Source organism: Cupriavidus sp. 05L310, assembly GCF_056398185.1.
Genome location: NZ_JBFTOX010000022.1, coordinates 1 through 56,859, shown reverse-complemented (window position 1 = coordinate 56,859; position 56,859 = coordinate 1). Strand labels below are relative to the sequence as shown.

General features: G+C 63.9%; 46 protein-coding genes, 2 tRNA genes and 5 pseudogenes (1 of these 53 only partly in view). 25 read left to right on the top strand and 28 right to left on the bottom strand.

The window, feature by feature from the left end:
• The 5 genes in view from fliJ to fliF are tightly spaced (each overlapping or abutting the next) and all read right to left on the bottom strand, a layout consistent with a single transcriptional unit that may run on beyond the window.
• A protein-coding gene (fliJ, locus tag AC1DS6_RS17520) for a flagellar export protein FliJ (protein WP_477102814.1) crosses the window boundary here: on the bottom strand, nucleotides 1-131 show its 5' portion. The gene continues 325 nt to the left of window position 1, outside the view; 131 of the gene's 456 nt are visible here — the first part of the coding sequence; it begins with the start codon at nucleotides 129-131; its stop codon lies off the left edge, out of view.
• The gene (fliI, locus tag AC1DS6_RS17515) at nucleotides 124-1,623 is read right to left on the bottom strand and encodes a flagellar protein export ATPase FliI (protein ID WP_477102813.1); all 1,500 of its coding nucleotides are present in this window, start codon (nucleotides 1,621-1,623) and stop codon (nucleotides 124-126) included. The genes fliJ and fliI overlap by 8 nt, the downstream gene beginning before the upstream one ends.
• Nucleotides 1,616-2,461, bottom strand: a complete 846-nt coding sequence (fliH, locus tag AC1DS6_RS17510; protein WP_477102812.1) for a flagellar assembly protein FliH — start codon at nucleotides 2,459-2,461, stop codon at nucleotides 1,616-1,618. Before fliH ends, fliI begins: the two co-directional genes overlap by 8 nt.
• Nucleotides 2,448-3,440 (bottom strand): flagellar motor switch protein FliG, encoded by a 993-nt coding sequence (gene fliG, locus AC1DS6_RS17505; protein ID WP_035865826.1) that lies wholly within the window; start codon nucleotides 3,438-3,440, stop codon nucleotides 2,448-2,450. Before fliG ends, fliH begins: the two co-directional genes overlap by 14 nt.
• Nucleotides 3,430-5,145, bottom strand: coding sequence for a flagellar basal-body MS-ring/collar protein FliF (gene fliF / locus AC1DS6_RS17500; RefSeq protein WP_477102811.1), 1,716 nt, complete (start codon nucleotides 5,143-5,145; stop codon nucleotides 3,430-3,432). The genes fliG and fliF overlap by 11 nt, the downstream gene beginning before the upstream one ends.
• 512 nt (nucleotides 5,146-5,657) lie before the next feature.
• Between fliF and fliE the strand changes: the two genes are divergently transcribed.
• Entirely contained in the window at nucleotides 5,658-5,981 is a 324-nt protein-coding gene (gene fliE / locus AC1DS6_RS17495) for a flagellar hook-basal body complex protein FliE (protein ID WP_477102810.1), read from the top strand.
• A 187-nt stretch (nucleotides 5,982-6,168) separates the two neighbouring features.
• Here the strand turns inward: fliE and AC1DS6_RS17490 are convergent, their stop codons facing one another.
• From AC1DS6_RS17490 to AC1DS6_RS17455, 8 genes are all read right to left on the bottom strand, one after another.
• Nucleotides 6,169-6,483, bottom strand: coding sequence for an EscU/YscU/HrcU family type III secretion system export apparatus switch protein (locus tag AC1DS6_RS17490; protein ID WP_441636491.1), 315 nt, complete (start codon nucleotides 6,481-6,483; stop codon nucleotides 6,169-6,171).
• A gap of 8 nt (nucleotides 6,484-6,491) precedes the next feature.
• Nucleotides 6,492-7,826, bottom strand: a complete 1,335-nt coding sequence (gene fliK / locus AC1DS6_RS17485) for a flagellar hook-length control protein FliK (RefSeq protein ID WP_477102809.1) — start codon at nucleotides 7,824-7,826, stop codon at nucleotides 6,492-6,494.
• Nucleotides 7,827-7,888: 62 nt separating this feature from the next.
• The gene (locus AC1DS6_RS17480) at nucleotides 7,889-8,224 is read right to left on the bottom strand and encodes a flagellar protein FliT (protein WP_477102808.1); all 336 of its coding nucleotides are present in this window, start codon (nucleotides 8,222-8,224) and stop codon (nucleotides 7,889-7,891) included.
• A gap of 1 nt (nucleotide 8,225) precedes the next feature.
• Entirely contained in the window at nucleotides 8,226-8,654 is a 429-nt protein-coding gene (fliS, locus tag AC1DS6_RS17475) for a flagellar export chaperone FliS (RefSeq protein ID WP_477102807.1), read from the bottom strand.
• A 33-nt stretch (nucleotides 8,655-8,687) separates the two neighbouring features.
• Nucleotides 8,688-10,184 (bottom strand): flagellar filament capping protein FliD, encoded by a 1,497-nt coding sequence (gene fliD, locus AC1DS6_RS17470; RefSeq protein WP_477102806.1) that lies wholly within the window; start codon nucleotides 10,182-10,184, stop codon nucleotides 8,688-8,690.
• Nucleotides 10,185-10,235: 51 nt separating this feature from the next.
• A complete protein-coding gene (locus AC1DS6_RS17465) occupies nucleotides 10,236-10,601 on the bottom strand; it encodes a flagellar protein FlaG (RefSeq protein ID WP_477102805.1) in 366 nt (121 codons plus the stop codon).
• Between the two features lie 113 nt (nucleotides 10,602-10,714).
• Nucleotides 10,715-12,412: a flagellin N-terminal helical domain-containing protein gene (locus AC1DS6_RS17460; protein WP_441636472.1), complete on the bottom strand. Its 1,698-nt coding sequence runs from the start codon at nucleotides 12,410-12,412 to the stop codon at nucleotides 10,715-10,717.
• Nucleotides 12,413-12,673: 261 nt separating this feature from the next.
• A complete protein-coding gene (locus AC1DS6_RS17455) occupies nucleotides 12,674-12,997 on the bottom strand; it encodes an RNA chaperone Hfq (RefSeq protein ID WP_441636470.1) in 324 nt (107 codons plus the stop codon).
• A 948-nt stretch (nucleotides 12,998-13,945) separates the two neighbouring features.
• Between AC1DS6_RS17455 and AC1DS6_RS17450 the strand changes: the two genes are divergently transcribed.
• Nucleotides 13,946-16,006 carry a methyl-accepting chemotaxis protein gene (locus tag AC1DS6_RS17450; RefSeq protein WP_477102804.1) on the top strand — a complete coding sequence of 687 codons (2,061 nt, stop codon included), beginning with the start codon at nucleotides 13,946-13,948 and terminating at the stop codon, nucleotides 16,004-16,006.
• Nucleotides 16,007-16,311: 305 nt separating this feature from the next.
• Entirely contained in the window at nucleotides 16,312-17,796 is a 1,485-nt protein-coding gene (locus AC1DS6_RS17445) for an MDR family MFS transporter (RefSeq protein WP_477102847.1), read from the top strand.
• A 21-nt stretch (nucleotides 17,797-17,817) separates the two neighbouring features.
• On the opposite strand, the gene AC1DS6_RS17440 is transcribed toward AC1DS6_RS17445, so the two are convergent.
• On the bottom strand, nucleotides 17,818-18,159 hold the full coding sequence (locus tag AC1DS6_RS17440) for a DUF190 domain-containing protein (protein WP_441633815.1): 342 nt from the start codon (nucleotides 18,157-18,159) through the stop codon (nucleotides 17,818-17,820).
• Between the two features lie 350 nt (nucleotides 18,160-18,509).
• Here AC1DS6_RS17440 and AC1DS6_RS17435 point away from each other — a divergent pair, with 350 nt between their 5' ends.
• Nucleotides 18,510-19,496: a tripartite tricarboxylate transporter substrate binding protein gene (locus tag AC1DS6_RS17435; protein WP_477102846.1), complete on the top strand. Its 987-nt coding sequence runs from the start codon at nucleotides 18,510-18,512 to the stop codon at nucleotides 19,494-19,496.
• Nucleotides 19,497-19,566: 70 nt separating this feature from the next.
• On the opposite strand, the gene AC1DS6_RS17430 is transcribed toward AC1DS6_RS17435, so the two are convergent.
• Complete coding sequence (locus tag AC1DS6_RS17430; RefSeq protein ID WP_477102803.1) at nucleotides 19,567-20,088, bottom strand: MarR family winged helix-turn-helix transcriptional regulator; 522 nt, start codon at nucleotides 20,086-20,088, stop codon at nucleotides 19,567-19,569.
• 132 nt (nucleotides 20,089-20,220) lie between these two features.
• Here AC1DS6_RS17430 and badH point away from each other — a divergent pair, with 132 nt between their 5' ends.
• The 5 genes from badH (at nucleotide 20,221) to AC1DS6_RS17405 (ending at nucleotide 25,549) form a co-directional block, all read left to right on the top strand.
• Entirely contained in the window at nucleotides 20,221-20,988 is a 768-nt protein-coding gene (gene badH, locus AC1DS6_RS17425) for a 2-hydroxycyclohexanecarboxyl-CoA dehydrogenase (protein WP_441633817.1), read from the top strand.
• Nucleotides 20,989-21,032: 44 nt separating this feature from the next.
• The gene (gene badI / locus AC1DS6_RS17420; protein WP_441633819.1) at nucleotides 21,033-21,815 is read left to right on the top strand and encodes a 2-ketocyclohexanecarboxyl-CoA hydrolase; all 783 of its coding nucleotides are present in this window, start codon (nucleotides 21,033-21,035) and stop codon (nucleotides 21,813-21,815) included.
• 81 nt (nucleotides 21,816-21,896) lie between these two features.
• The gene (aliB, locus tag AC1DS6_RS17415) at nucleotides 21,897-23,048 is read left to right on the top strand and encodes a cyclohexanecarboxyl-CoA dehydrogenase (protein WP_441633821.1); all 1,152 of its coding nucleotides are present in this window, start codon (nucleotides 21,897-21,899) and stop codon (nucleotides 23,046-23,048) included.
• Between the two features lie 49 nt (nucleotides 23,049-23,097).
• Nucleotides 23,098-24,759, top strand: a complete 1,662-nt coding sequence (gene aliA, locus AC1DS6_RS17410; protein WP_477102802.1) for a cyclohexanecarboxylate-CoA ligase — start codon at nucleotides 23,098-23,100, stop codon at nucleotides 24,757-24,759.
• A 13-nt stretch (nucleotides 24,760-24,772) separates the two neighbouring features.
• Nucleotides 24,773-25,549: an enoyl-CoA hydratase gene (locus AC1DS6_RS17405; RefSeq protein ID WP_441633870.1), complete on the top strand. Its 777-nt coding sequence runs from the start codon at nucleotides 24,773-24,775 to the stop codon at nucleotides 25,547-25,549.
• 104 nt (nucleotides 25,550-25,653) lie between these two features.
• On the opposite strand, the gene AC1DS6_RS17400 is transcribed toward AC1DS6_RS17405, so the two are convergent.
• The 4 genes from AC1DS6_RS17400 to AC1DS6_RS17385 form a co-directional block, all read right to left on the bottom strand.
• Nucleotides 25,654-25,992, bottom strand: coding sequence for a DUF4148 domain-containing protein (locus AC1DS6_RS17400; protein WP_477102801.1), 339 nt, complete (start codon nucleotides 25,990-25,992; stop codon nucleotides 25,654-25,656).
• A 122-nt stretch (nucleotides 25,993-26,114) separates the two neighbouring features.
• Nucleotides 26,115-27,587: an efflux transporter outer membrane subunit gene (locus AC1DS6_RS17395; protein WP_441633827.1), complete on the bottom strand. Its 1,473-nt coding sequence runs from the start codon at nucleotides 27,585-27,587 to the stop codon at nucleotides 26,115-26,117.
• A gap of 7 nt (nucleotides 27,588-27,594) precedes the next feature.
• On the bottom strand, nucleotides 27,595-28,788 hold the full coding sequence (locus AC1DS6_RS17390; protein ID WP_477102800.1) for an efflux RND transporter periplasmic adaptor subunit: 1,194 nt from the start codon (nucleotides 28,786-28,788) through the stop codon (nucleotides 27,595-27,597).
• A complete protein-coding gene (locus tag AC1DS6_RS17385) occupies nucleotides 28,785-32,009 on the bottom strand; it encodes an efflux RND transporter permease subunit (protein ID WP_477102799.1) in 3,225 nt (1,074 codons plus the stop codon). Before AC1DS6_RS17385 ends, AC1DS6_RS17390 begins: the two co-directional genes overlap by 4 nt.
• A 217-nt stretch (nucleotides 32,010-32,226) precedes the next feature.
• On the opposite strand from AC1DS6_RS17385, the gene AC1DS6_RS17380 reads away from it, so the two are divergent.
• From AC1DS6_RS17380 to AC1DS6_RS17365, 4 genes are all read left to right on the top strand, one after another.
• On the top strand, nucleotides 32,227-32,901 hold the full coding sequence (locus tag AC1DS6_RS17380; protein WP_441633833.1) for a heavy metal response regulator transcription factor: 675 nt from the start codon (nucleotides 32,227-32,229) through the stop codon (nucleotides 32,899-32,901).
• Nucleotides 32,901-34,349: a heavy metal sensor histidine kinase gene (locus AC1DS6_RS17375; protein WP_477102798.1), complete on the top strand. Its 1,449-nt coding sequence runs from the start codon at nucleotides 32,901-32,903 to the stop codon at nucleotides 34,347-34,349. The genes AC1DS6_RS17380 and AC1DS6_RS17375 overlap by 1 nt, the downstream gene beginning before the upstream one ends.
• A gap of 189 nt (nucleotides 34,350-34,538) precedes the next feature.
• Nucleotides 34,539-34,614: transfer RNA gene (locus AC1DS6_RS17370), tRNA-Asn, on the top strand.
• Nucleotides 34,615-34,618: 4 nt separating this feature from the next.
• A tRNA-Gly gene (locus AC1DS6_RS17365) sits at nucleotides 34,619-34,694 on the top strand.
• A 202-nt stretch (nucleotides 34,695-34,896) separates the two neighbouring features.
• Here AC1DS6_RS17365 and AC1DS6_RS17360 read toward each other — a convergent pair.
• A pseudogene (locus AC1DS6_RS17360) lies at nucleotides 34,897-35,358 on the bottom strand (site-specific integrase); the annotation flags it as partial.
• On the opposite strand from AC1DS6_RS17360, the gene AC1DS6_RS17355 reads away from it, so the two are divergent.
• Nucleotides 35,260-35,667 (top strand): hypothetical protein, encoded by a 408-nt coding sequence (locus tag AC1DS6_RS17355; RefSeq protein ID WP_477102797.1) that lies wholly within the window; start codon nucleotides 35,260-35,262, stop codon nucleotides 35,665-35,667. The pseudogene AC1DS6_RS17360 and the gene AC1DS6_RS17355 sit on opposite strands and share 99 nt — an antisense overlap.
• A 403-nt stretch (nucleotides 35,668-36,070) precedes the next feature.
• On the opposite strand, the gene AC1DS6_RS17350 is transcribed toward AC1DS6_RS17355, so the two are convergent.
• The 7 genes and pseudogenes from AC1DS6_RS17350 to AC1DS6_RS17320 all read right to left on the bottom strand — a co-directional run bounded on the left by AC1DS6_RS17350 (nucleotide 36,071) and on the right by AC1DS6_RS17320 (nucleotide 41,327).
• On the bottom strand, nucleotides 36,071-36,898 hold the full coding sequence (locus tag AC1DS6_RS17350) for an SDR family oxidoreductase (protein ID WP_477102796.1): 828 nt from the start codon (nucleotides 36,896-36,898) through the stop codon (nucleotides 36,071-36,073).
• Nucleotides 36,899-36,921: 23 nt separating this feature from the next.
• Nucleotides 36,922-37,506 (bottom strand): NAD(P)H-binding protein, encoded by a 585-nt coding sequence (locus AC1DS6_RS17345; protein WP_477102795.1) that lies wholly within the window; start codon nucleotides 37,504-37,506, stop codon nucleotides 36,922-36,924.
• 21 nt (nucleotides 37,507-37,527) lie between these two features.
• Entirely contained in the window at nucleotides 37,528-38,268 is a 741-nt protein-coding gene (locus AC1DS6_RS17340; RefSeq protein ID WP_477102794.1) for an SDR family oxidoreductase, read from the bottom strand.
• Nucleotides 38,269-38,309: 41 nt separating this feature from the next.
• Nucleotides 38,310-39,293, bottom strand: coding sequence for an aldo/keto reductase (locus tag AC1DS6_RS17335; protein ID WP_477102793.1), 984 nt, complete (start codon nucleotides 39,291-39,293; stop codon nucleotides 38,310-38,312).
• A 34-nt stretch (nucleotides 39,294-39,327) separates the two neighbouring features.
• Nucleotides 39,328-39,882, bottom strand: a pseudogene (locus tag AC1DS6_RS17330) (aldo/keto reductase); the annotation flags it as partial.
• A 27-nt stretch (nucleotides 39,883-39,909) separates the two neighbouring features.
• The gene (locus AC1DS6_RS17325) at nucleotides 39,910-40,902 is read right to left on the bottom strand and encodes an aldo/keto reductase (RefSeq protein WP_477102792.1); all 993 of its coding nucleotides are present in this window, start codon (nucleotides 40,900-40,902) and stop codon (nucleotides 39,910-39,912) included.
• Nucleotides 40,899-41,327 carry a (R)-mandelonitrile lyase gene (locus AC1DS6_RS17320; RefSeq protein WP_477102791.1) on the bottom strand — a complete coding sequence of 143 codons (429 nt, stop codon included), beginning with the start codon at nucleotides 41,325-41,327 and terminating at the stop codon, nucleotides 40,899-40,901. The genes AC1DS6_RS17325 and AC1DS6_RS17320 overlap by 4 nt, the downstream gene beginning before the upstream one ends.
• Nucleotides 41,328-41,426: 99 nt before the next feature.
• Here AC1DS6_RS17320 and AC1DS6_RS17315 point away from each other — a divergent pair, with 99 nt between their 5' ends.
• The 10 genes and pseudogenes from AC1DS6_RS17315 (at nucleotide 41,427) to AC1DS6_RS17270 (ending at nucleotide 55,894) form a co-directional block, all read left to right on the top strand.
• Nucleotides 41,427-42,320, top strand: coding sequence for a LysR family transcriptional regulator (locus AC1DS6_RS17315; protein WP_477102790.1), 894 nt, complete (start codon nucleotides 41,427-41,429; stop codon nucleotides 42,318-42,320).
• A 725-nt stretch (nucleotides 42,321-43,045) separates the two neighbouring features.
• The gene (locus tag AC1DS6_RS17310; RefSeq protein ID WP_477102789.1) at nucleotides 43,046-43,810 is read left to right on the top strand and encodes a reverse transcriptase domain-containing protein; all 765 of its coding nucleotides are present in this window, start codon (nucleotides 43,046-43,048) and stop codon (nucleotides 43,808-43,810) included.
• Nucleotides 43,811-44,145: 335 nt separating this feature from the next.
• Nucleotides 44,146-44,253: pseudogene (locus tag AC1DS6_RS17305) on the top strand (IS66 family transposase); the annotation flags it as partial.
• A gap of 155 nt (nucleotides 44,254-44,408) precedes the next feature.
• Nucleotides 44,409-45,326 carry a fimbrial protein gene (locus AC1DS6_RS17300; RefSeq protein WP_477102788.1) on the top strand — a complete coding sequence of 306 codons (918 nt, stop codon included), beginning with the start codon at nucleotides 44,409-44,411 and terminating at the stop codon, nucleotides 45,324-45,326.
• A 126-nt stretch (nucleotides 45,327-45,452) separates the two neighbouring features.
• Nucleotides 45,453-45,782: pseudogene (locus AC1DS6_RS17295) on the top strand (transposase domain-containing protein); the annotation flags it as partial.
• 859 nt (nucleotides 45,783-46,641) lie between these two features.
• Nucleotides 46,642-49,962: an ATP-binding protein gene (locus tag AC1DS6_RS17290; RefSeq protein WP_477102787.1), complete on the top strand. Its 3,321-nt coding sequence runs from the start codon at nucleotides 46,642-46,644 to the stop codon at nucleotides 49,960-49,962.
• A gap of 681 nt (nucleotides 49,963-50,643) precedes the next feature.
• Nucleotides 50,644-51,201 (top strand): fimbrial protein, encoded by a 558-nt coding sequence (locus tag AC1DS6_RS17285; RefSeq protein ID WP_477102786.1) that lies wholly within the window; start codon nucleotides 50,644-50,646, stop codon nucleotides 51,199-51,201.
• Nucleotides 51,202-51,291: 90 nt separating this feature from the next.
• Nucleotides 51,292-52,035, top strand: coding sequence for a fimbria/pilus periplasmic chaperone (locus AC1DS6_RS17280; protein ID WP_477102785.1), 744 nt, complete (start codon nucleotides 51,292-51,294; stop codon nucleotides 52,033-52,035).
• Between the two features lie 121 nt (nucleotides 52,036-52,156).
• A complete protein-coding gene (locus tag AC1DS6_RS17275; RefSeq protein ID WP_477102784.1) occupies nucleotides 52,157-54,754 on the top strand; it encodes a fimbria/pilus outer membrane usher protein in 2,598 nt (865 codons plus the stop codon).
• Between the two features lie 165 nt (nucleotides 54,755-54,919).
• Nucleotides 54,920-55,894, top strand: a complete 975-nt coding sequence (locus AC1DS6_RS17270) for a fimbrial protein (RefSeq protein ID WP_477102783.1) — start codon at nucleotides 54,920-54,922, stop codon at nucleotides 55,892-55,894.
• A gap of 12 nt (nucleotides 55,895-55,906) precedes the next feature.
• Here the strand turns inward: AC1DS6_RS17270 and AC1DS6_RS17265 are convergent.
• Nucleotides 55,907-56,040, bottom strand: a pseudogene (locus tag AC1DS6_RS17265) (IS5/IS1182 family transposase); the annotation flags it as partial.
• Between the two features lie 247 nt (nucleotides 56,041-56,287).
• On the opposite strand from AC1DS6_RS17265, the gene AC1DS6_RS17260 reads away from it, so the two are divergent.
• Entirely contained in the window at nucleotides 56,288-56,446 is a 159-nt protein-coding gene (locus AC1DS6_RS17260; RefSeq protein WP_477102848.1) for a hypothetical protein, read from the top strand.
• The last annotated feature ends 413 nt before the right edge of the window (nucleotides 56,447-56,859 follow it).

Here is a 56,859-nt window from a genome sequence, read left to right as displayed (position 1 = left end):
TGGGTGAGCGCGGCCAGTTGCTGCTCCGCCTGGTTGCGCAGGCCTTGCAGCCGGCCCAGCTCGCGCGCGGCGGCATCCGTATCGTTCAGGGCCAGGTCGGCCAAGGTATTCAATGCAGATGGCTTAGCCATGTTCACTCCGTTGGAAGAGACTATGCAACTGGCCGATCGAGTCGCCGTAGCCGGCGCGCTCGTGGATGTCCTGCTGAAGGAATGCTTCCATCTGCGGATGCAGGTGGATGGCGAGATCCAGTTCCGGATCGTTGCCCGGCACATAGGCGCCCACGCTGATCAGGTCGCGGTTGCGCTGGTAGCGCGACATCAGCTGCTTGAAGCGCCGCACCGAGGCAAACTGCGGCGGCTCGATCAGCGCCGTCATGGCACGGCTGATCGAGGCCTCCACGTCGATGGCAGGGTAGTGGCCGGATTCCGCCAGGCTGCGCGACAGCACGATATGGCCGTCGAGAATGGCGCGCGCGGAATCCGCGATCGGGTCCTGCTGGTCATCGCCCTCGGTCAGCACCGTGTAGAAGGCGGTGATCGAGCCGCCGCCTTCGGGGCCGTTGCCGGTGCGCTCCACCAGGGTGGGCAGCTTGGCGAACACCGAGGGCGGATAGCCCTTGGTGGCGGGCGGCTCTCCGATGGCCAGCGCGATCTCGCGCTGGGCCATCGCATAGCGCGTGAGCGAGTCCATGATCAGCAGCACATGGCGGCCCTGGTCGCGGAAATACTCGGCCAGGCGCGTGGCATAGGAGGCGCCCTGCATGCGCAGCAGCGGCGAGGTGTCGGCCGGCGCGGCCACCACCACGGAGCGCGCGCGCCCCTCCGGTCCCAGGATGTTCTCGATGAAGTCTTTCACTTCGCGGCCGCGCTCGCCGATCAGGCCGACCACGATCACTTCGGCGCTGGTGTAGCGCGCCATCATGCCCAGCAACACGCTCTTGCCCACACCGGAGCCGGCGAACAAGCCCATGCGCTGCCCGCGGCCCACGGTAAGCATGCCGTTGATGGCGCGTACGCCCACGTCCAGCACGGTTTCGATGGGTGCGCGCGACAGCGGGTTGATCTGCGTGCCGCCAAGCGTGACCTCGGTGGCCGCGGTGATGGGGCCTAGCCCGTCCAGCGGACGCCCGGCCGCATCGAGCACGCGCCCGAGCAGGCCTTCACCCACGGGCAGGCGTTTCGAGCCCGGTTCGCGCGGGGTGGTGTCGCCGCTGGGCAATGGCGTGGGTTCGAGCGGATAGACGCGCGCGCCGGGCACCAGGCCCACCACGTCGGACTGCGGCATCAGGTAAAGCCGGTCGGCGCCGAAGCCGACCACTTCCGCCTCGGCCAGGCGCGGGCCGGAGGGCTTGCCGGACATCTGGCCGCCGGGCAGTTCGATCAGGCAGTCGCTGCCCACCGGCAGGCGCAGGCCCACGGCTTCCAGCACCAGGCCGGCGGCGCGGGTGAGGCGGCCGCAACTGCGCTTGCTGTCGATCTCGGCAATGCCGGCCGAGGCCGCGGTGAGCGCGTCGCGCCAGCGCTGGCCATGCAGGCCCGGCACGCCGGCAGCGGTGAAGTCCGCGGTGGAGTCCGCCGTGAAGTCCGTAGTGAAGTCCTTACGGGCCGCGCTATCAGGCATGGGGCGGCTCCCACGGGTCGTCGCGCCCAAGCGCCTTGACCACGCGGCTCCAGCGCGTGGACAGCGTGGCATCGAGCTCGCCGCTGGCGGCGCTCGCCACGCAGCCGCCGCGCGCCACCGCCGGGTCGGCGCGCACGCTCCAGCCGGCGGCTTGCAGCTCGCCGGCCAGGTGGGTTTCCACCAGCGCGACGTCGTCCGGATTGAGCAGCAGGCAGGGCGAGCCCGACAGCGCCGGCTCGGCCGCCAGCAGTTCGCGCACCGCGGGCAACAGGATGGCGGGATCCGCCAGCACGGCCTGCTGCACGAGCTGGCGCGCCACATCCAGCGCCAGGGCGATCAGGGTCTGGGCCACTTCTTCGTCCACGCGTCCAAGCGCGTGGCTGAAGGTCGCGGCGAGTTGTTGCAGGTGGGAGGCTTCGCTGCGGGCGCCTTCGAGGCCGCGCGCATAACCTTCGCGGTGGCCGTCGCCGTAGCCCTGGGTCTGGCCCTGGGTATAGCCCTGGGCGTAGCCTTCCTTGCGCGCGCCTTCGCGCATGGCGTCGAGCGCGGCAAAGTCGATCGGCGGCGGCGCCGGCTCGAAGGGCAGGAACTCGGTCGGCTCCGGCTCGGCCTTGCGTGGATCCAGCGACACCATCTGCCAGCGCTGCCAGCCGTTCTTTTGCTCGCTGCGGTCCGCCGGCGCGGCAAAGCTCTCGAAGCCGGTCTCCCGTGGCGTGGCGCGGTTGCCCGCGCCGCGGCGCCCGCCGGCGTTGCCGCGCTGGTCGCCGCGTGTTTCGACGTAGTCGCTGTCCGCGGCAAGGTCGCGGAACTGGCGCAGGGCACGTTCAGACGTAGGCATCGTCGCCACCACCGATTACAACTTCGCCGGCTTCGGCCAGGCGTCTTACCACCTGGAGGATGTTCTTCTGTTCGGCCTCGACCTGCGAGACCCGTACCGGGCCCAGCGCTTCGAGGTCTTCGCGCAGCATTTCGCCGGCGCGGGTCGACATATTGCGGATGAACTTGTCGCGCAGTTCCACCGGCGCGCCCTTGAGCGCGACGATGAGCGATTCCGTGGCCACTTCCTTGAGCACCCGCTGGATGCCGCGGTCGTCCACTTCGAGCAGGTTCTCGAACAGGAACATTTCGTCGATGATCTTCTGCGCGAGGTCGGCGTCGTGCAGGCGCACGCCTTCGATCACCGCTTCTTCGTGGGCCGTGCTCATCAGGTTGATGATCTCGGCCGCCGTGCGTACGCCGCCCATGCGGCTGCGCTTGAGGCTCTGGCCCGCCAGCAGCTTGGTCAGCACGTCGGTCAGCTCCTGCAGCGCCCCCGGCTGCACACCGCCGAAGGTGGCGATCCGCAGGATCACGTCCTGGCGCAGGCGCTCGGTGAACATGCCGACGATCTCGGACGACTTCTGCCGGTCCAGGTGAATCAGGATGGTGGCGATGATCTGCGGGTGTTCGTCGCGGATCAGTTCGGCCACCGAGGTGGAATCCATCCAGTTCAGCGAATCGATGCCGGCGCCCGGGTCGCGCGATTCGAGGATGTCCTCGATCACCGACAGCGCGCGTTCCTCGCCCAGCGCCTTGTTCAGCACGCTGCGGATAAAGGCGCTCGAATCGACGTTGAGCGCGAGGTACTGTTCGGTTTCCGCGCGGAACTCGGCCAGCACCGAGGACATCTGCTCGCGCGTCACCGAGTTGAGCGTGGCCATCGCCGCGCCCAGGCTCTGCACCTCGCGCGGGCCGAGGTGCTTGAATACTTCCGCTGCGGCATCTTCACCGAGCGACATCATCAGGATGGCGCTCTTCTGCAATCCTTCATCGGTCATCGCTTGACATCCAGTTCTTGATCACACTGGCAACCAGGCGCGGGTCGCGTTGCGCGGCGTCACGCACCAGGGCGAGATCGCTTTCATATTTAGCGGCGAGCCGCAGGACTTCCGGATTGGCCGGCTCTTCAGGCGGCAGCAAGATGGCTTCGTTGCTGTCGGTTTTTTCCTGTGGCGGTGGCAGCGGCGGCGCGGTGTACTTGCGCAGCACCGGGCGTGCCACCTTGAACCACACGAACAGCGCCAGCAGGGCCAGCAGCAGGTAACCCGCACCGGTCTTGGCCAGCGCGATCATCTCGGGCTGCTTCCACAGCGGCAGTTCCGGCTTGATGTCGGTATCCGCGGTGAACGGGCTGTTGACCACGTTGAGCGAGTCGCCCCGGTCGGCCGAGAAGCCCATCGCTTCCTTGGTCAGGTTCTCGATCTGGGCAAGCTGCGCGGCGGGCAGGGCTTCGGACACGATCTTGCCGTTGGCGCCGGCCTTCTGGCGGTAGTTCACCACCACCGCCACCGACAGGCGCTTCACGCCGCCCGGTGCTTGCTGCACATGGCGCACGGTGCGGTCGAGTTCGTAGTTGGTGGTGGCGTCGTGGCGGCTGCTGCTTGGGCCGGTCTGGGCCGTGGCGGTGGCGCCGGCCTGGGCCTGGCCGGGCTGAGCCTGCTGGCCTTGCTGTCCCGGCTGCTGTCCTAGCTGGTTCGGCTGCCCCGGCCGCGGCGGCTGGGCCGTGGCGATCGGTGCCGTGGCCGGCGCGGGCGGCTGGTTGGACAGCGCGCCCGGCACGCCGCCGACCGGCGCCGCGCCTTGCTGGCTCGATTCGCTGGACTGCTGGCTGCGGATGGCGGCGCGGGTGGGGTCCTGGTTAGGCTTGAAGGACTCGTCGGTGTGCTCGACGATGGAGAAATCCACGTCGGCGGTGACTTGCGCCTTCACATTGTCCTGGCCGAGGATCGGCGCCAGGATGGCTTCCACACGCTGCGCGTAGTTGCGCTCCAGCGCCTGCACGTACTTGATCTGGCCGGCATCGAGCATGCGCTCGTTGGTGCCGCTGCCCGACAGCAGGTTGCCGTGCTGGTCGACGATGGAGATCGACTTCGGCGTGAGTTCCGGCACGCTGGACGAGACCAGGTGGCCGATCGCGGCCACCTGGCCGTCGTCGATGGCACGGCCCGGATAGAGCTGCAGCACCACCGAAGCGGTCGGCTTCTGGCGATCGCGCACGAACAGCGTGGGCTTGGGAATGGCCAGGTGCACGCGCGCCGACTGCACCGCGGCGATCGACTCGATCGAGCGGGCCAGCTCGCCCTCCAGGCCGCGCTGGTAATTGACCTGCTCGGCAAACTGGCTGATGCCGAACTTCTGCGTATCCATCAGCTCCATGCCGGTGGTGCCGCTCTTGGGCAGGCCTTGCGAAGCCAGGCGCAGCCGGGTCTCGTGGACTTTCTCGGAAGGCACCATCACCGCACCGCCGCCTTCGGCGAACTTGTACGGCACGTTCATCTGCTGCAGGGAGGCGATGACGGCACCGCCGTCCCGCTCGGACAGGTTGCTGTAGAGAACCTTGTAGTCCGGCGCACGCGACCACAGCACCCCGACCGCGATGGCCGCGGCAAGAGCCGCGCCACCCAGCATCAGGGGCAGGCGCGGATTGGTCTTTAGACGCGCGAACAGCTCGGATTTGTTCGACAGGGCTGTCACGGCGTTCATGCGCGCGCCCCCGTCATGGCCGGGCCGGCATGGGCCAGGACCGGCTGGGCCGGATGGCGGGCGCCGCTCTGGCTGCCCTGTCCACCCCGGCATGCCTGGCTAACCCTGGCTTCGGCATGGCTAAGATCACGCTGCTGACAAAACACGCGTACTCCCCGCGATAGTTGATGAGATTCGGGTCCCGGACCCGGCGCGCAAAGGTAGCGGCATCCCAGATTCGGCACGGTATCGATGATCAGCGAAGGCGGGTATCGACAATTCGGTGAATAGGCGTCGTTTTCCACTCGAATTCGCGCAATGGCCCGGCTGGGGCCGCGGGTAGGCTTCGGGGGCTGGCACTGGCGGCGCGCGCGGATGCGGTATTTGTGGTGTTGGCGGCGCATCGCGGCAGGTTTGCCGGCAGCGGCCCGGGCAGGATGCCCGGCGTAACCCTTAATGACTTTTTCTCGAACCGGTTTCCCCCGGACAGCCAGGGCTGGCCTTTGGGCGGGGCGGGTTCCAAGCGGATCGCCATGACTACCATCTCTTCCATCGACGGCATGTTGCAGCAACTGCGCGGACTGGCCCAGAGCGCCACCGGGCAGGAAAGCCACGCTGCGTCCGCCGCCTCGCCGGGCAGCTTCGCCGGTGAACTGCAGCGCTCGCTGGCACGCATCAGCAGCGTGCAGGAGCATGCCTACGGCCAGGCCGAGGCGTTTGAACTGGGCAAGCCCGGCGTTGCGCTCAATGACGTGATGATCGATATGCAGAAGGCCAATGTGTCGTTCCAGACTGGGGTGCAGGTGCGGAACCGGCTGACGGCGGCTTATCAGGAAATGATGAATATGACTGTCTGAGCAAGCGTCGGGCGCGCGCTATTGCGCGCCTGTTGCCATGCTGCCCACGGGCGGCGTGGCGGCGCCAGGCAAATTGAAAGGCGGACCAGCCGGATACAGATCCGGCGCGGTCCGCCTTTTTGCTTTGGTGATGAGAAGCAAATGGCGATGCTAAGGAGGAGCACCAGAGCTTGCCAACGGCCACCGCTCAGGCGGCCTCTCCTCGTTCCAGCCTGTACAGCCAGGCCAGCAGTTCCGCTACGGCGACATAAAGCTGTGGCGGAATATGGGAATCGAGATCGACTTGCATCAGCAAGCTGACGAGTGCCGGCGAGTCGTGCACGTAGACGCCAGATTCGCGTGCGCGCGCAATGATGGACTCCGCCACCACGCCGTAGCCCTTGGCCACCACGCGCGGCGCCGAATCGTCGGCCGCGTAGGATAGGGCAATCGCGGCGCCGCGTTGCGGGTTGCCATCGCTATTGCTGCTGTAGGTGTTGGTGCTTCCCGGTTCGGCCGGCATATCGTTGCTCATGCTCCGCTTCCCGGCTTCGCCGGCACGCCGGTCTCCACGTTCAGCCGCATCAATACGAGTCCATTGGCCGAAATATTGCTGGATAGTTCGCTGCGCGCGTCGTTAAGGCGGCTGGCGACGCCGGAGTCCGGTGTGACCACGCGCGCTTCCAGGCCGGTGCCGTTTAGCCACAGGCGCGCTTCCACCGTGCCCAGGGATGGCAGGGTGAGCAGCAGGCATGTCGACCAGGCGGCCTGGCCAGCCTGCGCGCCACTGCTTTCGTCTTTATCGCCACGGCGGATTTCCCAGTCCATGGGCGTGCCCGGCCAGGCTTCGCCAACCCAGCGGAACTGCTGGCTGGCCAGCAGCTCCAGCTGCTGGCGTACGGTGCCCTCGGTGCCGGGGTGCACCACGGGACTGGACTGCGGGTTGTTGCTCGCGTGGTTGGCGGCCTCGCTGCTATCGAAGGCGCGCATAACACTATGCGTCTCGGCACGATGGCTGCGGCCGCTGTCACTCGCATCCTGGGCCGCCGCCTGGTAGGCCTGGGCGGCGTGGTTTGCCAGCGTGGCAATCCGGGCAGCTTCGCGCGCGTGCGGCGGAATGGCAAGGCTGGCTGGCGGCGAGTTGTCCGGTGTGCCGTTGCTGTGCGCCGCGCCATGCCTGACTGGAACCGGGTTGCCCCCGGTGTCTTCCGTAACCGCGGCCTCTGCTGGAACTGCTCCCGCAGGGTTGGGCAACGTGGCCCCGGCCAGTTGCGCCGTGCTCGCGGTGTAAGCCGCCGGCGCCGGCAGCAGCAACACCGGCTGTGCCTGGACGGGCTGCTGCGGGGCGGGATTGCCGGCCAGGGGCGGCTCGCCCGGCCTCGGTTGATTGAAAGCAGCCTGGGGTGCCTTCAGCACGTCGGCCAGAGGACGGTTTCCGCTGACCCACTCGGCCAGGTGGCTTTCGTAGAAGAGGCCGCTGTGCTGGACCAGTCCGGCCAGGGCGGCGCGCACTGTGGCCGGATTCGGTGCGCCGGCGGGCGACGGCAGCATTGGGGCCGCGGCCCGTGCGGGCTGCGCGTCGGTACGGTCAAGCAGGTCGAGAATGGTGCGTGCGGCAAAACTGAGCGTTTCGCGCGTCGAGCCGGTCTGAGCGCTTCGCCCGGCTGCGGCCGTATCCGACTGCAGCGCATCGACGCCGCGGCCTTGAATCGTGCCGCCGCCGGCGGTCTGGCTTTCGCCAGGGGCAATCTTGCCGGTGGGCAGCAGGGCCTCCAGCTTGGAGACCGAGAGCGCATTGCGCAGCCCTTGCGGGTCTGCGCCGCGCAGGAGGGCTGCCGGGTCCGGCGAGATGGGGATGCCGGTCATGGCGATCAGCCTTTAGCGTTCTGAGCGTACTGGGTGTTTCGGGCGTGCGGGCCAGCGTTGCCTCAGGCGGCAACACTGCCATAGGCTTGGTGCAGATCATGCTGGCGGCGCGCATTGCCCAGCAGCGCGCCCAGCCTGTTCATTTCCGGTGTCAACAGGTTGCGGATGGCAGCGTCGTAGCCAAGTATGCGTTCCAGCCGCTGATACCGGTCCATCCGTTCGCGATCCGAGATGGGCACGCTGTGGTCCAGGCGGCGGAGTTGATCCACCTGGACGGTGTAGACCTGCTGCAGTTCGTTCATTGCAGTCCAGTTCCCGGCGCGTGCCAGCTCGAGCATCTGCTCGGCAAGCAATTCCAGTTCCCGGTAGCAATTCAGGATCGGGCTCAATGCGGTCATCTCAGCGCTCCGTAGCAAGCGACAGGTGTGGGGTAGCGCCATCGGGGGCGTTGCTCATCTCGGACCAGGCGGAAGCCAGGTTCCCGAGCAAGCCGTCCACTTCAGTCAGCAGGGCGGGATCGTTGCGCAGGTTGGCCAGCAACAGGCGCCGCGTCATGTAGTCATAGAGCTGTTCAAGGCCTGCCGAAATCTCACCGCCTTGCTCGTGATCGAGCGCGGCGTTCAAGCCGTTGTCAATGATGTTGATGGCCCTGGTGATGGCGTTGCCCTTGGCCGACACATCGCTGGCAGCCATATGGAACTTCGCCTGGGCAATGGCGGTGCGGGCGCCATCGTAGAGCATCGCGATCAGCTTCTGGGGGCTGGCATCCATGACGCCAGTCTGGACACCGACTTGGGCATAGGCATTAATGGCGTGACGAGCATACATGGCGATCGATTCCCACGTTCGGTAAGGGTTGTGTTACTTGCTGCTGTTGGAGTTGTTCAGCGCATTGAACTGTTGGGTCAGGTATTTGCTGGTGTTGTTCATTTGGGACATGATCAAGTCCAGATTCGTGAACTGTGCCTTGTATTGCGCCACGGTGGCGTTGATGCGTGTCTGTGTTTCGCTGTATTGAGCGCTAAGCGACTTCAACGTTTGCGTGATGCCATCGGTCGCGTTCGTCAGGGTACCCTTGGTGCCGGTCAGCGAGGTCACCAGGCTATTGATCTGGTTGCCATAGCCGTCCTTGCCGTTAGCGTTGGAGAACAGGCCGGCTACACCATTTGGGTCCTTGGTCAATGCGCTGGTCAGCTTGGTGGCATCGAAGGCCATCGTGCCATCGACCTGGAAAGTCACGCCGATGTTTGCCAGTCCTGTGAGCGCGCCGGAGCCACCCGTCTGTGGCGTGTTCAGGATGCCGCGCATCTGGCCCTGAATCAGCCGCAGCGTCGCATCGCCGGTCAACGGGGAAGCGCTTTGGCTGGTGGGATCGTAATTCGACAGACTCGCGGCGGTCTTTTGCAGATTGTTGTAGGCGGTGACGAAGCTCTGCACAGCCGTCTGGATAGTCTTGACGTCGCGTTGCACCGTGACCGTGGTGGTTCCCCCTTGCGTTAGCGACAGCGTGACACCCTGGATGGCGTCGGTCACGGTGTTGCTGGTGCTCTGGACTGCAATATTGTTGACGGTCAACTGTGCATTCTGGGCAACGATCGTTTGCTGCATGCTCTGCACTTCATTGCCGGTCAGATCCTGGTTTTTGCCGGGACTATAGCTCACCAGGTCAGACAGTTTTGTGCCGCCGTCAGTCTCCGCTACGGAGATCCGCATGCTGCTATTGGCGCCGGTGGCGTTGGACGTCAGCACCAGACGGTATGGCGTGCCGCTGCCGTCGTTGACGATGCTGGCGGTGACCCCCCCATTGGCCTTGTTGATGGCGTCGCGGATGCCCTGCAGCGAGTTGTTGGTGCTATCGATCTTGATGTCGAAGCCGCTGGTGCCGGATGCCGGCGGCGGATTCGCCGCGAACGTTGCACCGGTGTACTTGCCGGTCGCCGGGTCCAGCGTACCGCCGGTGATCGTCCCGAAGTCGATATGAATGGTACCGGTGCCGATCGCATCGGTCAGCTTGGCCTGCCCGGCGGACACCAGTGATTGTGACTGTGCCAGGGACGACACGTTGACAGCATAGGTGCCCGATACCGCGGAGGTGCTTCCGACCGCGCCAAGCACATTGGCGGCGGACGATGTAGCGGTCGTCGAGTTGAAGAAGTTCGGATCGGATAGTTGCTTAGCCGCCCCCTGGAATGCCGACAGCATGCTCTGCACCTGACCGTAGGCCGACAGCTTCGCCTGATAGCTGGTGGCCCGGTTCTGGATGGCCGTGAGCGGTGCCTGTTCCGCCGTGGTGAGCTGGTCCAGCAGGGTGTTCAGGTCCAGGCCGGAGCCCACGCCAAGGTTCGAGATGGTTGCCATATCGTTCTTATCCGGGAAATTACTTAAACAGGGCTGAGCCGGCTACCGGTCTCAGGCTTCTTGATGTACGAACAAGCCTTGCGCCTTTTGCAGGGCGTGGGCGATGCGCATGACCTCTTCAGAGGGCAGTTGCCTGATGACGTCGCCGGTGTCCTTGTCCACTACCTTGGTGATCACGCGGTGGGTATCCTGGTCGATTTCGAACTCCACATTGAATGCGGTGGTGCGCAACAAATCCTTCAGGTGCTGGATGGCAGCGTCTTCGGTCATGACAGGAGCTGCTTGTTTGTTTGCGCCAGCCTGCGTGCCAGCGCTGTTATCGCTCGCGGGTAAGGCAGAGGGCGTGCCATCGCGGCCTGCGGGAGGCAGGGCCGGGGAGAGCGGCAGCGGCGGGATCAAGCTTGTCGGATTTGCCATGACCGTTGTCGGGGGTGGGTTCGAAACGCTTTCGCAGGGCACAGGGGCCCTGCGAAAACACTCCGGCACAAGGCCGGGCTTGTAGCCCGGCCCTGCTGCTTCGTGTTACTGCATTAACGCAGCAGCGACAGCACGCCTTGCGTGGTCTGGTTCGCTTGAGCCAGTACCGAGGTACCAGCTTGCTGCAGGATGTTGCCGCGGGTCATGTTGGACACTTCCGTAGCGTAGTCAGCGTCTTGAATACGCGAGCGCGACGACGACAGGTTGGTGATGGTCGTGCCAAGGTTGGCGATGGTGGAATCCAGACGGTTCTGGATCGCACCCAGCGAGCTGCGCAGCTTGTCAACCATCGACAGGGCCTTGTCGAGGACGTCCAGCGGATTGGCGGTGGAGGTCTTACCGCTCGTAGCGTTGAGGGTGAACTTCCCAGCGTTCGCCGAGTCTTCATATACCGCGTTCGCCGAGCCATCGGTCACCTGGCCGTTGCTGTGAACGAACAGCTTCTCGGCCGTGTTGGTGGTAAGCGCGCCGTTCATATCAACATTGACCGGGTTACCACCCGTCGTAACCGCACCGCCAGCTGCGGTGATGTAGGTAGCGCCACCGAGCACCGTAGTGATTGCATTGGCGCCGTTGCTTGCTTGAACCTGAGTTGTCAGGGCTGCCGCCGAGATATGCAGATTAGTCGCATTTGCCGTCGCAACGCCGCCAGTGAACGCGTAGCTGGGAGCGTTGGCCGCGTTGCCCACGGTGATTGAGCTCAACTTACCGGCTGCACCCGATGTGCCGATTGCCTTGATCAGGTCGCCAGCGCCGCCGCCGTTGTTGATATCCGCCTGCGTGAGGGTGCCGGCCAGATCGTTCTCGGTCAGGTTGCCTGCAGCGTCCACAAACAGCTTGTTACCGCTGGTGGCCGAGGTCAGCATGCCATTGCTGTCAATGTTGGCGGAAACCGCTTGATTGTTGCCGATTTTGATCGACACATTGGTAACGTTCCCAGCAGCCGGCTTCAGGTCGCTCGAGATGCGCGCGGCAGTACGTGCCGTGTCGGCAAAGGAGAAGTCCGTGCCGTTATAGGTGTAGTTTGCGATGGTGGCAATGCCGGCGTCGTTGACCGTATCACCAGTAGCAACCTTGCCGAGCACATTGGCCAGCGTGGCGCTGTCAGCGCCAGTGTAATTCTTGGAGTAGGCGGTGGTGCCGTTGGTCGTTGCGCCTGCGGTAAAGCCGGCTGCCAGCAGGTCCTGGCTGGTAGCGGCCGTATTCGGCGTGCCGGTGCCAGACACGTTGAAGCCGGTCATGTTCAGCGTCTTCGTGCTGATTTCCTGCAGATTCACCGAGATGGTCTGGCCGTCGCTGGCGCCAACTTGAATGTTCAGGGGCTTTGCCGAGCCAGACAGTACCTTGACGCCGTTGAAGTCGGTCTGCGTGGAGATGCGGTTGATTTCGTCCATGCGCTGGCCGATTTCATCCTGGATCGACTTCAGGTCGTCTGCCGAATTCGAACCAGTCGCTGCTTGCACCGACAGGGTACGGATACGTTGCAGGTTGTTCGTGACTTCGGTCAGCGCGCCTTCAGTCGTTTGCGCCAGCGAGATGCCGTCGTTAGCATTTTGCTTGGCTTGGGTCAGGCCGTTGATGTTGGCGGTGAAGCGGTTGGCAATGGCCAGGCCGGCTGCGTCGTCCTTGGCGCTGTTGATGCGCAGGCCCGACGACAGGCGTTGAATCGCCGTGTTCAGTTGCGATTGCGATGCATTCAGGTTGTTCTGAGTCATCAGAGACAACGAATTGGTATTAATGACTGACGCCATGGTACGACTCCTATATGCAGTGATTTATGCAGTCCGGCGGGTGCCGTAACGTTGGCTGACTGCGTTGCAGTGCGTGTAGTGCCTCCGTTGTTAGGGTTATCGACCGGGGCGGGAAAAGATTTAGTGTGATCTTTGGGGCAATGTGCAGAAGTTTTTTCGCGGATAGCTTCCGAGCGGCTCTGGGGGTGGCTGATGCGGGCGGGGCCATCGCACGAAAGCTGCGCCGCTTGTGCGCACAACCGGCTGGCGCGCCCTCCCTGGTTATCTCCGCTTGCGGGTCCGTGGCGTATACAAACTCACAAACTCCGGCGAAGTCTCCGCCCCGGGCACCGCCGCCATGGCCTCCGGCGCATGGGCGGGCGTGATCACGGCAATGGCGTGCTTGTAGACGACTTGCGGCTGCGGGTCCCGCGGCGATTCCGCCAGCAGCACCATATAGTTGTCCGAGGCCACGATCACGCCGTGCAGGCGAATGCCGCTCGACAGGTGTACGACGACAGGGCTGTGGCTGGCGCTGAGCGTGGAGAACTGCAGCTGCTGCAGTTGCCTGCTCGGACGGGTGATCCTGGTTTCCTTCTTGTTCACAACGTCTCCGGAAGAGCCCGCACGGGTTCTGGCGGCTGGCAAGGGTCCAATATATGGGCCCGGGCAATAGGGGTGTTACAGCACGGCCTGGGGCGGGCTGCGGCGTGGCCTGGGTGCGGCGGGGGATGAAATATCCGCTCTCTGTGCTGGCGCTGGATCTGGCTGCATGGATCACGTCCGGCCCCGACGTGTGTCCGGGCGGTGGCTCCGATGCTGCCCCGCAAACGTTGGCGGTAGGGGCAGCCGGAAAAGACGGGGGTACTTCAGGCGCGAGAGTAACAAAATTTTACAAATCGGAACGGTTGGGGGGGCGCACCTGAGATGGAGGGTTTCCTCTAATAAAACTCTTGCGTCACATGCTGCGGTTTGCCTTGTTTGCACTTGTGCGGCAAGTCCCAACGTCACCAGCGCCCGCAACCCCCGTTCAGCATAGGTTTGCGGGCGGCAAGGTGACCCTGGCCTGCAGTTGCGATGTTTTCCATGCCGCCCATTCGTCACTTGAATGGCGTCGCCAGCACTTTTTCTATCAGAGTTATCCCTGATAGAAATTGGATTTACACCTCATGTAAGCAGGTTTATATTCGCTAACGAGCCTTTCGGCTCATAGCAGTCCTGGAAAGCCTACGAGCACCCCGCGCGTGGGCTTCTTTTTTTGCGTACCCACTTGTTTTGTTGTGCGCCTTTGGTTGCATGCGCCGCTGGCAGCACTTCAGAGCGCCTGGTTAACATTAGACGACAGGTCGCATCCCGCCAATCGTTCGAATTGCCGGGCTTTTCCCCCTCATATTTCGTTTTGTTCCCGTATTTTCCGTTTTCTTCGGAAATGTCTTAACTTAGCCCTCAAGCTTGCCCCGCTCCCTGCCGTTAAGCCCGCGGTGCGGCGTCGTCCCGGAAATCTGTCCGGGGCGCGGAAAAGCGCGCGCGACGAGAATAAAAGGAGCCGGGAAGATGCGTTGGTTGCGAAGCTTTGGCATTGGGGCGCGCCTGACGGTGGCGTTTTCGCTGGTGGCGTTGCTGCTGGTTGCCGTGGCGGTGCTGGGCATGACGTCCCTGCGCACCATGAACGAATCGATGCGCATCACCGTGGAGGGGCGCTTGTTCAAGGTGCTGGATATCGAGCGCGTCAAGCAGGATGCGTTGCGGATCGGCATTCTGGTGCGGGATGCCACCATGAACGAGGACCCGGTCGCGGTAAAGCGCAATGCCGAGCAGATCGCGGGGCTGCGCGAGAAAATGGGCACCACGCTGGATGAACTTGGGAAGTGGCTGTCCACGTCCGGCAGGCCGGAGACCCGGGAGTTGTATCGCGGGCTGACCGAGGCACGCGCTGCCTATAACGGCCAGCTCGACATGGTGCTGCGCCAGTTGCAGGGTGGCGAGTTCGATGGTGCACGCAGCGCGCTGGTGGCGACGCTGCCGGCGGCGCAGGCGCCATATTTCGACAAACTGAGCGAACTGTCCGAGACCGGACGCAAGGTTGCGCTGGCTGCCGTGCAGGAGGCGAACGCCAGTTATGAGACGGCCCGCAACCTGCTGCTGGGCCTGGCCGCCGTCGCGGTGGCCCTGGCGGCGGCCCTGGGCATTGGCATCACGCGCTCGATCACGCGACCGGCTCGCCATGCGCTGGAAGCGGCACAGGCGCTGGCGCACGGCAACCTGACGTACGCGATCCAGGTGCAGAACGATGACGAAATGGGCCGCATGCTGGGCGCGCTGGAGCGCGCTTTTGGCCAGTTGGCGGCACTGGTGCACGGCATCCAGGGCGCGACCCGCTCCATCGGTGGCGCTACCCGGGAAATCGCCAGCGGCAATACCGATCTTTCCCAGCGCACCGAAGAACAGGCTGCCTCGCTTGAGCAGACTGCGGCCTCGATGGAGCAGCTGACCTCCACGGTCAAGCAGAATGCCGCGAACGCGCGCCATGCCAACGAACTGGCGGTGAGTGCCTCGGGCGTGGCGATCGAGGGCGGGCGCGCCGTGCGTGGCGTGGTCGAGACCATGCAGCATATTTCGCAATCGTCGGCCAAGGTGGCCGAGATCGTGGGCGTGATCGAGGGGATTGCCTTCCAGACCAATATCCTGGCACTGAACGCAGCGGTGGAAGCCGCCCGTGCCGGCGAGCAGGGACGAGGCTTCAGCGTGGTGGCGGCCGAGGTGCGCAGCCTGGCCCAGCGCTCTTCGTCGGCAGCCAAGGAAATCGGGCAACTGATCAGTGGCTCGGTGGGTCAGGTGGCCCATGGCGCCAAGCAGGTAGAGGACGCGGGCCGCACCATGGACGATATCGTCGGGGCGGTGAAGCGCGTGACCGACATCATGGGCGAGATCGCCGCCGCAAGCGAAGAGCAGTCGTCCGGCATCGAGCAGGTCAACCTCGCCATCAGCCAGATGGAAAGCGTGACGCAGCAGAATGCCGCGCTGGTGGAGCAGGCCGCCGCCGCCGCCGAGAGCCTGCAGCAGCAGGCCGCCGGGCTGGTGGATGAAGTGTCCCGCTTCCAGGTGGCTCCGGAAGAAGCGCATGCGCAGCCGCGCCAGGCGGTACGGGAACCGGCGCGCATGCCGGTGCCGCAAGCGGTACCGGTAGCACGCGTGGCGCCGGCCGCCCCGCGTCCGGCGCCACATCCTTCCGCTGGCGCCAGGAGCCATCCGGCGGCACGCCAGGGCACGGCGCGCCCGGTCCGGACCGGCAGCGCCGCACCGGTGAAGCCAGCCGTGCAGGCAGCACCTTCAGCACCCGCGGCCCCGGCCGCTGGCGCCAAGGCAGCCACCCGGCCCGCGGTGGCGGCACCGCGCACCGGCGCGGCCGGCACTACCCGCGCCCCTGCGCTGCCCAGCAAGGCCCGTGCTCCGGTGGTGCACCAGAAGCGCGAACCCGTGCTGGTGTCCAAGCCGCTGCCGGCCGCGCGCGCGGCCCGGCCCGCCGTAGCAGCGGCACCCGCGCCGCGCCGCGCCGCGCGCACGCCGGCCGCTGGCGGCCTCGCCGTGGCCAATGGCGACTGGGAATCCTTCTGAGTTCTGCCGCGCCGTCCTGGCGCGGAGCCCGGCAAGCCTGCCGGCGGCGGCTGCAAGGCGAAAGGCTTAGGCCTACAATATCGCCCTTGTATACAAAAAACAGACAGGAGCGATGTCGCCCGTTCGCGGCGGCATCGCACTCCGTGTCCCTCGCCGTGCGTTCTCTCTCCCGCCAGCCCATGCCCGCCGTCTCCCCGCCATCCTCCCCCTCTCTGTCCGCAGCATCCCCGGCCCCCGGCACGGGGGAGGCTGGCAGCCACGGCCATGCAGCGTCCGGGCTCCCTGCCGTGCCGCCGGTGCCGGTGATGCAGGTCATCTTCGGCCTGATGCTGGCCATCCTGCTGGGGGCGCTCGAGCAATCGATCGTCGCCGTGGTGCTGCCTGAGATCGCGTTGCAGCTCAACGGCTTCGAGGAGATGGCGTGGGTGGTTTCGGCCTACCTGGTGGCTTCGACGGTGGTGACGCCGATCTACGGCAAGCTGTCGGACGTGCTGGGGCGGCGCTCGGTGCTGTCGTTTGCCATCGTGCTGTTCCTGCTGGCCTCGGTGTTCTGCGCGCTGGCGCAGACCATGCCGCAGCTGATCGTCGCGCGCATCCTGCAAGGGCTGGGCGGCGGCGGCCTGATCTCGGTGTCGCAAGCCACCATCGCAGATGTGGTACCGCTGCGCGACCGTGGCCGCTACCAGGGTTACGTGAGCGGCGTGTGGGCCGTGGCCAGCATGGCCGGCCCGGTGATCGGCGGCTACCTGGCGCACTACCTGTCGTGGCGCTGGATTTTCTGGATCAACCTGCCGCTGGCGCTGGTCGCGCTGGTGGTGGTCCGCCGCGCGCTCAAGCACCTGCCGGCGGGCGGGCGCCGCCATCGCATCGATTACCTTGGCGCGCTGCTGTTCGGAGGTGGCCTGACCGGCGTGCTGGTGTTCCTGACCCGGCTTGGGCAGGGCCATTCGGCCGCGACGCCGCAGACCGTTGGCCTGCTGGCGGCAGGCCTGGCCGCCATGGTGCTGTTCGTGTGGCAGGAGCGGCGGGTCAGCGACCCGATGATCCCGCTGGCCATGCTGCGCGTGCCGACGGTCGCGATCTGCTGCATCACGCTGTTCCTGTGCTTTTTCCAGTTGATCGCCATGTCCGTGCTGCTGCCGCTGCGCTTCCAGGTGGTGGGCGGCGTGCAGGCTGACACGGCCGCGCTGCGGCTGGTGCCGTTGACGCTGGCCATCCCGTTCGGGGCGTTTTTTTCGGGGCGGCTGATGTCATGGAGTGGCCGCTACAAGCCGCTGCAACTGGTGGGCTCGCTGGTCGCGCCGCTGGCGATCGTGTCGTTGGCGTTCGTCGATCCGCATGCGGTTGTGCTGACCGGGCTGGTGATGGTGACGCTCGGGCTGGCCATCGGGCTGCAATTGCCCAGCGGGCTGGTGGCCACCCAGAACGCCGTGCCCGCGCACCAGGTGGGCGTGGCCACGGCGCTGACCGCCTTCTCGCGCATGCTGGGCGGCGCGGTCGGCGTGGCGGTGCTGACCACGGTGCTGATCGCGCTGTTGCGCCGTGGCGGCATGGGCGTATCGGACCTGGGCGGCGGCGAAGACATCCTCATGAGCATGTTCCACCGTGCCATGACAGGCGGCGATACGGCCGATGCGGGCGCGGTGCGCGCCGCCGCCGAAGCGGCGTTCCGCACCCTGTTCCTGCTGAGCGCCGCCGTGTCGCTGATGGCGCCATTCCTGGTGGCGCGCCTGCCGGAAGCCGCCTTGCGCGGCAGCACGAGCACCAGCGTGGCGGCGAGCATCGATTAAGGCGGGCGGCCGCCGGCGAGTTCAGGGGCGGGCCTGCGCGCCTGGCGCGCCTTTCCCCAGGAAGCCGAACTCCACCGGCGTCTTGGCGTAGAACACCTGGACGTCTTCCTCGGCCAGCCGGTCGAACAAACGCTGCACCTCCTCTTCCGTGGCAATCACGGTGATTTCTTCCGGCCGGTCGGCCAGTTCCAGGAAATGCCAGGTGTGAAAGCGGCGGTCATGGCCGATGCCCTCGGCCGCCACCGTGTGCGTGGCGCCGCGGATATGCAGGTCCCTCAGAACCTGCAGCAACCAGTGCGACAACTGCTTGCCGTGGTGACGCCGGTTCTCGATGGTGAACAGCGTGAGCTGGAAGCCTTGCACGATAACCTCCCGTGCGCGCCCCGCAACGGCGTCCGCGTGCCGCGACCGTGGCATGGACGGTTGTCGTGTCAGGGTGCTGTTTCCAGTTTAGGCCAGCCGCCGCGCGCACCATTGCGGGCGCACCGGACTTCACTAGTGCGGCCGGTTCCCTGATGCACCACGCGAACCTGGGGATAACCCTAGTCTCTTCCTCTGCAGGGACGGGCTATATTTTCTTTTGTTTCAATAGAAGAGCCATGTTTCTTTAGTGAAACAAAATATCTTCGTTGCGGCATCACCAATACCCCAGACTCTTGAGCAGGCCTTCCGAAGTGCAATATCCGAAGAGTGAAGAAAAGATCGCGCGCGCGATGCGCGGGACGGCGCTCGCGTGCCTGGCGATTGCCGGCCTGTGGCAAGGCGTTGTTCCGGCCGCGCGTGCCGCCGGGACGGATGCGGCCAGCAGTTGCAGCGCACTGCGCATAGTCGTGCCGTTCCCCGCAGCCGGCCCGGCGGACCTGTTGGCGCGCACGCTCGCGCAAGGCCTCCACCAGCGGCGCGGCGTCACCGTGGTGGTCGACAACAAGCCTGGCGCCAACGGCAATATCGGCATCGACGCCGTGCGCCGCGCCGCGGGCGACGGCTGCACGCTGCTGGTCGCGCCTGCCGGCAACCTGACCATCAATCCCACGCTGTTCCCCGCGCTTGCCTACAACGTGGAGCGGGACTTCCGCCCGGTCTCGCTGCTGGCGAGTTCGCCCAATGTGCTGGCGGTGCATCCCTCGGTGCGGGCCGGTTCGGTGCAGGAGCTGGTGGCGCTGGCGCAGCGCGCCAATCCGCCGCTAGGCTATGCCAGTCCCGGCGTGGGCAGTGGCCTGCACCTGGCGGGCGAGCTGTTCCGCCAGCAGACGGGCATCGCATTGCTGCATGTCCCTTATAAGGGCACCACGCAGGCGCTTAACGATGTGGTGGGCGGGCAGGTGCCGATCCTGTTCGGCACGCTGCCCACGCTGGCGCCGTTTATCCGCTCCGGCGCGTTGCGTGCACTGGCCGTCACCCAGGCCGCGCGCTCTCCCGCGGCGCCTGCCATCCCGTCCCTGGCGGAGCAGGGCGTGCGTGGCATCGAGGTCAGCTCCTGGTATGCGCTGCTGCTGCCGCGCGCCACCCCGGCGCCGGTGGCCGATGCGCTCTATGCCGACGTGCGCGCGGTCTTCGGCGGCAAGGCGGTCCGCGAAGAACTCGCGCGGCAAGGCATGGAGCCGGTCGCCGGCACGCCCGACGCGCTCGCAACGCGCATTCGCCAGGAAAGCGCGGGCTGGGCCGAACTGATCCGCGCCCACGGCATCAAGGCCGAATAACGCATGCCGGCGCGCACGCGCATCGTCCGCGCCGGCATGTCTTTCATGTAGTCCTCCACGCCCTCCGCCATTACTCCGGCGCTTCGTCCGCCACAGGCCCTTCGGCATCCAGTGCTTTCATGTTCTCCAGCAGCTTGAGCAGGTAATGCAGCGTGTGCGTGATGTCGCCCGTTGAAAAATCGGTCAGCGCCCGCTCGTAGTAGTCGCGGATCTTGGGTTGCGCCAGCTTCAGCCAGACATGGCGCCCGGTCTCCGTCATCGTGACCAGCCGCGAACGCCGGTCGCGCCCGTCCGGCGCCAGGCTCAGGTGGCCGTCGCGCTCCATGCGGCCCACCAGGCCGGACAGGTTCTGCCGGCTAACCATCAGGTAGCGCGCCAGGTCCCCCACGCTCATGCCCTCGGCCGCCTGCGGCCGCGATAGGGCGCCCAGTACCGCCCACTGCTGCGTGGTCAGGCCTTCGGCCTCGACGGCTCTTGATCCCGTTTTATGCAACATATTTGCGCATTGATACAGGCGGAAGAACAGCCTGTTTGCCATCTCCATGCGCGCCGCCGGAGCAAGATCATCATCAAAATCGGGGTTAACTATCATAACTTCCTGGGTAGTCGTACTTGCATTGGTCCAGTTGCCAGCCTAGTATACGTCAACATATTGACGTATTTAACCGCTGACGCGCGACGTTTAAGCCGCACGATAGCACCCTGGACCTGGAAGGAGAACACTGTGCAAAGACTCGAAGGCAAGACGGTCATCGTGACCGGTGGTGGTGGCGGCATCGGTGGGGCGACCTGCCGTCGCTTTGCGCGCGAAGGCGCTGCCGTGGCCGTGCTGGACCTGAACCTCGACGCCGCAGGGCAGGTCGCCGCCCGGATCCGCGAAGAAGGCGGCCGGGCCGAGGCGTTCCAGTGTGACATTACGGACCGCACCAGCGTGGATGCCGCGGTTGCCGCCACCGTGAGCCAGCTCGGCCCGGTCGATGTCCTGGTCAATAACGCCGGCTGGGACGTATTCAAGCCGTTCACCAAGACGGAACCGGCGCAATGGGAACGCCTGATCGCCATCAACCTGACCGGCGCGCTGCATATGCATCACGCCGTGCTGCCCGGCATGGTGGAGCGCAAGTGCGGGCGCATCGTCAACATTGCTTCCGACGCGGCGCGGGTGGGCTCCTCCGGCGAAGCCGTGTACGCCGCCTGCAAGGGCGGGCTGGTGTCGTTCTCCAAGACCATCGCGCGCGAGCACGCGCGCCACGGCATCACCGTCAACGTGGTGTGTCCCGGCCCGACCGACACCGCGCTGTTCGCCGACTACAAGCAAGGCGCGGGCAACCCGGAAAAGCTGATGGAAGCCTTCACCCGCTCCATCCCGCTGGGCCGCATCGGCCAGCCGGACGACCTGCCCGGCGCGATCGTGTTCTTTGCCAGCGATGACGCGGCCTTCATTACCGGCCAGGTACTGAGCGTGTCGGGCGGCCTGACCATGAACGGATGAGCGCAGCCAGCATCCGGCACCCACCACGACAACGGAGACACACCATGCCATACGAAGACATCCTCTATGAAGTGCGCAACGGCGCAGCCTGGATCACCATCAACCGCCCGGAGAAGATGAACGCATTCCGCGGGCGCACCTGTGACGAACTGATCCACGCGATCAATCGCGCCGGCTATGACCGCGCCATCGGCGCCATCGTGCTGGCCGGCGCCGGCGAGAAGGCCTTCTGCACCGGCGGCGACCAGTCCGCCCATGAAGGCCAGTACGACGGACGCGGCACCATCGGCCTGCCGATGGAAGAACTGCACAACGCCATCCGCGACGTGCCCAAGCCCGTGATCGCGCGCGTGCAGGGCTACGCCATCGGCGGGGGCAACGTGCTGTGCACGATCTGCGACTTCACCATCGCGTCCGACAAGGCCGTGTTCGGGCAGGTCGGTCCCAAGGTCGGCTCGGTCGATCCCGGCTATGGCACGGCGTTCCTGGCGCGTGTGGTGGGCGAGAAAAAAGCGCGCGAGATCTGGTACCTGTGCCGGCGCTATCCGGCCGCCGAAGCCCTTGCCATGGGGCTGGTCAACGCAGTCGTCCCGCATGAGCAACTCGATGCCGAAGTGCAGAAATGGTGCGACGAGATCATGGACAAGAGCCCGACCGCGCTGGCCATCGCCAAGCGTTCCTTCAATATGGACACCGCCCACCAGAGCGGCATTGCCGGCATGGGCATGTACGCGCTGAAGCTCTACTACGACACCGAGGAATCGCGCGAGGGCGTGACCGCCTTCCAGGAAAAGCGCAAGCCCGATTTCCGCAAGTACGCGAAGTAATCCGCCGTTGCTGGCACAAGCAACGCGGCCGCACGGCGCATCGCACCGGCGCGCCGCGCGGCAAGACATCCTGGAGACGCCATGAACCCCTATCTCGATGAAGACCTGGTCGCACTGGGCGACCATGCCCGCCGCTTCGCCACCGAACGCATCGCGCCCGGCTTCCTCGCGCGCGACCGCACCCGCGAGCTGGACCGCGGGCTGATGCGCGAGATGGGCCAGATGGGCTTTATCGCGCCCGAACTGCCCGAGCAATACGGCGGCCAGGGTTTGGGCTGCCTGGCCGCCGGCGTGATCCACGAAGAGGTGGCGCGCGCCGACCTGAGCCTTTCCTATATCAACCTGCTGGCCTCGCTGAACGGTCAGATCCTGGCCCATCACGCCGCGCCGGAAATCGCCCGTCCGTGGCTGCGGCGCCTGACGCAAGGCGAAGCCCTGTTCGCGATCGCGCTGACCGAGCCGCGCGGCGGCTCCGATGCGGCCGGCCTGCGCCTGCGCATGGAGCGCGATGGCGACCATTACGTGCTCAACGGCGAGAAGACCTCCATCTCCGCCGCCGACCAGGCGGACGCGGCGGTGGTGTTCGCGCGCAGCGGCTCCATCGAAGCCGGCGCGCGCGGCGTTTCGGCGCTGCTGGTGCCGATGGACCTGCCGGGCATCACCACCAACCGCTTCGACTGCCATGGCCAGCGCGCCATCGGGCGCGGCTCGATCTTCTTCGAGAATGTGCGCGTGCCGGTGAGCCACCTGCTTGGCAAGGAAGGCGAGGGCTTTGTGCAGGTGATGCAGGGTTTCGATTTTTCCCGCGCGCTGATCGGCTTGCAGGTGCTGGCGGTGGCGAAGGCGAGCCTGGAGGAAACCTGGGAATACGTGGCGGAGCGCCAGGCCTTCGGCAAGCCGCTGTCGGCCTTCCAGGGCGTCTCGCATCCGCTGGCGGACTACGAGACACAGGTCACGGCAGCGCGCCTGCTGTGCCTGCAGACACTCTGGATGAAAGACCACAACCTGCCGCACACCGCTGAAGCCGCGATGTGCAAGTGGTGGGCGCCCAAGCTGGCCTACGACGTGGTGCACCAGTGCCTGCTCTCGTTCGGCCACGGCGGCTATGACCGCGGCCCGATGGAGCAGCGCCTGCGCGACGTGCTGGGCTTCCAGATCGGTGACGGCACGGCCCAGATCATGAAGACCATCATCGCCCGCACGCACGCGGGCCGGGATGCGGTGCCCGCCTGACGACCGCCCCCGCCGCGACCTGACCACGACAACAACGAGGAGACACGCCATGGAATTCGACGCCGTACTGCTGCCACCGCGCCGCGCCGCCAGCATCGCGCAGGGCCTGTGGCCCGAGCGCACCATCAACGATGCGCTGGACGATTGCGTGGCCCGCTGCCCGGACAAGATCGCGCTGACCGCCGTGCAGGTGGAGAGCGGCGCGGTCACCCGCCTGACGTATCGGGAGCTGGCCACCCGCGCCGAACGCATTGCCCTCGGCCTGGCCAGGCTGGGCGTTGGCCGCGACGACGTGGTGTCCTGCCAGTTGCCGAACTGGTGGGAATTCACAGCGCTCTACCTGGCCTGCTCGCGCCTAGGCGCCGTGCTCAATCCGCTGATGCCGATCCTGCGCGAGCGCGAACTGTCGTTCATGCTCAGGCACGCGTGCAGCAAGGTGGTGGTGGTGCCAAAGCGGTTCCGCGGGTTTGACTACGAAGCGATGTTCGATGGCCTGCGCCAGGCGCTGCCGGACCTGCGGCACGTGGTGGTGATCAGCGGCAGCGGGCCCAATGCCTTCGAGGCGCTGTCGAGCGGGCCTGCCGGGGACGATGCCGGCGAGATGCCGGCACGCCATTGTCCCGGCCCGGATGACATCACCCAGCTGATCTACACCTCCGGTACCACCGGCGAGCCCAAGGGCGTGCTGCATTCGGCCAATACCCTGATGTCCAATATCGTCGCCTACGCCGGGCGCCTGCACCTGGGCGCGGATGACGTGATCCTGATGGCGTCGCCGATGGCGCACCAGACCGGCTTTATGTACGGCCTGATGATGCCCGTCATGCTGGGGGCGAGCGTGGTGCTTCAGGACATCTGGGAGCCGCGCAAGGCGCTGGACCTGATCCGGCAGGAGGGCGTCAGCTTCACCATGGCCTCGACGCCGTTTCTCACCGACCTGGCCAGGATGGTGACGGAGACGGGCGATGCGGTGCCCACCCTGCGCGCATTCCTGTGCGCCGGCGCGCCCATCCCCGGCGCGCTGGTGGAGCACGCGCGCGCCGCGCTGGGCGCCAAGGTGGTCTCGGCATGGGGCATGACGGAAATGGGCGCCGTGACCACGACCCGGCTGGAAGACGACGATGAGCGGGCCATCCACACCGACGGCTGTCCGTTGCCGGGCGTCGAAGTCCGGGTGGCCGACGCGGCAGGCGCGGCGTTGCCGCCCGGCGCCACCGGCAGGTTGCTGGTGCGGTCCTGTTCAAACTTCGGCGGCTACCTGCGGCGGCCGCACCTGAACGACACCGACGCCGACGGCTGGTTCGACACCGGCGACCTTGCTCGCATCGATGCCCGCGGTTATATCCGTATCGACGGGCGCAGCAAGGACGTCATCATCCGTGGCGGGGAGAACATTCCCGTGGTGGAGATCGAGACCCTGCTGTATCGCCACCCGGCCGTTGCGCAAGTGGCCATCGTGTCCTATCCCGATGAGCGGCTCGGCGAGCGCGCCTGTGCCTTCGTCGTACCCAGGCCCGGCCAGGAGTTCGGCATGGCGGCAATGGTGGACTTCCTGAAGGCGCAGAAGATGGCCGCGCAATATATCCCCGAGCGGCTGGTGGTGCAGCCGGCGCTGCCCGCCACGCCGGCGGGCAAGATCCAGAAGTTCAGGCTGCGGGAGCAACTCCGCCAGGCGGGGAACCCGGAGGGCGAGTCCAATGCGCGCGGATAAAGGCCACGGCAAGATGGAAGAGAACCTGATTCTCGCCGAGATCACCGGCCGCGTCGGCGTGCTGCGGCTCAATCGCCCCGGGCAGATGAATGCCCTCAACGATGCGCTGATGGATGCGCTTGGCCTGGCGCTGCTGGCATTGGATGAGAACGACGGCATCGGCGCGATCGTGATCACCGGCAATGACAAGGCGTTCGCCGCCGGCGCCGACATCGCGGCGATGCGCGGCTGGGACTATATGGACGTGTTCAAGTCCAACTACATCACACGCAACTGGGAGACGCTGCGCGGCGTGCGCAAGCCGGTGATCGCCGCGGTGGCCGGCTATGCTTTGGGCGGCGGCTGCGAACTGGCCATGGCCTGCGACATCCTCATCGCGGCGGACAACGCCGTGTTCGGCCTGCCGGAGCTGAAACTCGCGGTAATTCCCGGTGCCGGCGGCACCCAACGCCTGCCGCGTGCAATCTCCAAGGCGAAGGCCATGGACATGTGCATGACGGCGCGCAATATGGATGCGGCGGAGGCTGAGCGCAGCGGGCTGGTGTCGCGGGTGGTGGCAGCGGGCCGGCTGATGGATGAGGCGATGGCGGTGGCACACACCGTTGCGGGTTTTTCGCTGCCGTCGATGATGGCGGTGAAGGAGGCGGTCAACCGTGCCTATGAGTCATCGCTGTCGGAGGGGATGCTGTTCGAGCGCAGGCAGTTGCATGCGCTGTTCGCCACGCAGGATCTGAAAGAGGGGATGAATGCGTTCCTGGAGCGGCGGGAGGCGGTGTTCCGGCATCGGTAGGCGCGGCAAGCGCGCCGCCGCCACTGTGATTCGCATTGCCAGCGCCGCGTTCCGGGTGCGCGAATTGCAGCGCGGAACGCGTAGCGTGTGGCGGTGCCGAGGCCTCATGCGCCGTAGTAGAAGGGGGTGCGCGCGGCATCGATGCGGGGTTGGCCGCGCTCGATTGACATGTTGGCGGTCGCCTGCAGTTGCGCTTGCGCGTTTGCCGTGGCTCCGTTGGCTGATGCGGCGTCCTCCGCTTGCACCTTGGCTTCGGCTGCCTGGATGTCTCGCGGATAGTTCGCGTTGTCGCCGCGTCCCGGCTGGTAGCCCGCCTGTTCCAGCCGGATCAGGTCGGCACGAACGTCGGCGCGGCTGAGAGGCGCCTGCGCGCTTTGCGCGAAGGACAGGGTTGGCGCGGCCAGGGCGCAGGAAATCAGTACGGTGCGGATGAGTGCTTTCATGATGCGTTACCTCTTTCGGTCGGATGGCCCGCTGCCGCCGGGGCCGTGGCGCCTTCATCGACAGGATGAACAGGCTGTACCCAGTATTGGCTTTAGCCACTGACCCGAGCCTGACCATCTCATTACAGTTTCGTCATCGGTGCGCTTTGCCAGCCACCACCCAGTGCCTTGACCAGCATGACGCTCGCTATCAGTTGCCGCCGGCGCACCGCCTCGGCGGCCCGCTCGCTGGCAAGCGCTGTGCTCTCCAGCACGCTGACATCCAGATAGGCCACGGCGCCCTTGCGGTAGCGGTCCAGCCCCAGCGCCAGCGCACGCTCGGACGCTTCGGCCGCCGCCTGCTGGCTGGTGGCTTCCTCCTGCAGCGCACGCAACGCGGCGAAGTTGTCCTCCACCTCCTGGAAGCCGCGCAGCACGGTGCCGCGATAGTCGGCGGCGCTGGCGTCTAACTGGGCGCGCGCGCTGTCGGCCACCGCCTGCCGGCGCCCGCCGTCGAACAGCGTGGCGGCCAGCGCCGGGCCGATGGCCCAGAAGCGGCTTGGCGCGGTCAGCCAGCCGGCCAGGCTGGTGCTCTCCAGGCCTCCGCTCACGGCAAGCAGCAGGCTCGGGAAAAAGGCGGCGCGGGCCACGCCGATCTGGGCGTTCGCGGCCGCCACGCGGCGTTCGGCGGCCGCAATGTCGGGCCGGCGCTCCAGCAGTTGCGAGGGCAGCGCGGCCGGGATGGCTGGCAGCGCGGGCAGCGCCGCGGTGTCGGCCAGCGGCGGCAGCGAGAAGCGCGCGACGGGTTCGCCCAGCAGCGTGGCGATGGCATGCTCCAGTTGCGCGCGATTCAGGCGCAGGTCCGCCAGCTGCGCCCTGGCGTTCTCGAGCTGGGCCCGGGCCTGTGCCACGTCGCCTTCCGTCGCGATGCCGCCACGGTAGCGGTTGCCGGCCAGCTCCAGCACCGTACCGTAGGCGTCAAGGGTGCGCTGGAGCAGGTCGAGTTCCCGGTCGGTCGAGCGCAGGCCGAAGTAGTCGGCGGCCAGCTCGGCCTGCAGGCCCAGGCGCACGGCCGCTACGTCGTCGGCGCTGGCCTGGGCGCGCGCCTCGGCTGCGTCCACGCCATTGCCGATGCGGCCCCACAGGTCCGGCTCCCAGGTGGCTGTCAGGCCCAGCAGGTGGTTGGGTTCGGTCTTGCCGGCCAGCGAGCGGCCAACCACATTGGCCGAGGTATGGCTGCTGCTGATACTCGCCCCGGCGCTGAGGGTGGGAAAGTACGCGGCATGCGCGGCCCTGGCCTGGGCGCGTGCATCTTGCAGCAGGGCCACCGCCTTGCGCAGCGTCTGGCTGGAAACATCGATGTGTGCTTCGAGCGTGTCGAGCCGTGCATCGGCATATACGCGCCACCAGTCCGGCGCGATGCCCGGCGGACCGCCCGGCTGCGCGGCGCTGGCGCCGGCTTCCTTGTAGGCAGCCGGCGTGTCCACGGCGGGCGGCTGGTAGGGTGGGGCGGTGGCGCAGCCGGCCAGCAGCGCGGCCATGGCAATGGTGATGGCCAGGCTCGTTGCGTTGCGCCTGGTCTTGGGGAAACGGACGGGAGTGTGTCGTGCATGCATGCCGGGCCTACCTTGCTTTGGTGGTCAGCCTGACCACATCGCCCGCCAGCAAGCCGTCGCCGGGATTGACCACCACTTGCTCTCCGCCCCGCAGGCCTTCGGTGATTTCCACATGGGAGCCGAAGTCGCGCCCGATCGTCACGGTCCGGATTGCCAGCTTGCCGTCCGCGCCAACCACGGCCACGCAGGTGCCCTGCGCCCGGAACATCAGCGTATTGGCCGGCAGGTCCAGGCCGGCCCGTGTCCGCGGCGCGCTCAGGTGCGCCTCGGCATAGGCCCCGGGCAGGATCCGGCCGCCGGCGTTGTCCACGTCCAGTTCCACGCGCAGGCTGCGCGTGACGTGATCGATGGCGCCGGCGTTGCGCGCCACGGTGGCGGGAAAACGCTGCCCGGGGAACTGCGGCAACGTCAGCCACGCCTGCATCTGCGGGCCGACGATGCCGCTGGCGTCCTGTGGCACCTGCACGTACACGCGCAGCCGCTCGCTAGCGGAAAGGTGGAAGAGTTCGCGGCCGGGTCCGCCGGCGCTGCCGGCATCGATCAGCGCGCCGGTGTCCACATTGCGCGCTGTCACCACGCCGTCGAAGGGCGCGCGGATCTGCGTGTACGAGGCCAGTTGCGCCAGGCGCGCCGTGTTGGAGCGCGCCGAGGCCAGCGTGGCGGCCTTGGCTTGCATGTCGGCCACTTTCTGGTCGGTGTCCTGCTGGGCCACCGAGCGCGATTTGAGCAGGTCCTGCCAGCGCTCTGCCGTGCTCTTGGCCAGCGCATAGTTGGCCGCGGCGATGGCTTCGTCGGCGCGCGCCTGGCGTAGCTGGTCGCTCACCTCAGGGGCATCGATCTCCGCCAGCAACTGGCCTTGCCTGACCGGCGTGCCGATGTCGGCGTACCAGCGGCGCAGGTAGCCGTTCACGCGCGCATAGACCGGTGCGTCCTGGAAGGCGCGCACATCGCCTGGCAAGGTCAATTCCTGAACCGCTGGTGCGCTGGCGGGCCTCACCGTGGAAACGACCATGGCCATCGCTTCGGCACTGTTAACGGCCAGTGCGGCCTTGGCGTGCAGCCTGGGCACGACGCCGGCGGCCAGCGCCGCGCCGAGCAAAGCCAGCGCCAGCAGGCCGGCGCGTATGCGGCGAACCCTGGCGGTGCCGGTGGCGGACGATAAGTTGGCAGTGGGTGAAGCTTGGGAAGCGGGGAGAGTCATGCCTGACCTTTCTGTTCGAAGCTGAGGGCGGGACGCGGTGCAAGGGCGGAGGTAGGAGCGCGAGCGGCAAGCCAGCGGTGCAGCAGCGCGAACAGGGTCGGCACCAGTACCAGGGTGGCGACGGTGCCGCAGGCCAGGCCGCCGATCACGGCGCGGCCCAGCGGCGCGTTCTGCGCGCCCGCGTCGCCGGCGCCGAGCGCCATCGGGATCATGCCGATCAACATCGCCAGCGCGGTCATCACCACCGGGCGGAAGCGGCCGATGCCGGCTTGCAGCGCGGCGTCGAAGGGCGACGCGCCCCGCGCGCGCAGCTCGCGCGCCAGGCTGATCACCAGGATGCTGTTGGCGGTGGCGATGCCGATGCACATGATGGCGCCGGTCAGCGCCGGCACGCTGACGGTGGTGCGGGTGATGAAAAGCATCCACGCCATGCCGGCCAGCGCGCCCGGCAGTCCGCCGATGATGGCCAGCGGGTCGAGCCAGGACTGGAAGTTCACCACCATCAGCAGGTACACCAGCACCACCGCGATCGCCAGGCCGCCGAGCAGACCGGCGAAGGACGCGTGCATGGTCTGCACCTGGCCGCGCACGACCAGCTCGGACCCGGGCGGCAATGTCTTGCGCGCGGCGTCGACGAGGCGGCCGATGTCGCCGGCCACCGCGCCAAGGTCGCGCCCGCGCACCGAGCCGAAGATGTCGATCACCGGCTGCACGTTGTAGTGCGACACCACGCCCTGCTGGTTCGTGCGCGCCACGCTGCCCAGCGAGCCGAGCAGGTCGCCGCCGGCGCCGTCGGCGGTGGTGCCCGGGGCAGCGCCAAGGCCAAGCGGAATGTTCGATAGCGATTGCAGCGAAGCCATCGCGTACTGAGGCACCGACACCATCAGCGGATAGCTTACGCCGTTGCGCGGGTTCAGCCAGAAGTTGGGCGAAGTCTGGCTGCTGCCGGATAGCGAGATCAGCAGATTCTGCGCCACCTCGCGCTGCGATAGCCCCGCCTGCAGCGCGCGGGTGCGGTCCACCTGCACCGTCAGCGCGGGCTGGTCGTCGGGTTGCTGGATATGCACATCCGCCAGGCCAGGCACCGCGCGCAACTGGCCAGCCAGCTTCTGCGCCATCTCGCGATTGGCTGCCGGCTGGCTGCCCACCACCTGGATATCGATCGGCGCCGGCAACCCGAAATTCAGGATCTGGCTGACGATGTCCGCCGGCAGGAAGGAGAAGCTCACGCCGGGAAACGCCTTGGGCAGCAGGCTGCCAAGCCGGTCCACATAGTCCGCGGTAGCGCCGTGGCCTGGCTTCAGCGAGATCAGTATCTCGGCATCGGCCGTGCCGATCGGCAGCGCGGAGTCGTAGGTGAGGTTGATGCCGCTGACAGGCAGGCCGATGTTGTCGATGATGCCGGCCACGTGGTCCGGGCCGATGGCGGCGCGGATGCGGCTTTCCACCTCGTCGGCGATGCGCGCGGTTTCCTCGATGCGGGTACCGGTCCGGGCACGCATGTGCAGGCGGATCTCGCCGCTGTCCACGCTCGGGAAGAAATCCTGCCCGAGAAATGGCACCAGCGCCATCGACGCCGCGCAGCAGGCCAGGAACGCAGCGGCGAGCCGCCGGGGATGCCGCAACGCCGCCGCCAGCGAGGCAGCGTAGCGCGCACGCACCGCTTCGAAAGCGCGCTCGAAGCGTGACTGCAAGCGCGCGCAGGCGCGGCGCAGGCGGCCCGGCTTGCGCGTTTGCGCCGCCTCGCCGCGCATCAGGTAATGCGCGAGCGTGGGAATCAGCGTGCGCGAGAAGAAGTAGGACGCCGCCATGGCAAACACTACCGCCTCGGCCATCGGCACGAACAAATAGCGCGCCACGCCGGTGAGCAGGAACATCGGCAGGAATACGATGCAGTTCGATAGGGTGGAAACCAGGGTGGGTACGGCAATCTGTGCCGACCCCTCAAGAATGGCCTGCTCCAGCGCCTGGCCCATCTCGCGGTGGTGCGTGATGTTCTCGATCGCCACGGTGGCGTCATCCACCAGCACGCCCACCGCCAGCGCCAGTCCGCCCAGCGTCATGATATTCAGCGTCTCGCCGAGCGCGGAGAGCGCCATCAGCGCGGCCAGTACCGACAGCGGGATCGAGATCGCGATGATCAGCGTGGCGCGCCAGCTGCCCAGGAACAGCAGGATCATCAGCGCGGTGAGGCAGGCGGCGATCATTGCCTCGTGCAGCACGCCATGGATCGCCGAGGTGACAAAGACCGACTGGTCCGACACCGGCTGCACCCGCAGCGAAGGCGGCAGGCCGGCCATGACGCGGGGCAACATCGCCTTGACCTGCGCAATGATGGATAGCGTGGAGGTATTGCCGCTTTTCTCGATCTCCAGCAGCGCGGCGCGCTTGCCGTCGCGGCGTACCACGTTGGTCTGAGGCGCGTAGCCGTCGCGCACGTGGGCCACGTCGCGCACATAGACGGTGCCGCCGGGGCCGCTCCTGACCGGCAGATCGTTGAGGCCGGCCACCGTGGGCGTGCTGCCGTTCAGGTCCACCCGATATTCCAGCGCGCCGATCTTTGCGGTGCCGCCCGGCAGCACCAGGTTCTGCGCATTGATGGCGTTGACCACATCGAGCGGCGCCAGGCCGCGTGCCTGCAGCGCGCGCGTATCGAGATCCACCATCACCTGGCGCACCTTGCCGCCGTAAGGCAGCGGCACCGAGGCGCCCTGCACGGTGGCCAGTTGGGTGCGGATGAAGTTGTTGCCGAGGTCGTAGAGCTGCTGCTCGGGCAACTGGTCGCTGGCCAGTGCCAGCCGCAGGATCGGTACCGTGGAGGCGCTGTAGCTCAGGATCAGCGGCGGCGTGGTGCCTGGCGGCATATTGCGCAGCATCGATTGGGCGCCGGACGAGGTCTCGGCAATGGCGCGGTTGATGTCCGCGCCCGGGTGGAAGAAGATCTTGATCACCGCCACGCCGCTGAGCGATTGCGACTCGATATGTTCGATATCGTCCACGCTGTTGGTCAGCGAACGCTCGTAACCGGTGACGATGCGCCGGGCCATGTCCTCGGCGGACAGGCCGTTGTAGGTCCATACGACGCTGACCACCGGGATATCGATGGCCGGAAAGATATCGGTGGGCGTGCGCAGCAGCACCAGCGGGCCGGCCAGCAGCAGGCACAATGCCAGCACCACGAAGGTGTAGGGGCGGCTCAGCGCGAGCCTGACGATCCACATCGTGGGATCTCCGGAGTGATGGATGAACGGGCCGCAGCGCGCCCACTGGGCGGTTCGGCGGAAACACTCGATGGGCGGATTCTAGAAAGGGCAGGGGAGGGGAACGCTGTCGAATCCATTACGGATTTGTCATTCAAGTCCGGCGCGGCCAGCGCTATCATCCGGCATGCAAGGCGCCGCCGCATGCCTTGCCGGCACTGGTCAGACGAGGACGATCATGAGAATTCTGGTGGTGGAGGACGAGCCCAAGACCGGCGAATACCTGCGCAAGGGACTCACGGAGTCTTCCTTCGTGGCCGACCTGGCCGTGACCGGCACCGACGGCCTGCACCAGGCGCTGGAAGGCAGCTACGACCTGGTCATCCTGGACGTCATGCTGCCCGGGATGAACGGCTGGGAAGTGCTCAAGCGGCTGCGCGAGCACAAGGACACGCCGGTGCTGTTCCTGACCGCCCGCGACGAAGTGGAGGATCGCGTGCGTGGCCTGGAGCTGGGCGGCGACGACTATCTCGCCAAGCCGTTCGCCTTCGTCGAGTTGCTGGCACGGGTACGCACGCTGCTGCGGCGCGGACCGGTGCGGGAAGCCGACCGGATCGAAATCGAAGACCTTGAGATCGACCTGATCCGCCACCGCGTGACACGTGCCGGACAGCGCATCGATCTGACGCCGCGCGAGTTCGCGCTGCTGCATTTCCTCGCGCGGCGGCACAGCGAGGTGCTCAGCCGTACCCAGATCGCCTCGCATGTGTGGGATATGAACTTCGATAGCGACACCAATGTGGTGGACGTTGCGGTGCGCCGCCTGCGGGCCAAGATGGACGACGACTTCCAGCCCAAGCTGATCCATACCGTACGCGGCATGGGCTATGTGCTGGAGCGCCGGCAGCCCTGATGCGCAGGCTCTCTCTCACTACCCGCCTGGCGCTCGCCTTTGGCCTGGTCGCCGCGATCGTGTTCGGCGGCGCGGGCGCCTACCTCTATCGTGCGCTCGCCATGCAGGTGATCGAGCGCGACGATGCCGAACTGCTGCGCAAGGCGGCACGCGTGCGCAATGAACTGGCGGAACTGGACCCTGGCGCCGCCGGAGCGTGGAGGGAAGCCGCCGGCGTGGTGTCCGGCAACGACGAGTTCGCGCTGGTGGTGCACGCATCCGACGGTACCGTGCTGGTATCCGCCAATACCGGGAAGGACGCGCCGCCCGCCTTAACGCCTCTCGCCGCGGATGCGCCGCTCGACACCGCGTCGATACACACCTGGACCACGCAGCAGGGCTACTCCGCGCACGGCATCAAGGCCTTGCTGCGCGCGGGCGCCGCCTCCACCTCCGCCGCCGCTTCCACCGCCACGCCGGCGCAGACGTTCACCCTCTACCAGACCGCCATCTCCCGCACCATCATGCTGCGCGCCTACCGCGCCAAGCTGTTGCTGGCCGGGCTGCTTGGCACGGTGTCGGTGGCCGCGCTCGGCTACCTGGTGGTGCGTGCCGGCATGGAGCCACTGCGGCGCATCGCCGCCGGCGCCTCGTCGGTCACCGTGCGGCGTCTGGCGCTGCCGGTGGATCCGGAGCAATTGCCGCCCGAACTGGAGGAGCTGGCCGCGGCCTTGCAGCAGATGATGGACCGGCTGCGCGACGGCTTCGAGCGGCTTTCGCAGTTTTCGGCCGACCTGGCGCACGATTTCCGCACGCCAATCGGCAACCTGCTGGGACAGAGCCAGGTCGCGCTGGCGAGCGAACGCAGCGCCGACGAGTACCAGGCCCTGTTGGCCTCCAATATCGAGGAATATGAGAGGCTCGCCCGCATGATCGAGAACATGCTGTTTCTCGCGCGGGCGGAGAACGCCCGCGTGGCCGTCAAGCCGGCGCGGCTGGATCTGGCGCGCGAGCTGGGCGCGCTGTCGGATTACTTCGAGGGGCTGGCCGAGGCACGCGGGGTGGCGATCGCGGTGGACGGCGGCGGCGCCGTGCAGGCCGATCCGCTGCTGCTGCGGCGCGCGGTCAGCAACCTGGTGGCCAACGCCATCCGCTACACACCCGCCGGGCAGACCGTGGTGCTGGCGGCGCGTTCCTCCTTGGGAGGCAGCAGTATCGAAGTGCGCAACCCTGGCGCCGGCATCGCGCCGGAACACCTGGCCAAACTGTTCGACCGCTTCTTCCGTGGCGATCCCGCTCGCGCCAACTCAGGAGAGTCGGCAGGCATTGGTCTCGCCATTGTGAAGTCGATCATGGACTTGCACCACGGCAGCGTCGAGGTGGAGTCGGAGGTCGGGGGTACCACGGTGTTCAGGCTGTTTTTTCCTGCAGGCATTGCCGATTCCGCGCCGGTTCGGCAATACGTGTGATGTTGCGGCCCGTGCTCCTGGTATGCCCGCTTCCCGCTAGCCTCGAAGCGTGAAAGCGAAGCGCGAAACATGGCCACCCCAATAAATTCGCACCCGCCGCAAAAAAACTATTCAAAAATCAAAAAGCTTGTTGTAGAATGCGGCCTCCGTTTCGCAGAGTAGTAGCAAGTCGCAAGAAACGGAGCTTGTTCCCCGATAGCTCAGTTGGTAGAGCGCCGGACTGTTAATCCGTAGGTCCCTGGTTCGAGCCCAGGTCGGGGAGCCAAAAAGCGGGAGTAGCTCAGTTGGTAGAGCGCAACCTTGCCAAGGTTGAGGTCGCGAGTTCGAGCCTCGTCTCCCGCTCCAAAATGGCAAAATTTACCCGCCAGGGTATCGTGAGAGCGCCCGCATCAGGTCGCCTCCCAAACGAGAGGGTTCCCGAACCTCCCGTAGCTGTCAACATTCCATCTGCTACAGATACGAAACCAAATCCCCGCATCTCCTCGATATCGGGGCGGACATACTTCATCGTCGTATTAAGACTCGTATGTCCAAGCTGAAGCTGAACAAGCTTCGGGTTCTTCGTCACTCGCATCAAGTTCGTTCCGATCGTATGGCGGAAGCGATGGCAGGATGCAACTATCCCATGTGTATTTCTGAGCTCGGCGAAGACGTCACGCAGATTCCATTCGCCCATGGCTTCTCGAGTGTCAGTCCGTTTCGCCCGAGTCCGAAACGGGCCGACATTGAAGACCTTCCAGTTTGGGTTAGTTCCGCCGAGCAGCTTGAAGTATATTTTTCGATATGTTCCCAACTCGGAGAGTAAGGATTGGGGTAGGGGAATGTCGTAGGATCGCCGGGTCTTGCTGGTTTCGGATCTGAGGTGAATAGTGCGTTGTTCGACGTCTATATCAGCAGGCGGAGCCCGAGTATGCCGCTGCTTAGATTGCTGAAGGCGGATCGTGAAGCAACTCCGGGGAACACCGCTGAGCGTGGCGGTCGCAAGCGAACTCGAAAGCGCCCCTTCCACTGGCGAATTGACCCCACTCGAACGACAGTTCCTTCCCCACATCCTGGAAATCCAGGAATCGCCCCGTCACCGGCTTACCGCAAGGTTCTGTGGACGCTGATCATTCTTGTCGGCGTGCTGATCGCTTGGTCCTGCATTGGCAAGATCTCGGTCGTAGCCACAGCACCAGGCAAGTTCATCCCCGATGGGCGAGTCAAGCAGATCCAGCCGCTGGAATCGTCGATCGTGAAGGCCATTCACTTCAAGGAAGGGCAGCACGTCAGGGCAGGAGATCTGCTGCTGGAAGCTCTGCTTGCGCCCTTGGGATGAAACTGGGTCCCTGAAATGGTTTCAGACTGGCTTGCCAGTTGGTGATGTCGTGTAAGTTGTTCGCTATGCGCAGGATTACCGGAACTCCCTGAGTCTGTATGCCTCCGATATGTAGGAGTTCGGAAAGATGGCCACATCCGAATCCCTTATCGGATGCCGCTAATAGCTCCGAAATCCTGTCCATTTCACCGGTTGGAAGGATGGACGATGACGTGCTCGTCAGTCCAGCTCACTTGGCTCGGTACCGAATGCCGGGGATGCTGTCTGGGATCCGCTGCGGCCCTGTGGGGCATACTAGCTGGCTAGATCGCAGTCAAGCCAGTTGAATCCGCAACCCATCCCGGCCGTAGAGCGTAGCGAGCCGGCAATGGCCGCTTTCGAGGTATATAACGCCAGGCAATCGCTACTGCGGAGCCAAGGGGCCAAACCAATAGGAGGCGGTAACGCCGCCATCCATCAAGAAGTCGCTGCCGGTAAGGAAGCCGCCGTCAGGCCCCATGAGCAGCGCCGCGACATTCGCGACCTCATCGGGCGTGCCAGCTCGCTTCGCCGGGCAGCCGGCGATCATGCTGCGGTATCCTTCGCCACGCGGACCGGACAATTCGTCCTTCGCGAGCGGCGTGATGATGATGCCGGGGCTGATCGTGTTGACCCGCGCACCGCGCTTGCCCCAACGAACGGCCTCGAACATCACACGCAGCGCATTGCCACGCTTCGAGAGCTGATAGGCGTGAAGGGAATCCTTCACCTGGTTGGGCTGAAGCAAGGGCAGCTTCAGCAAATCCTCGACAGGTGTTGACGCGAGCGCCTTGTTTTCGTCGATTGTTAGCGGCGGCAGCCGGTGTCCTGACTGCGACGCGATGACAATTCCGGAACCGCCTTCCGCGATCACCCTGCCGAACTCTTCAAGAATGACCGCCGTGCCGTAGAGATCGACTTTCAGGATCGTCTCCGGCGAGGCTTGCGATGGCGAGACGCCCGCCGCCTGGATGAGACCGTGGACCTCTCCTAGCGACGTAGCTTTTGCGACCAAGGCTTCGATGGACGCACGCGATGAGATATCGACGGTTGTCGTCGTCACGTCGAACCCGGCTTCGCTCAGCGTCTTCGCGGCCACATCGGCATTTTCTTGCCGCAGGTCAGCGAGCAGGAGATGCTTGCCGGCGCCGACCCGGCGCGCGATGGCCTGCCCGATTGATCCAGGCCCGATGACAACGATGACTTTCTGCATGGTGTTGTGTCCTTCTATCTGATTCAGCGATCGCTGACGCCGATGCTGCTGCCAACGTAGAGCCCGGGCGTGGTCGCAATCTTGGCGATCAGCCCTGACAGGCTATCGAGAGAGATATCGTGACCCTGGAACGGTTCGCCCTTCTGCGTGATGGTGTATCGCCCTCCAGGATCGTGCGTGAACCAACCCGGCCGCAGGATCGTATAGTCGAGATCGGACGCCTCGATCTGCGCGGCCGAGTCCCGGTAAGGGTCAAGAATGCTGCGATATTTCTCGCCCGGCACTTCGCTGTAAATCCCCATCGAGCTGATGAAGATCAGCCGCTTCAAACCGACCGCGTGCATCGCGTCGACAATGCTTCGCGCCTGCCGGGCCATGTCCCCCGACAGGTTCGCGTAGACGACATCCTGGTCCTGCATTGCGGAGCCCAATGCGGCCGTGTCGAGAACATCCCCTTCGATGATGGTCACGCGGACCGGGTCAGGGTTTTCAAGCCGCCTGGCCGCGCGTAAAAAGAGCGTCAGCGAGACGTCCGCGCGTTCAAGCAGAAGGCGCGTCGTATTCCGCGCCAGGCCGCCATTGGCTCCAAGGATCAGTATTCTTGTCATTCAGGCAATCCCCAGTCGACTTCAAAGTTCCTGAGCCGTGGGGCGGAACAGGATTTCGTTCACGTCCACGTCTTCAGGCTGTTGTATCGCGAAAGCGACCATCCTTGCAAAGCTGTCTGCCGGAATGGCGAACTTCTCGTAAAAGTCGGCGATGCCCGCCGCTACATCGGCTTCGGTGACGCTCTGGGGCAGTTCCGACTGCACCGCGCCCGGCGAAATGATCGTCGTGCGGATGTTGTGAGGCTTCACCTCCTGACGCAATCCCTCGGAGAGCACCCGAACCGCTGTCTTCGTGGCGCAGTAAACAGCGTTGTTCTTGCCGACCTTATGGCCCGCGACCGACGACACGTTGATGATGTGACCGCTTTTCTGGCGCGTCATATGCGGGAGCGCCGCGGCGATGCCATACAGCACGCCCTTGATATTGACGTCGATCATCCTCTCCCAATCCTCGATCTTTCCGCGCTCCAGAGGCGAGTGCGGCATCAGACCGGCATTGTTGATGATGACGTCAATGCGGCCGTGGGTCTTCACCGCCCAATCGACGAGCGCCTTGACCTGTTGGGCATCAGTGACATCCGTCTCGACTGCCGCGTCTTCGGGGAGCTCGAGTTCGGCGGCCAACGCCTTCAGGCGATCGACGCGACGAGCGCCGAGCACCAGCTTTGCGCCGTCTGCCGCCAGGCGGCGAACGGCTGCTTCACCAAGGCCGCTGCTTGCGCCGGTGATGACAATAACCTTGCCTGCGATGTTCTCTGACATGGTCGTCCTTTCTGCGCAAATCGCGCGATTAATGGAGAGGGCTACTTTCCGACGCGCGCTTGCAGATGCGCCGGGTAACGGTCGCCCTGGACAGCAATGGTCGAGAGCGCTGAATCAATGTCGCGCAGGTTGTCGGCGGATAACTCGACGGCGGCCGCGCCGATGTTTTCTTCCAGTCGATGCAGCTTCGTCGTGCCGGGGATCGGCACGATCCAGGGCCTTTGCGCCAGAAGCCACGCAAGCGCGATTTGCGCGGGCGTCGCATTCAGTCCGGTCGCGATCTGCTTCAACACGTCAACCAGGCCCTGGTTGGCCTTGCGGTTTTCTTCCGAAAAACGCGGCACCACATTGCGGAAGTCGGACTTGTCAAAGCTGGTGCTCTCATTGATCGCGCCCGTCAGGAAGCCCTTGCCAAGCGGGCTGAACGGCACAAAACCAATGCCCAGCTCTTCGAGCAGCGGCAGAATCTCCTTCTCGGGCTCGCGCCACCACAGCGAATATTCGCTTTGCAACACAGCGACCGGCTGCACGGCATGAGCGCGACGGATCGACTGCACACCTGCTTCCGACATGCCGAAATGCTTGACCTTGCCTTGCTGGATCAACTCTTTGACGGTGCCCGCGACGTCTTCCATTGGAACGTTCGCATCGACGCGGTGCTGATAGAAGAGGTCGATGCGATCGGTCCGCAGCCGCTTCAGCGCAGCGTCCGCCACTTCGCGGATGCGCTCCGGTCGGCTATCCTGGCCCTTGCTGGCGTCGCCATCCTGGAAACCGAACTTCGTCGCGATAACGACCTGGTCCCGAAATGGCTGCAGCGCCTTGCCCAACAACTCTTCGTTGGCGCCTTGCGCATAGGCTTCGGCCGTATCGAAAAATGTCACGCCGCGTTCGAACGCGGTGCGGATCAGCTTGAGCGCGTCGGTCTTGTCGGCGGCGGGACCGTAGCCATAGCTGAGTCCCATGCAGCCAAGACCGAGGGCAGAGACTTCGAGGCCGCTTTTACCGAGAATTCGCTTTTGCATATTTAACTCCTTGCATGTGATGGTGAGGCACAGGTCAGGCGTGCTGTTCGTGGCCGGTTCCCCGGGCGCCTTGCACCTCGATTTTTGCCGCTGCCGTTTCAATCTCCCGCATATCGTCCGCTGTCAGCAGGACGCTCGCCGAAGCCAGGTTCTCGTCAAGCCGATGCAGCTTTCGGGTTCCGGGGATCGGCACGATCCAGCGCTTTTTGGCAAGGAGCCATGCCAGCGCGATCTGTGCGGCAGTCCCCTCTTTTTTGCTCGCGATCTCGTTTAGCAGGTCGACGAACGCCTGATTGGCCTGCATCGCCTCAGGGGTGAAGCGCGGAAACCAGGACCGGACGTCGGATTTATCAAAGCCCGCCTTGGGATCGACCATGCCGGTCAGAAAGCCCTGACCGAGAGGACTCCAGGGCACGAAGCCGATGCCCAGTTCCTCGCATGCCGGGAGCACTTCGGCTTCAACGTCGCGGGCCCATAACGAATACTCGTTTTGCACGGCGGCAACCGGGTGCACCGCATGAGCCCGGCGAATCGTCGCGGCTCCAACCTCCGAAAGCCCGAAGTGCCTGACCTTTCCTTCAGCAATCAGATGTGCATCGTTTCGTGCCCTTATGGTTTAGCGGTCGATCGCCGCATCCAGGGAAGCCGACAGCGGCGCGCCCTTGATGTCGATCGTCTCGAAGGCGTTGTCGATCTCGCGCAGGTCGTCCGGCGTCAGCACAAGGTCGGCGGCCGGCAGGTTGTCATCGAGGTGCTCGATCTTTGTACCGCCGGGGATCGGCACGATCCAAGGCTTCTGCGCGAGCAGCCAGGCCAGCGCAACCTGAGCCGGCGTGCTGTTTTTGCGGGCGGCCAGGTCCTTCAGAAAGTCGACGACCTTGAAGTTGGCCTCCATGGCTTCGGGCGTGAAGCGCGGGAAATCCTTGCGCAGGTCGTTGGCATCGTCAAACTTCATGCCTCGCGTGATCTTGCCGGTCAGGAAACCCTGGCCGAGCGGGCCCCATGCAACGAGGCCAATGCCCAGCTCCTCGCAGAGAGAAAACTTCGTCAGCTCAGGCTCGCGCATCCAGAGTGAGTAATGGTCCTGAATGGCCGTCACCGGCTGCACCGCGTGTGCTTTGCGGATGTTTGCCGCGCTTGCCTCCGACAAGCCGAAGTGCAGGACCTTTCCTTCGGCGATGAGATCTTTGACAGCACCAGCAACGTCCTCCATCGGCACGTTCGGGTCAACGCGGTGCTGATAAAGGAGGTCGATATGATCGGTGCGCAGGCGTTTAAGGGAAGCATCGACCACCGCGCGAATATGCGAGGGCCGGCTGTCGAGTCCGGTCAATTCGCCCTTCTCATTGATCGCGAAGCCGAACTTCGTGCACACCAGTACCTGGTCACGGACCGGCTGCAACGCCTCTCCGACCAGATCTTCGTTGATGAAGGGGCCATAGCCTTCGGCTGTGTCGAACAGCGTTACACCGCGATCTACGGCCGAGCGGATGACCTGCAGCGCTTCACTGCGCTCCGTTGCGGGCCCGAGTCCGAAGCTCAGGCCCATGCATCCGAGGCCGATAGCAGAGACTTCCAGCCCGTTCATTCCGAGAATACGCTTCTTCATGACCCAACTCCTTGATCGCTTACGGTCACGCCGGCCAGGTACTGCTCGTCTGTGACCTTTTCCATCCAGTCGACCGGGCTGCCGTTAAGCTTTTCAGCGATAGCGATGTGCGTCATCGCCGTGATAGCAGTCGCGCCGTGCCAGTGCTTTTCGCCGGGTGCGATCCAGACGATGTCGCCAGGCCTGATCTCCTGAACTGCGCCGCCCTCGTGCTGCGCCAAACCGAGGCCTGCGGTCACGATCAGCGTCTGACCGAGCGGATGTGTATGCCAGGCAGTCCGCGCGCCCGGTTCGAACGTCACCGTCGCGCCGCCAATCCGGGCCGGCTGCTCGCCTGCGAATGGTGCATCGACTCGCACTGTTCCCGTGAAGTACTCCGCGGGCCCTTGCGCCGAAGGCTGCGAGCCGCTTCTTGTGATTTCCATGGACGCTCCTTGGTTTGGTATCTCGACCTTCAATTTAGCAACGCGTCTTCCCGCGATAAAGAGCTAGAATCCGCATGATGCTAGAAGGCAGGCTTATAAATGGCGCATTCCGACCTCTCCGATATCACCGCGTTTCTGGCCGTCGCACGTGATGGCAGCTTCACAAAAGCCGCCGCGAAGCTCGGCGTTTCGCAGTCTGCGCTCAGTCAGACTGTGCGCAATCTGGAAGCCCGGCTCGGGCTGCGGCTTCTGACTAGAACCACCCGCAATATTTCGCCGACGCAAGCGGGCGAACGGCTGATCCAGTCGGTCGGCCCCCGCCTGGATGAGATCGAGGCCGAGCTGAGTGCGCTCACCGCTCTGCGTGACACGCCGGCTGGCACGGTGCGCATCGCCGCTGGAGAACACGCCGCAGAACTCCTGCTGTGGCCGGTAATCGAACGGCTTCTGCCTGACTATCCGGACATCACGATCGAAATCGTTGTCGACAACGGACTCACGGACATCGTTGAACAACGGCTCGATGCAGGTGTGCGGCTTGGCGAGCAGGTTGCCAAGGATATGGTCGCGGTTCGCATCGGCCCCGATGTGAGCATGGCCGTGGTCGGCACGCCGGAGTATTTCGCGAGGCACTCGAAGCCGAAGACGCCGCAGGACCTGACGGCACACAACTGCATCAACATCCGGCTGCCAACGGCCGGTGGCATTTACGCGTGGGAGTTCAGGAAGGGAGGACGCGAACTGAACGTGCGCGTCGAAGGGCAACTCGTATTCAATACGGCGACGATGGCCGTCAAGGCCGCACTTGCTGGCGTCGGCCTCGCCTTCGTTCCCGAACAGCGGGTGCAGTCGCAACTCGCGAGCGGGGAGTTGCTGCGCGTGCTGTCCGACTGGTGTCCGTCGTTTTCCGGTTTTCACCTGTACTATCCGAGCCGCCGGCAACCGACTCCTGCGTTCGTCGTCGTTGCTCAAGCGCTGCGTCAAGGCGCGTAGGCTTCACGCATCAAATATAGCGCGGTCGTCCAAGAGCGCCTTGAGCGTCCGCTTTCAGAGGCCAAGCTGCCTGCCGGATGTCGAATAGGTGATGTGAGCGAATAACGGTTCGTGGCGTGCGCCGTGACAAGGCGGCGCTTTTCCAGTGGGTGAAAGCCCCACCCGGCAACCGCTCCAGCCGGAAGCAACCGGAGCAATCGTGGAGGTAACGAAGCGGTTGAGGCCTTCGGTGAAGCGTGTCACGAAATACGGTGACAGCGCGAGTGTGCAGGCCGTAATGCGAGTGAACGCCGAGCAAGCCTCGAAAACGTCGATGCGCAGGCCGACCCGACTGCCATATCGGGGAAGGCTGATACGGCTGGGTGAATGAGCAGGCAGGACGCCCAGTCGCTGCGCCGGGGTAGTGGCGACAGCATGTACACAAGGAATGCGCACGCAACACGGGAAGCCCCCTGGCGTGGTCAGGGATGACCAACCGGACGCCGGTGAGGGACAGGCCGGGCGCCTTGGGGTGACGGAGAGGCCCGTATTGCTGCTGAAGCCGGTGTAATGCTGGTGGAGGGAAGGGGCCTCAGTTCAGGACAGACGCAATACGTAGCGAGGGCGCGGAGATTGGGCAACCTATCAACTCCGATCAGTGTTCAGAAGCTGCAGATGGCGTTACACGCGAAAGCGAAGGCAGAAGCCGGGTACCGCTTTTATGCTCTGTACGACAAGATCAAGCGATGATGGAGGTGGAGGAGCGGCTGCACCGAGGGCAAACGGACATTGTCGACGCCGACCTCGCGGACTACGTCGGAAGTACTCCACACGCCGAATTGATGCTGTCGCTCGCGCGACGCATCGTTGATCGGCGCGTGCTGCATCTGATCAGGATGTGGCTGGAATGTCCCGTGGAAGAAACCGATACCCGAGGCCGGAAGAAACGTACGACGGAGGCCCGGGACAGCCGGCGCGGCATTCCGCAAGGTTCTCCCATCTCACCCTTGTTGGCGAATGTTTACATGCGCCGGTTTGTGTTGGCATGGAAGAAGCTCGGGCTTGAGCGCAGTCTTGGCAGCCGCATTGTGACTTACGCGGATGATCTTGTGATCCTGTGCAAGCGGGGCAAGGCGGAAGAAGCCTTGGTGCGAATGCACGAGATCATGGGAAAGCTGAAGCCGACGGTCAACGAGGAGAAAACGCAAATCTGCAAGGTTCCGGAAGGCGAATTCGACTTCCTGGGTTACACGTTTGGGCGGATGTACTCTGCAGTGACCGGGCGGGCCCGTATGGGCATGCGTCCGTCGACTCAAGCCGCGCAGAGCAATTCGGAGTTGAAGGACGGAAGTTGCCGGCCGAGGACCGAAAGCCATGTGTGCATTGAAGGTGCCTCATTAGGCGCTCCGCAGCGAACATCGTTGTTGCCCCCGTTTTGGCGCGGTCTCGCCAAACGAAAGACACTAGAGATTAAGGGAAAGCCTATATACGAAAAAGGCCTCGCCTCGTAGCCTTGCAAGCGTGGCCTTGTTGCGCGAGGTCCTGCCGATTGAGGGCCGATGCAGCCGTCGTTTGGCAAAAGTCACTGCGCGAAGTCGGGGAAGTGTCGCCCCTTAGAGGGGACTCATCCCTCGATTTTTCGGGATTATTCGGATGTTATCAGTAATCAACGCTAGGCAACTGCGTGAACATGGTTGCCCGCAGTCAGACCGCCTTGTGCAGCAGGTCGGGAATATCGCGGAACGATTCGTTGCTGAGCACTGGAAGAAAATGCTTGTGGTACTGCAGGCGGTACTTTGGTGTACTCCCCGCTCGCTTTACCAGATGCTAGTCAGCACCAGCGGCCGGACGGGTGCAAGAAGCGCCTTGCCGGGCCCACGCCAGACGCAAAATCCACAAACTGCATGCGGTGCACCCCAAAGCAGACGCCAAACAAGCGCTGGCGCGCATCGGCGATCACGCCGAACTCTTGCTTCGATAACTGAAATGCCTGTTTTGCGAAAGCTACTTCTACTGCTCGTATTGCTCGCAACGCTTATAGGTATGTCTGGGGCTCGCGCGACAGTAATCAATTGCAGTGCTGTAAGTTCGCCGAATGCATCAGTCAATTTGAGTTCAGCCAATTTCCCGCGGGATGCAGCGATTGGCAGCGCCTCCTCGCCAATCACCGTTACGCTTACTGCGCAATGCGCCGCTGACCCTGTTGCCGACCGTGATCTGTACCTAACGTTCACACAGACCCCAGCCACCCTTGTTTCAGGCTACAACGACGTCTATCCAACTAATCTGGCAGGTGTCGGAGTTCGCTATACGGTCGCAAGCGGAGTGGAAACCGGACCCGTCATCGCTCCACCTGGCTGCAGTAAGACGGTGACTTTCCCAACAACGCTGAAGCCGGGCGGGCAAATCGTGTGCCATTATCTCATGGGAACGGGGACGTACACTTTTACGCTGACGATCCAGGCACAACTCATCAAGACCGCAAGCTCCACAGTGGGAACGTTAGCCACCGTACCGGCCGTATCGGTTACGGGAGCGATTAACAATCAGGCCGGATCGTTCAACTTCGGAAATGTGTTTAGTGGCGTGGCGAGCGGCACGTTTTCTAACCTCGCTTGCCTCACACCCGACGTAGCGGTCACCTTGGGCAGTCACCGGGCATCCGAGATGTCGGGGGTGGGCTCGACAACCTCCTCGACCGGATTCCAGATTGCTTTGAATGGATGTCCTGCCGGCCTGAACATCATTCGGTACGAAATTGATCCTGTCACGTCAATCGTGGCGGGCACCGGCCAATCGGTCGTGACGCTGGATGCGGGCTCGAATGCGACGGGCGTTGGCGTGCAACTGCTGGATGGCAACGGCAGCCCATTGGCGCTTGGCGCGAAAATGGCTTTCAACGGTTACAACAGCAGCACCGGAGGCAGCTACACGATTCCCCTCAATGCGCGCTATTACCAGACCGGACCGTCCATAGGCGCGGGCAAGGCCAATACTGAAATGACCTTCCTGATGAACTACCTGTAGGCGGCTACCCGTGTACCGTTCCGGTTGCATCAACGCCGAACGAAGGGAAAATCAAATACTTGAGCACGCCGTCGAGCAGGATCATCCGATACGGGGGAGGGCAAGGACTTCCACTGCGCGAGCAGCCTCACCCGTTACGTTTCGAATGGCATCTGACCAATTGATTCGAACCCGGCAGGTAGCGCCATCAGACCATTCGTCGCTGGCAGGAAGTGAGGGCTGTTTGCAGACAAGGTTGGTGGGGAAAACGCCGGCGCAAACCGCTACTCGCTGGTCGAAACCTGCAAGGCCAACGGCATTGACCAGCACCAACATCCCGTCGCCCTCTTCAAAGCACTGCCGCTGCCGGAAACCGCTGACGACTACCAGGCGCTGTTGCCGTGGAATTTTACGTCGCCAGCGCGTCATTCAGCACCTGAAGACTCTTTCGATCAAGCTTTACGTTTACGTATTTGACTGGATGTCATCTCGAATCAACACTAGGCATTTGCGGCGATCATGTTCCGGGCAGTCGTACCGTCGGGTGCAGGGTATTCTGAATGTCACAAAGCAAATCATCGATGCGTGTCGGAGAAGAGCGCTGCCAGTGGGTGCGCTAGTGGTGCTTCGTCTACCTGCACGTCCTCCGCCGGAAGCCTTGGAGCAATGTCCACTAACATAGGGAAAAATCACGCTGCCACCGAATCCGATTGTCGGCGCAACCATCGCGGGGATATCTGGCTCATTTGACGGCCTGTTCATGCATCAGGGCATTGACTGCGGTATCAACGTATTTACCTCGGTGTCCCTTAAAATGCCTGGGGCAGGGGCATCGGGCGTCGCGCATTTATCCAACCAATAATCCGGGGATCGATTTTCGGGTCTATTGGCTTGGCGTGGACAAGCCGCGCGCCAGCACCGCCGCCGCGCGACTGCCCTCGGTTTCCAGATCACCCCAACCGTTCAGCTAGCTTGAAAAACCGTACTGCCCTAATTGTTTCTCAGGAGGAGCCCTGTCCAGGGTGGACGCCGCCTGCTTCGGCAGCGCTGTCCATGCACGTCCGCCGTGAGTCGAAGCATCCCTGGGGTCGCTCCTGGTCCGCAAGTGCAGGTTGGGATCGGTCGGCATTGTTGCGTAGCCATCTGCACTCACACTTGATTCGGGCCGCAGAACGGGCCTCGGACATGTGCCTTGCAAAGTGTGTCTGAAGCTTGCGGAAGTCCGCGCGGCGCGGGAATGCGTCAGGTGTGCACATGATGCATAATCAATTACGTTAACTTTTCAATACGCTTCGGGCGCTGATTTGGCGCTACCGGCGAGAAAGAGGAAACGATTATGCTTCCAGCTTGGTTGTCCGGACGGGACAAGCTGGTTCCCAGCCGCTTGCTGGGGGCCGTCGCGGTGCTGCTGGTCGCGGTGATGAGCTGTTTCCTCGCGCTTTATGGCCACAGCCTGTATCTGCGCATATTGCAGGAACGCATGTCCGCCGATCGGCTTCACGCTATTGCAAGCCATGAGACCAAAGCCAGGCTGGATTATTTTGCCTGGAGGATGGCCCAGATCAGCCGTCAGCCCTACGGTTTCGAACACGCGGTTGAGCCAGTCAGGCATATCGAGGCCAGTTTGTCCCGCTTGCCGGCTCAATCCGTCTCAATCATCGGTTTTCCGTCGCCGATCATGCCGGCTACCGTGCTTCTCGGCCGCAAAATGTCCCCCGAGGCGGCCAGCGAACTCGGTCCTCTGCTAGTCAGGTTTGTCGTTTTTGATCGGGAGTACTGGGGGCGGCAGGCTTTCGTGGGGAGTCGTTCATCCATCGTCCTGGCCGACGGCAGCATGGCATTCATGACGCCGCAGATCACCGCGCCGGCGCCATCCGGTGGCGGCAACGTATCGGACCTGATCGGAGCCCTGCTAGGGCCGCTGATGGCTCGTCATCGGGAGGCGCTTGCCGGACAAGGGGATGCGGAACCGCTGTGGACGGTTCCATATCTCGATATGTTCACCGGCCAGACGGTGATGAGCTGCTTCACGTCAGTCAGGGACGATCGCGGCCAATTGATCGCCTTTATTGCCAGCACCATACCGACGCGGCAATTGCTGGGCGAAGTCAGCATGTTCGGCGATAGTCCGCGGGTACCCGAGCGGACGGTGGCCTTTTTCGACGAGTTTGGACGGCTGCTCTACCGTAGCGATGGCATGCGCGCGTTCGATTTGGCAGGACTGTACGCGCGTATCCCGCGCGAGGTGAAGCCCGGCGGCAGAAATACTGCCTATTGGTTCGAGCAAGGCAGCCTGATGATGGGCAGTATGGCGAAGGAACATGGCTGGCGGGCGGTCTACGCCTATCCAATCTCCCAGGCGCTGGCCGATCACAGAAGGGCGGTGGTCATTGCGCTTGGACTCTATCTCTTCGGTGTTGTCGCGGTATGGGTAGGCGCGGCTACGCTAAGGCGACGCGTGCTGATCCCCCTTCAGCGAGACGCGGAGCGGGTGGAGGACAGCGAACGGATCTGCCGCACCTTGATCGATACCGTGCCAGTGGGGTTGCGCGTGGTGCGGTTGTCAGATGGAGAGGTGCAAGCCGAGAACAGCGTGGCCGAGCAGATCCTGCCAATGGACACCATGTCGGATGGCCATTCCTGGCTGGACGGCCTGCGAGGCCAGCCGGCCGATCTGCCTGGCCGGCTCGATATCAATGTCATGTCGGATACTGGGGCCGTACGTGACATTCGGATCGTGGCCCGGCGCGCGCGCTATTGCGGTAGCGATGTGCTGCTTTGTGCCATTGGTGACCTGAGCCAGGAGATCGAGCTCAGGCGCGCCATGCAGCGGGCGAGGCAGCTTGCCGATGAAGCGAACGCGGCCAAGTCAACGTTCCTGGCCATCATGAGCCACGAGATTCGTACACCACTGTACGGGATGCTCGGTACGCTGGAGCTATTGTCCCTGACCGAACTCGATTACCGCCAGCGGCAGCAGCTCGCAACTATCCAGTCGTCGTCCCAGGCCCTTCTGCAAATTCTGAACGACTTGCTCGACTACTCCAAGGTCGAGGCCGGCCAACTCGATCTGGATGCCGTGACATTCGACCCCGTGGATCTGGTTGAGGCATCGGTTCGCATGCAGTCGCCCATCGCGCTTCGCAAGGGGCTTGCGTTGACGTGCTATGCGCAGGCAGACCTGCCGTGCTTCGTTGGGGACCCTGGACGGGTGCGCCAGGCGCTCGACAATCTCCTTGGCAATGCACTCAAGTTCACATCCAAAGGCCGCGTAAGTGTGCGGGCTTTTCTGTCCCCTGTGGCCGAGGCGAAGCCTGGTACTGCCTGCCTGGTCATGGAAGTGATCGATACGGGTATCGGTATTGCGCCGGACATGCAAGCTCAATTGTTTGAGCCGTTTGTCCAGGGTGAAGCGGCAACCGCTCGCCGCTACGGTGGTTCGGGGCTGGGGTTGTCCATCTGCCGCAGGCTTGCCCTGCTGATGGGGGGGGACGTGACGCTGCGGAGCGTGCCAGGCCAGGGCAGCCGTTTCGCGATCTCGCTGTATCTGGACTTGGGCGGGCCGCGCCAGCCGGCCGAGCCGGAGCTGCCCCCGGTCGCGGTGATGGCGGATGACGACGACTCGCTGCGTGACTGGAAGGCAACTGTCGAGGCGGCAGGCGGCCGGGCCGTCGCCTGCCCTTGCGGCTCGCCCGAGCCGGGCATGGTTCTGCTCATGGCCGGTTGCTGGCAGGCGGTCGTCCCGGCTGGCTATGCCGGCGTCGTGCGGATCCGCGCGGACGGGCCGCTGGAGCCCGAGCGGTGCGCCGACGCCTATGTGGTCAGTGCCTATCATCAGCGCGGAATCCAGCGCGCGTTATGCTTGGCCGCAGGCATGCCGCTGCATAGTGCGCCGCTTGAGCTGGCATCGCCGCCCTCTGCGGCGCAACTGGGCCTGCGGACACTTGTAGTTGACGATCATCCCTACAATCGCAGGTTGATCCAGGAGCAATTGGAGCAGCTTGGCTGTCGGGTGGAGGTGGCGGGTAACGGCCAGGAAGGGCTGGCCGCTTGCGGGCAAGCGGAGTTCGACGTCGTGCTGACCGATGTGCATATGCCGGTGATGGATGGCTACGCGTTCAGCCGGCGCCTTCGCGAGCTTGGCGTTGCAGCCCCGATTATCGGGCTGACCGCCAGCACCGCGGCTGGCGAAGCCGAGCGTTGCCTGGCGGCAGGAATGGACCGCTACCTGTGCAAGCCAATCTTTCTGTCGACATTGACGGAGTGCCTGCGCGCGGCACTGCCCGAACGTGCGGCGGAATTTGTACCGGGACATGGTTCACCGGCCCAACCCATGCTGGCGGGCAGTGATGGGGAGGACACGCGCGCGCTGTTTGCCCGCACCATGCGCGAGGATCTGGATGCGATTTTCCGGGCAATCGACCGTGGCGAACTACGCAAGGTCAGGCAGCACGCGCACCGCATGCGTGGCCCGATGTCCCAGGTCGAAGGCGGCGAGGAAGTGGTTGAGATATGCCGGGCACTGGAGCTTGACGCGCAGCAGTCGCTTGATGCGGCACAGGCGCACGTCGATGACCTGAAGCTATATCTCGAAGCTTACCTGGAGATGGAGGGGGAGTGGATGGATCGCAACAATTCCCGCGGGATAAGCGCATGAGTTTGAGGCTTAACCTGACGCTTGGCGATCCAGGATAATGCAGGCTATCAATAGGAGATAACGTAATTTTTTAAGGAAGAATCTCAGGTAAGTCCCCACGATTCGGCACGGAAACCCGACTGCAAAAGGGGATGACGATTAGACTATTTACTGCCGGCGATTATCCGGAAGAACTCAACGGCATCGTCCGGGATGCTGGTATCCGACACGTGGCATCACCCGCCAGTTGGCTGAGATTGCCAATGGCCTTCTCAGCGGCGTAGCAATGGCGGCTGCGATAGCTCTCGTCCGCCACTTCTGGCTTGCAGGAATTGCGATCTCGTCGCATTCCGCTATCGCCCCCCCGACTGTATCAATGACGTCAAGCTCACCCGATTCGATTCACGGATAGTGTCGGCCATGGCTTTTCGGCGTGCGGCTTCGTGGCGTTTTCATTTCTGTGACATTTCAATTCTTCCCAGGCCACACATCTGCCGGAAACCGCTACTCAAGAAAATAGACGCCGAAAAATAAGGAATGCCTTATTCATAGGAATGGTCCCATTGGATAGCATTCAATTGTTCTGCGGCGACGCGTGACGTATATCACACGAATACCCGCTGAGCGGAGGGTCGAGGCAACGTTCTCACGCCGAGTACGGCTTTGATTCACAGTCTATTCAACTCAAGAAAACAATCCATCATGAAAGCTAAGCTTCTCACCGCTCTGATCGTTGCCGGCACCGCCTTGGGCTCGCAGTTCGCGCACGCCGCACCCGACGGCACCATCACCTTCAAGGGCCAGGTTACCGACACAACCTGCACTATCACCACCGGCACGGCAGGCAGCTTCACGGTGACCATGCCGACTGTTTCGAAGGCCAACCTGGCAGCGAACGACCAGGTTGCTGGTACGACCGGGTTTCAGATTGCACTGACCGGTTGCTCCCCCGCCACCGGCAACGTGCACAGCTATTTCGAAGCTGGCGCGAACCTTAACCCGGCCACGGGACGTCTGGTCAATACCGATCTCGTCCCCAGTGGCGGCGCCGCCAACGTCGAGGTTGGCCTGCTGAACCCGTCGGATGGCTCGACTATCACGGTTGGCGCACCGGATTCCACGCAGAATTCCAAGTCGTTCCCCATTCAGGCTAATGGCACGGCCCTGCTGCAGTACGCCGCTCAGTACCACGCCACGGGCGGCGCCGCCGCAGCAGGTACGGTTACCTCGACCGTGACTTACACCCTCGCTTACCAATAAGGCGATAGGTGGGATGGCGCGGCTTTGATGCGCGCCATCCATTTCTTCTCCAATGTTTAAGTTTGAAGGTTGACCATGAACACGAGGCGAATGACCCAATCCGTGCTGGCCACGGGGCTACTTGCGCTGGGCCTTGGCGGAGCACTGAGCGCGCATGCCTCGGTGGTCGTCGGTGGAACCCGTATTGTCTACAACGCGCAAGAGCGCGAAGCCACAGTTAGGCTAACCAACGAGGGCAAGATGCCCGCGCTGACGCAGGCATGGATGGACAAGGGCGATCCCAGGGCCGCGCCCTCCGCCATAGATGTGCCTTTCACGGTGACCCCTCCGGTCGCGCGCATCGATCCTGCAAAAGGCCAGACCCTGCGTATTCTCTACACCGGTGAACCTTTGCCGCAAGACAAGGAGTCGGTATTCTGGCTCAACGTCCTGGAAGTTCCGCCCAAGACGACTGGCGACGAAGCCAGCAAGAACAAGCTGCAGCTGGCGTTCCGCACACGAATCAAGTTCTTCTTTCGTCCAGCTGCACTCAAAGGCAGCGCAACGGACGCGGCTGCGCAGGTCGGCTGGCGCCTGACGCAATCCGGCAAGAAACAGGTGCTCGAGGCACGCAACCCGACACCGTATTTCGTCTCTTTTTCCGCGTTGGAAGTGCTCGCCGGCGGCAAGGCTGCGAAGTCCGAAGATGGCGGCATGGTTGCGCCTGGAGAGACCGCCCAGTTTCCCCTAAGCAACGAAGTCGGCCTGGCTGCTGACAGCAAGGTGCACTTCCGCGCCATCAATGACTGGGGTGGTGTCATCGAAGGCGAAACGCCGCTGTCGGTAACCAACTGAGGACGTCGCGCGGCGGCCGGAAGGTTCCGGCGCCTCCAGGCTCATCTGTCCTTTCCCTGTTCCGAGGTCCCGATGCTGCAAGCCGGCAGGGGGGTGCTCTGTCTTCTCCTGGCTGATTGTGATGCAACCGCAAAAAAAGTCCCGTATATTCCCGTCGCGCCTTTGCCCGGTAAGCGTGGTCGTGCTGTCGTTGTTCGCTAGCATGGGGGGGGCCTGGGCAGATGCCGGTTCGCAAGCGGGCACGCTGGTGTCTGCCGTTGAGTTCAACGACGCGTTCCTGCGCAACTCCGGTGGCGAGCGTCTGGATGTCAGCCGCTTCAATCAGGGGAACGTCGCGCTGCCTGGTACCTACCGGGCCGATATCTATGTCAACCAGCTCTGGATCGGGCGATCCGAAGTCGTGATGCGCCAGGCAGGGCCGGATCGGCGCAACGTGCAGCCATGCTTTGATCGTGCCTTGCTGGACCGTATTGGCGTGGATATGGCAAAGCTGACGCCGGAGGCCAGCGCGCGTTTGCAGGATGGGACTGGCAGTGCCTGCACGCCGTTGCCAGACTTGATCGCAGATGCTACCGCGGCCTTTGACAATGGTGAGCAACGTCTTGACATCAGTGTGCCCCAGGCCGCCATGAACCGTCAGGCACGGGGTTATGTCGATCCAAAATACTGGGACGACGGTGTCACTGCGGCTCGCCTGCAGTACAACGCCAGTGCTTACCACTCTGATAGCCTGGGTACGTCGACCACGCAGGCTTATTTGGGCTTGACCGCGGGCGTCAACGTCGGCGCCTGGCGCTTTCGCCACACCGGCAGTCTCTCGCACGACAACCTGACAGGTAATCACTACCAGGCCATTCAGACCAATCTGCAGCGATCCATCGCCCCGCTGAAGAGCCAGTTGGTGATCGGTGACGGCTATACCGATGGCGCTATGTTCGACAGCTTTGGCTTTCGTGGCGTGCAGGTGGCCAGCGATGACCGGATGTACCCCGAATCGCAACGCGGCTACGCGCCTACCATCCATGGCATTGCCAATAGCAATGCGCGGGTGCAGATCCGGCAGAACGGCAACATCATCTATGAAACGACCGTGGCGGCGGGCGCATTCGAGATCAACGATCTCTATCCGTCCGGCTACGGCGGCGACCTGGAAGTGGCAGTGACGGAAGCCGACGGCAGCGTGCGTATCTCGCGCGTGCCCTATGCCCCGGTAGTCAATGCCCTGCGCCCGGGCGTAACGCGCTACAGTGTCACCGCGGGTCAGTACCGCAATGCCGGCGTGCATATGACGCCGATGTTGTTGCAGGGCACTGTCCAGCATGGCTTCACCAATATGATCACTGGCTATGGCGGTGTGGTGGCGGCGCAGGACTACATGTCCGTGGTCCTGGGTGCGGCGCTGAGCACGGATTATGGCGCCATTGGCGCCGACATTACCCACGCGAGTACGCGACTGGTGAACCAGCCTGACCAGAATGGGCAGAGTGTGCGGCTGTCCTACAGCAAGCTGCTTGCTCCCACCCGTACCAATCTGACGCTGGCCGCCTACCGCTATTCTACCAGTGGGTTCTACAGCCTGCCCGACGCGGTGACGCTGCGCGAACTGGACCAGCGCAATCTGGGCTCGGTCATGAACGGCACCCGGCGCGGGCGGCTGCAGGCCATGATCAGCCAGAGCCTGCCACAGGGTTACGGCAATTTTTACCTGTCGGGCTCGACCCAGGATTATTGGAATCGCGGTGGCCGCGATACGCAGTTTCAGGCCGGTTATAACAATAGCTACAAACGCATTACCTATGGCGTCTCGGCTGCGCGTCAACTGAATATCGGCAGCGGCAAGTGGGAGAACCGGGTGATGCTGACCGTCGGCATTCCGCTGGGCCGGGTGCCGCAGGCGCCGTTCTCCACGACGAGCCTGCAGACGCAGTCGTCGGGGGTAACCAGTTTGCAGGAGACGGTGGGCGGCACGCTGGGCTCGGACAACGCGCTCTCCTATTCCGTGAACGTGGCCCATGGAAGCGGCGGTGGGCTCGCCAGCACCACCAGTGTGGGCGGCAGCACCAGCTATATCGCGCCGATGGTCACGGTGACCGGCAATGCCAGCAAGGCCTCCAACTATAGCCAGGTGGGAGCGGGGATTTCCGGCGGTGTCGTTGCCTATGCCGGCGGCGTAAGCTTCATGCCGACGATGAGCGACACGCTTGCGATCGTCGAGGCCGACGGCGCTGCCGGCGCACACGTTAGCAATGCCAATGGTCTGCGGGTGGATCCTTGGGGCCATGCGGTAGTGCCGAACCTAATGCCGTTCTCGCGGAACCGGATCGAGATCGAGCCCAAGGATTTGCCGCTCAACGTGGAGTTGAAATCTACTATGCAACAAATTGCGCCAACATCGGGCGCCGTGGTCAAGGTGAAGTTCGATACGGAGAGCGCCGGCCGCGCGGCCATTCTGCAAGTCAAGATGGAAGACGGCAAACCACTGCCGTTTGGCGCGGAGGTCTTCGACGCCAGCGGCCAGTCCGCCGGCACGGTGGCGCAGGGCGGACGCATAATCGCGCGCGGCTTGACGGGCGATAGCGGCGTGTTGACAGCGAAATGGGGAGCGGGTGCGGACGAGACCTGCCTATTCGCCTATACGCTTCCGAAACCCCTGGAAAGCAAGGCACACGCCTATTTGCACGCGGATGCTGCGTGCAGAGTAACCAAGGTTCCGGAATGAGATTCATGACACTATTCGGCCGGTTCGAGATTGTTCTAACCTACTCAGTCGATGGCGAACTAATTCAAACAAAATGACTCTTAGCGGTAAGATTAAGGGTTTCCTTATGGCGCTTATTGATCTGCCGGCTAAGTTACTCAGTGCGTGATATCGGAGGGTTAGAAGATGCTGCGGCAGAAATTACCATTATTTCTATTTTTTGTAGTAATAATATTCATTTCAAAAAACTCACATTCAACATGCACTGGGGTAACACCTGTTACTCAAATTGTTTTGCATTTCCCATCGACCATTGCGGTCGGGCGAGATGTGGCTGTAGGGCAAGTCGTTGCGCGTGCGCAGTACATTGAAGGTTCGCAGAGACTGATTCTTACTTGCGGCGGGGGAGGTACTCAATTCCACAGCGGGATGGCTTCAACGGTCCCTGGCTATTCAAATGTCTACGATATTGGTGTACCTGGATATGGGCTGCGGATGTCCGCACAGAATAGTTCGGGTGGGATTTACTGGACGATCCCTTCGACAGAAACGTATACGATATCATTGTCTGTAAATTGGATTGGCACCGTATATTTTACCGGCGAAATCATAAAAACAAGCGCGGTTGCCAGCAGTGGCTCCATAACGCCGGGGCAATATGGAACTCTTGCCGGGGATGGCAATACGGTATTTGCGAGTTGGTCGATTCCGGCGGGCAGTAATATTTCGACCACTGCCTGCAGTGTGACGAACCCAGTGATTAATGTAACGATGCCGGCGGTGCGGAGAAACGCATTGGGCGGAATCAATGGCACATCCGCCATACAGCCATTTTCGATTAACCTTGACTGCTCCGCAGGGGCGACCGTGTACCTGACTCTGACGGATGCTACCACGCCGGGAAATACGGGCAGCACGTTGTCGCTGGCGGGGGGATCAACCGCTACGGGTGTTGGGCTCCAGGTATTAAGTGGGGGGAACACCGTGGTGAGTTTCGGTCCGGATTCGCCTGTGGCGGGCAATATGCATCAGTGGAAGGCTAGCACTTCGGTTGGCGGTACGATGTCCATCCCGCTGGGTGTACGGTATATCCAAACCGGCTCGTCAATGGGGGTGGGGCAGGTCGTGGGGGCGGCAACCTTCACGATGTCGTATCAGTAGCCACTGGACTTAGGCACGCTCTTGCTCGTTGGCCGTCATGACATGCAGGGCAAGCAAATGGCGAGCGTGTCGCCAGCCATGTGAACTTCGCTTCCCCTCTTGCGCTTGTACCCGTTGTAGCCAGCCCTCGATCCGTTGATGCATGCACCGACGTGCAAGTCGGTGGCGTGCTTTGGCGCCGTCAGCTTGAGCACTGGCCGCTTCGTCTGGCAAGTGTGCCCCGTCTTCAACGCAGAAACGTTTGCATCCTTTCTGCGCCAGCTACTGCGCCATCGATCATCGTGCTGGACAACGCCAGGTACCATCATGCCATTCTGCTCAAGCCCGAGCAGGAATGCTGCAAGGTGGTCGCGGACCGGGTCGCCCCATCCTTGCCATACGGCCACCTGGAGGATGTCAAGATCAAGCTCGACGGTGTTTCCCGCCGGGGCGCTGCAATTGCGCGCGGAGCTTGCGCCTGATGCGCCGGCGGCCGACGCCAGGCACAAGAAGAAGGTGACGCCATACAAGGAAGGATCGCTGGGGCCGCCCAAAGAGGATTCGAACTGGTGAGCGGTCGATATTTTGCGGTCCGGACGGCGCGGTCAAATTCTCCTTGTCAGAAGCAGCACGGCAAGCAAGGTTATATCTCTCCGGGTCCGAGTCAGATTACGCTCAACATTTACATGAAGAATCCACTATGAATATCGCCTTCCTCGGTGACGGAGGGCGCATTTCCCTGGGAATTCAAAAATGATCTGGCAGACTACATAGATGACGGGCGCGCACAGCGCAGAAGGAATGCGCACAACTCTGTGACCGATTCGATCAAACATCGGATTTCAACTGACTGGGGCCACTGGCTGCCCAATCCACCCAAGATAAGCCGCCAAATAAAATCGCATTTTGCGCCGAGGACACTTGACAGGTGACGAGGTTCGAGCGGCCGCCGCCCTGCTTGCGCTGGCTGTTTAGCGCAAGCAGGG

Coding starts and splice junctions, on each gene's coding strand:
- AC1DS6_RS17390 (WP_477102800.1), bottom strand. CDS start 28,788: ATGACTCTCCCCGCTTCCCAAGCTTCACCCACTGCCAACTTATCGTCC.
- fliD (WP_477102806.1), bottom strand. CDS start 10,184: ATGGCAACCATCTCGAACCTTGGCGTGGGCTCCGGCCTGGACCTGAAC.
- AC1DS6_RS17310 (WP_477102789.1), top strand. CDS start 43,046: ATGATGGAGGTGGAGGAGCGGCTGCACCGAGGGCAAACGGACATTGTC.
- AC1DS6_RS17445 (WP_477102847.1), top strand. CDS start 16,312: ATGCAGGTCATCTTCGGCCTGATGCTGGCCATCCTGCTGGGGGCGCTC.
- AC1DS6_RS17460 (WP_441636472.1), bottom strand. CDS start 12,412: ATGGCGTCAGTCATTAATACCAATTCGTTGTCTCTGATGACTCAGAAC.
- fliG (WP_035865826.1), bottom strand. CDS start 3,440: ATGACCGATGAAGGATTGCAGAAGAGCGCCATCCTGATGATGTCGCTC.
- fliH (WP_477102812.1), bottom strand. CDS start 2,461: ATGCCTACGTCTGAACGTGCCCTGCGCCAGTTCCGCGACCTTGCCGCG.
- AC1DS6_RS17435 (WP_477102846.1), top strand. CDS start 18,510: ATGCGCGGGACGGCGCTCGCGTGCCTGGCGATTGCCGGCCTGTGGCAA.
- AC1DS6_RS17285 (WP_477102786.1), top strand. CDS start 50,644: ATGAAAGCTAAGCTTCTCACCGCTCTGATCGTTGCCGGCACCGCCTTG.
- fliE (WP_477102810.1), top strand. CDS start 5,658: ATGACTACCATCTCTTCCATCGACGGCATGTTGCAGCAACTGCGCGGA.
- fliS (WP_477102807.1), bottom strand. CDS start 8,654: ATGTATGCTCGTCACGCCATTAATGCCTATGCCCAAGTCGGTGTCCAG.
- AC1DS6_RS17280 (WP_477102785.1), top strand. CDS start 51,292: ATGACCCAATCCGTGCTGGCCACGGGGCTACTTGCGCTGGGCCTTGGC.
- fliK (WP_477102809.1), bottom strand. CDS start 7,826: ATGACCGGCATCCCCATCTCGCCGGACCCGGCAGCCCTCCTGCGCGGC.
- AC1DS6_RS17340 (WP_477102794.1), bottom strand. CDS start 38,268: ATGTCAGAGAACATCGCAGGCAAGGTTATTGTCATCACCGGCGCAAGC.
- AC1DS6_RS17260 (WP_477102848.1), top strand. CDS start 56,288: ATGTCAAGATCAAGCTCGACGGTGTTTCCCGCCGGGGCGCTGCAATTG.
- AC1DS6_RS17275 (WP_477102784.1), top strand. CDS start 52,157: ATGCAACCGCAAAAAAAGTCCCGTATATTCCCGTCGCGCCTTTGCCCG.
- AC1DS6_RS17400 (WP_477102801.1), bottom strand. CDS start 25,992: ATGAAAGCACTCATCCGCACCGTACTGATTTCCTGCGCCCTGGCCGCG.
- AC1DS6_RS17270 (WP_477102783.1), top strand. CDS start 54,920: ATGCTGCGGCAGAAATTACCATTATTTCTATTTTTTGTAGTAATAATA.
- AC1DS6_RS17325 (WP_477102792.1), bottom strand. CDS start 40,902: ATGAAGAAGCGTATTCTCGGAATGAACGGGCTGGAAGTCTCTGCTATC.
- AC1DS6_RS17385 (WP_477102799.1), bottom strand. CDS start 32,009: ATGTGGATCGTCAGGCTCGCGCTGAGCCGCCCCTACACCTTCGTGGTG.
- AC1DS6_RS17405 (WP_441633870.1), top strand. CDS start 24,773: ATGGAAGAGAACCTGATTCTCGCCGAGATCACCGGCCGCGTCGGCGTG.
- AC1DS6_RS17480 (WP_477102808.1), bottom strand. CDS start 8,224: ATGACCGCATTGAGCCCGATCCTGAATTGCTACCGGGAACTGGAATTG.
- fliI (WP_477102813.1), bottom strand. CDS start 1,623: ATGCCTGATAGCGCGGCCCGTAAGGACTTCACTACGGACTTCACGGCG.
- badI (WP_441633819.1), top strand. CDS start 21,033: ATGCCATACGAAGACATCCTCTATGAAGTGCGCAACGGCGCAGCCTGG.
- AC1DS6_RS17315 (WP_477102790.1), top strand. CDS start 41,427: ATGGCGCATTCCGACCTCTCCGATATCACCGCGTTTCTGGCCGTCGCA.
- AC1DS6_RS17355 (WP_477102797.1), top strand. CDS start 35,260: ATGCCGCTGCTTAGATTGCTGAAGGCGGATCGTGAAGCAACTCCGGGG.
- AC1DS6_RS17350 (WP_477102796.1), bottom strand. CDS start 36,898: ATGCAGAAAGTCATCGTTGTCATCGGGCCTGGATCAATCGGGCAGGCC.
- AC1DS6_RS17490 (WP_441636491.1), bottom strand. CDS start 6,483: ATGCCGGCCGAACCGGGAAGCACCAACACCTACAGCAGCAATAGCGAT.
- AC1DS6_RS17465 (WP_477102805.1), bottom strand. CDS start 10,601: ATGGCAAATCCGACAAGCTTGATCCCGCCGCTGCCGCTCTCCCCGGCC.
- fliF (WP_477102811.1), bottom strand. CDS start 5,145: ATGAACGCCGTGACAGCCCTGTCGAACAAATCCGAGCTGTTCGCGCGT.
- AC1DS6_RS17375 (WP_477102798.1), top strand. CDS start 32,901: ATGCGCAGGCTCTCTCTCACTACCCGCCTGGCGCTCGCCTTTGGCCTG.
- AC1DS6_RS17290 (WP_477102787.1), top strand. CDS start 46,642: ATGCTTCCAGCTTGGTTGTCCGGACGGGACAAGCTGGTTCCCAGCCGC.
- aliB (WP_441633821.1), top strand. CDS start 21,897: ATGAACCCCTATCTCGATGAAGACCTGGTCGCACTGGGCGACCATGCC.
- AC1DS6_RS17380 (WP_441633833.1), top strand. CDS start 32,227: ATGAGAATTCTGGTGGTGGAGGACGAGCCCAAGACCGGCGAATACCTG.
- AC1DS6_RS17430 (WP_477102803.1), bottom strand. CDS start 20,088: ATGATAGTTAACCCCGATTTTGATGATGATCTTGCTCCGGCGGCGCGC.
- AC1DS6_RS17450 (WP_477102804.1), top strand. CDS start 13,946: ATGCGTTGGTTGCGAAGCTTTGGCATTGGGGCGCGCCTGACGGTGGCG.
- AC1DS6_RS17335 (WP_477102793.1), bottom strand. CDS start 39,293: ATGCAAAAGCGAATTCTCGGTAAAAGCGGCCTCGAAGTCTCTGCCCTC.
- AC1DS6_RS17320 (WP_477102791.1), bottom strand. CDS start 41,327: ATGGAAATCACAAGAAGCGGCTCGCAGCCTTCGGCGCAAGGGCCCGCG.
- aliA (WP_477102802.1), top strand. CDS start 23,098: ATGGAATTCGACGCCGTACTGCTGCCACCGCGCCGCGCCGCCAGCATC.
- AC1DS6_RS17395 (WP_441633827.1), bottom strand. CDS start 27,587: ATGCATGCACGACACACTCCCGTCCGTTTCCCCAAGACCAGGCGCAAC.
- AC1DS6_RS17345 (WP_477102795.1), bottom strand. CDS start 37,506: ATGACAAGAATACTGATCCTTGGAGCCAATGGCGGCCTGGCGCGGAAT.